Source organism: Marinobacter sp. (genome assembly GCF_048266785.1).
In the GTDB taxonomy this organism is placed as follows: Bacteria; Pseudomonadota; Gammaproteobacteria; order Pseudomonadales; family Oleiphilaceae; genus Marinobacter.
Genome location: NZ_JBLWYX010000004.1, coordinates 168,199 through 225,702, shown reverse-complemented (window position 1 = coordinate 225,702; position 57,504 = coordinate 168,199). Strand labels below are relative to the sequence as shown.

Genomic DNA, 57,504 nt, shown 5'->3' with positions numbered 1-57,504 from the left:
TCCACCCGTCTAAAGTCGTTAACGTTGGCGATGAAGTGGGCGTGATGATTCTGGACATCGACGAAGAGCGTCGTCGAATCTCTCTGGGTATCAAGCAGTGCGTATCCAACCCATGGGAAGATTTCTCCGGCAACTTCAACAAGGGCGACCGCATCTCCGGTAAGATCAAGTCAATCACTGACTTCGGTATCTTCATCGGTCTGGACGGTGGCATCGATGGTCTGGTTCACCTGTCTGATATCAGCTGGAACGAAACAGGCGAAGAAGCGGTTCGTGAATACAAGAAGGGCGACGATGTTGATACCGTCATCCTGTCTGTAGATCCCGAGCGTGAGCGCATCTCCCTGGGTATCAAACAGCTCGAAAGCGATCCATTCGCTGAGTTCGTTCAGTTGAACGACAAAGGCTCTATCGTGAAGGGTGTTGTTTCTGCCATCGACGCCAAGGCAGCTACTATTGCTCTGAACGACGAAGTTGAAGCGATTCTGAAAGCCTCTGAAATCAGCCGTGACCGCGTTGAAGATGCGCGTAACGCTCTGAAGGAAGGCGAAGAAGTCGAAGCAAAGATTATCAGCATCGATCGCAAAAACCGCATCATCAACCTGTCTGTCAAGTCCAAGGACGTAGAAGACGACAAGCAGGCGATTGATAGCGTGCGTACTAAAACTGCAGAAACTTCTTCCGGTGCGACCACCATTGGTGATCTCATCAAGGAACAAATGCAGCAGCAAAACGCCAACAAGGACTAATTTCCGGTTGGTGTGAAAAAAACGGGCTCTAAGAGCCCGTTTTTTTTGTGTTTTTTTATGATTTGGCTAAACTGGAGGGAAGTGGGAATTCGGTAATCAATGGCCGAATAAAAAAGAAAAGAGGAAAGTGCCTCATGACGAAGTCAGAATTGGTCGAATTGATAGCCTCAAAACAAACACAGCTCTCGGTTAAAGACGTTGAGCTGGCAGTAAAAACCATTATTGAGCACATGTCCCAGTCGCTAGCGAGCGGCCAGCGGATTGAAATACGGGGATTTGGCAGCTTCTCCCTCCATCATCGGGCTGCTCGTACTGGCAGAAATCCGAAAACAGGCGAAGCCGTGCAATTACCTGCAAAGTACGTTCCTCATTTCAAGCCCGGCAAGGAACTGCGTGAACAGGTAAATGACAGTTTGAAGCAGGGGTTTTAACGGCTTTTCATCCCTGAAGCAGAACACCTATAATTCGGGCACTTATCAGCATTTGGGAGAGCTATAGCGATGGCAGGATTACAGAAAATCCTACTGATTCTGTTGATATTGGTCCTGGTGTTGCTGGCGCTCGTTTTCTCGCTGAACAATCAGATGGCTGTTGCTCTTAATTTTCTGGTGTTTGAAACCAAGCCTCACGGTGTGGCTATCTGGATTATCATGTCTTTTGTGATTGGCGCACTGGTTGGTGTTCTGATGACCATGTTGGCTACCGTTCGAACGTCGGTTTCCCGTCGCACCCTTCAGAAACGACTTGACCGCGCAGAGCAGGCATTGGAGAAATCCAGGGTCCAGAACGACCGGGCTATTTGATGGACATAGTTTTTCAGTGGCTTCTGTTGACCATTGCAGTTGCCGTTGGCTGGCTTGTTGGCCGACTGGGTGGCGATGGTAACCGAGCCCGAACGAAGATTTCAGACGAAGAGTCCGTTAAGGACCGGCTGCAATTTCTGTTCACCAACTATTCCGATCAGGCGGTCGATAACTTTGTACAGTCACTGGCTGTCAACAAAGAGACCGTTAGCCTTCATCTTTCTGTCGGTCGGCACTTCCGAAATAAGGGTGAAACAGACCGTGCAATCCTGGTTCACCAGAACCTGCTCGCAAGACCCGAATTGCCTCCACGATTTTCCCCTCAGGTAACGCTCGAACTAGCCATGGATTTTCTTAAGGCTGGCCTGCTGGACCGCGCTGAGGCCTTGTTGCAAGAGATCATGGGCGATCGTGAGTACGGACGAACGGCTGCCCAGCAACTGATCGAGCTTTACCAACAGGAAAGAGAGTGGGGCAAGGCTGCTGACGTGGCCCGCACCTTGATCAAAAATGACGCGGACCCCGCGATGTTCAAGGATCTTGCTTACCTTACCTGTGAACTGGCAGATCAAGCCATTGGGCAGGATGATCGCTGGACTGCCCAGAAGTTGGCCAAGGAAGCATTGGACTACGACCGCTCATGTGTTCGCGCAACGCTGATTCTGATGAAGATTCTGGTCAGGCAGGGCAGTTACCGGGAAGCAGGTAACCAGGGGCTCAAGGTGTTTGATCAAAACCCGGATTTCGGGCCCGAATCCATTGATCGCTTAATGAAACTGGAACATGAGCACGGCAATATTGGCCGGCTGGTGAAGAAGTTGCGCAAGCTTTACGAAACTTATCCGAGTACCAGCCTGCTGCTGGCTCTGGCAGAATCGGTTGAGCGTGTTTCAGGTCGCCCTGCAGCCATTGAACTGTTGCGCCAGGAGCTCGAAATCCGGCCTAGTGTGCGAGCGCTTTTGCGGCTGGTGGAAATGGCAGGCTATGAAAAGGGGATGACCACTGACGAAGGCCGCCTGGTAAGTCGTATTGGTCTTCTCATTCTTGCAAACAGGCCGGTTTATCGTTGTGTAAGCTGTGGCTTCTCTGGTCAGCAACTGCACTGGCTGTGCCCGAGTTGCAAACAATGGGAAACCGTTCGCCCGATCCAGGGCGTTGAAGCTGAATAATCATTTATTGAAACTCTTTACCTATACTTTCTACCGACACCCTTTACCGATACCCCGCAGGACATTTCAACGTGCAAATTTCTAACGACCCCAAGATCATCGTAGCCCTCGACTTCCCGGCTACGAATCCGGCTCTGGAGCTGGTGGATAAACTGGACCCTGCCATGTGCCGCCTGAAGGTAGGTAAAGAACTCTTTACCCGTTCCGGCCCCCGATTTGTTGAGGGTTTGCAGAAGCGCGGTTTTGACGTTTTCCTGGATTTGAAATTCCACGACATCCCCAACACGGCGTCAGCAGCTGTGGCTGCGGCTGCAGACTTGGGCGTGTGGATGGTGAACGTGCACGCCTCCGGTGGCGAGAAGATGATGTTGGCGTGCCGTGAGCGCCTGGATAACTTTGGAGCGGATAAGCCCCTGCTGATTGCCGTCACGGTTCTTACCAGCATGAGTGCTGAAGACCTCGCAGGTATCGGTATTACCGATTCCCCCGAAGCTCAGGTTTCCCGCCTGGCCACGCTCACCAGAAACTGCGGCCTGGATGGCGTTGTCTGCTCCGCACAGGAAGCCCCCAAGCTCAAAACAGAGCAGGGCATCGACTTCAAACTGGTTACCCCCGGTATCCGGCCGTTAACCGCCGACAAAGGTGACCAGCAGCGCATCATGACCCCCAGCGATGCACTCAAAGCCGGTTCCGACTACCTTGTTATAGGTCGGCCAATCACCCAAGCGGCTGACCCTTTGGCTGCTTTGGAGGCTATTCATGCTGAGGTGATAGGCCTGTAGTTTTCTATTATCCGCTGATTTTGATCCCAGCCTTCCAGGTTAGGGTTGCGCAGCGCCGGTATTTGGCTGCAATAGTCTGAAAGTCGTCGGTCCGTGTGCTGGATTTCGATCTTCGAGTGTTGCTTTAAGCTTTTGCCTCTGACTGATGTCCCTCAGTGCGCGCTCGTTCTACGTCGATCAGTGCTTGCTTCCGTTCCAGGCCCCAGCGATATCCTCCCAAGCCTCCATCCCCTCGTAAAACTCGATGGCAAGGAACTAGCACGCCAATACGGTTTCTGGCACAGGCTGATGCCACAGCGCGTACAGCTTTGGGTTTATCGATTTGATCGGCCACTTCACTGTAACTGAGAATGTCGCCTTCTCGGGTGCTCGTTAAAAACTGCCAGACTTTCATTTGGAATGCGGTACCTCGCATATCAATTGGCAATTCGGGTCTTGGAGCACCTTGGCTAATATGCTGATCCAGTGCTTTTATCCAGGCATCAAGTTCAGGTGTGTTGAATGAAGTAGATGGTTGCAGCTCTGCGTTAGGGAATTCTGCTTGCAGTTTGGAGACCAGCGAAGATTCATCTTTACCAAACTGGGCAAAACACACGCCTTTGTCCGTTGCGGCCATGGCCAGTAAACCAAGCGCGGTGATGCGACACGCGAATGTAATAACTTCACCTGCACCACCTGCTCCGTACGCCTTTGGAGGCATTCCGAGGTTGCGAGTGGCTTCCCCGTAAACGCGGCTGATTGAGCCGAACCCTGAGGCAAAAATTGCTTCAGTGACGCCCTTGCCATCCTTTAGTGATTGCTTGAAGCGCCGCATTCTGGCGGCATCCTGATAAGTCTTGGGCGAGATGCCGAGTGTTTCTTTGAAAATCCGTTGTAGTCGGGAAGGGGACAGCCCTGCCATATCTGCCAGTGTGGAAAGTGTTAGTCGTTCCTCTGCGTTATTATCAATATAACGAGCTATTTTTGTCAGAACGGCAACACGTGACGTCTCATCAGTGGCCAGACAGCGCTTGCATGGACGAAAACCTGCCATCACAGCTGCTTCAATGTTTGGAAAAAACCTAAGATTTTCAGATTTAGCGGGACGAGAGGGACAAGATGGCTTGCAGCAAACGCCTGTCGTGATAACGCCATAGCAGAAATCTTCGTCGCGAGACTGGTCTCTTGCAGCAACCGCTGCTTTCATTTCATGTTCAGTTGGCATCTTCATGGCTGTGCACTCAATCGAAAGTCTATAACGCCATAAGACCTGACTAGGGCGGATACATCCATCCGTTTATTGCTGGGTAATTTTTGATCCAGCTTTTGGAACCTTATCGACTGATCAGTTGCTTACGGCCTGATCGAGGCTGGCATCCGGGTCAAGTTCGTGGCCGCCACAGCCTGATCATCACGTCTAATCAGGACTTCGAGCACTGGGACAAATTGTTCGAAGATACCATCATGACCATCGGCATGGGGTCAATCCGCAGCATTGATTATTGACAAAGTTTGATTGGCAATCAGCAGAGATACGGACCCAGTCGATAGTTCGTATCTTAGAGTCCGTTATATTATATGTGTGGATCGAAACCTTTTCTGTCCCTACTTATCTTGAGGATGCTCGAAATGCCGTTGAAACATTTTTTTGGAAACCTTGCTGTCGGTAAAAAACTCGCCGCCAGCTTCTCCCTCCTCCTCATACTTCTCATCATCGTATCCGCGGTCGGTTACTTTTCGCTTACTGACTATAACCGCGGCACTTCGATTGTAAAGTACACCAACGCTGCTGAAATTGGCTTGCTGAAGGCAGAAAGAGACGAAAGAAACTTTGCGATTACACAGGACGCCAAATACATCAAGCGCGCCATCGGGTTCGCTGTTCATGCTGAAAGTGCACTGACGCCTCTGATTGAAATGAATGAGGCAGGCAGTAAGGACCGGCAACTGGCAGAACGGATTCTTGACGGCAATAGGTCCTACGAGGCTCTTCTGAAAAGGTACGAAACTGCCATCTCCGGACCGCCAGACATCGTCAGAACCCTTGAAGAGGAAATGTACGCTGTTGCAACCGGTACCATCGATATGATGGAGGAGCTGAAATACGGTGCGCAGACACAGTTGCAGGAAATATATGACCGCGCGGTTGCAGAAATCATTATCGTGACCGTTATCGCCCTCCTTGTTGCCATCGTCCTTGCATGGATACTGACCCGATCAATTACCCGGCCAATCAACGAAGCGGTTGAGATTGCCAACAAGGTTGCCTCGGGCGACCTGACTGTGAATGTCCAAAGCCAGCGAGGGGATGAATTCGGCCAGTTGCTTGCCGCTTTTGCTACCATGATTACCAACCTCAGAGAGCTGATTCGCGAGATCGATACCGGGGCGTCCAGTATTGCCTCGTCTTCGGAAGAGCTTTCCACGGTGACCAACCAGACCAGTCAGGGCGTGGCAGAACAACAATCCCAGACCGACCAGGTTGCCACCGCTATGAATGAGATGGTTGCGACGGTCAATGAAGTGGCCAAAAGTGCTGAAGCGGCTTTTGAGGCCGCCAATCAAGCCAGCGAAAAATCCAGTAATGGTGAAAAGGCTGTCCGGGAAACTCTGGATCTCGTTGCAGACCTGAACAAACAAAGCGCCAATGTGATGGAACAGCTAAACGGCCTGCAAGCAGAAACCAACAATATTGCTACTGTGCTGGACGTAATCAAGTCGGTTGCCGATCAGACCAACCTGCTGGCACTGAACGCCGCTATAGAGGCTGCCCGTGCGGGCGAGCACGGGCGCGGTTTCTCGGTGGTGGCCGACGAAGTGCGGTCACTGGCTCAGCGTACCCAAAGCTCCGCCGCCGAGATTGAAACCCTGATCAGCAACCTGGTCGCCAGCGCGGAAACATCGGTTTCCACTATGGAGACTGGCAACAAACTTGCGGAACAGACACTTGAGCGGGCACAACTGGCCGGCACTGTTATTCAGGAAATGGCGCAAGGGGTTGAGGAAATCCGCCAGTACAACAGCCAGATTGCGACTGCCGCCGAAGAACAGAGTTCCGTGGCGGAAGAGATCAACCAGAATGTCACCCTGATCCGCGATGTGGGTGATCAGTCTGCGTCCTCCACCGAACAGGTCTCTTCTGCCAGTCAGGAACTGGCGCGGCTTGCAGAAGGGCTCAATACGCAAGTTGCCCGCTTCAAGCTGTAATCAGGAATAGAATAAAGAAGGTCCGAGCATGATTTTCGCCGTGCCCTGTCCGAGAGGAGTTGACCACTGCAAAGCAACTGGTCGTCACCGGTGGACGTTTTATAGGCTATCGTCTTTGCCATGGGGTTCCACCCCCTCAATATTGGGGAGCCACTCAACCACGCCGGCTAGGGTCAAAAGTAAAAGTTCATGGAAATAAAACGAAAAAACCCGCTAACTAAAAGAATTAGCGGGTTTTAAAAAATGGCTCCCCGAGCTGGGCTCGAACCAGCGACAAACGGATTAACAGTCCGTTGCTCTACCAACTGAGCTATCGGGGAACGTCGTCATATGACGAGGCGCGTATATTAAGATTACCCCACCGCCTCGTCAACCCCTTGCCGAAGTTTTTAGCTCAGAGCCTTCTGCAAACGCTCAATCGCCTTCTCCAGATTATCCATGCTCGTCGCAAAGCTCAGGCGCATATGGCCAGGGCAACCGAACGCAGAACCCGGAACCAGCGCAACGCCGGCTTCGCTCAGCAGTTTCTCTGCGAAGTCCACATCGTTGCTGACACTGGAATCAGCATTAATTGCGCCCTGGAAGCTCGGGAACACGTAGAAGGTGCCGTCACCTTTAAGACATTCTACACCCGGCAACTTGTTCAAAGCGTCTACCAGCCAATCGTGACGCTCTTTGAAGGCCTTGACCATTTCACCCACACACGCCTGGTCACCATCCAGTGCAGCCTGAGCGGCTGCCTGAGAGATGGAGCAAGGGTTAGAGGTGCTTTGAGACTGAATCTTCTTCATGGATCCAATGATCTTCGCTGGGCCAGCGGCATAACCGATACGCCATCCGGTCATCGAGTACGCTTTGGAGACGCCATTGAGAACAAAGGTACGGTCATAAAGCTCAGGCGTAGCGTTCAGAATGTTGCAGAATGGCTTGCCGGTCCAGAGGATGGGCTCGTACATGTCATCAGTGGCTATCATGATATTCGGGTGCTTTTTCAGCACTTCGCCAATCGCCTGCAGCTCTTCCAGGGTGTAAGCCATGCCGCTGGGGTTGGAAGGGCTGTTGATCACAAACAGGCGGGTACGCTCGGTAATGGCGTTTTCCAACTGCTCCGGAGTGATCTTGAAGCGTGTCTCCGCGCCAGTTTCGATGATAACCGGTTTGCCTTCAGCAACCAGAACCATATCCGGGTAGGATACCCAGTAAGGCGCCGAGATAATGGCTTCGTCGCTGGCGTTAAGGGTAGCCAATGCGAGGTTGAAAAAGCTCTGTTTGCCACCACTTGATACCAGTATCTGGTTGGCTTCGTATTCCAGGCCGTTGTCCCGTTTGAACTTCGCAATAATCGCTTTCTTCAGGGCCGGCGTACCATCAACAGCGGTGTACTTTGTCTGGCCGTTTTTAATGGCTTCGATGGCTGCCTGTTTGATGTGGTCCGGCGTATCAAAGTCCGGCTCGCCCGCACCAAGGCCGATTATATCCTGGCCTGCTGCGCGCAATTCGGCAGCTTTGTTGGTTACCGCGAGGGTGGGGGATGGCTTGATTGCCTGTACTCGGCTGGAAAGTTGAAGGTCCAAACTTGCGCTCCTTAAAGCTGCGTCTGATAGGTCTGTGACCGGCGGGGCGGCTGACTTTCGCCCAGCCGTCGATCCCGTTGATGGTACCATGAAGCTGGAGCAACAATAAATTTCTCTATGAGGTCAGGTCGTGCAGTCGCAGGATCTGGCAGGGGTATCCATGTCGAGTGAACGGAGGTTGTCTGCCAATTATGGCCAGTAACGATTCCAGCAGTTCCGGTAAGGAAGGCGTCTTCACGGTTGATTCACCGTTCGAGCCTGCGGGCGACCAGCCAAAAGCCATTGCAGGGCTTGTGGATGGTATTCACTCTGGCCTGGCACACCAGACGCTGCTCGGTGTTACCGGCTCCGGCAAGACGTTTACCGTTGCCAAAGTGATTGAAGCCGTGCAGCGGCCCACCATTGTGATGGCCCATAACAAAACCCTGGCTGCCCAGTTATATGGCGAGTTCCGCGAATTTTTCCCGGATAACGCCGTTGAGTACTTCGTGTCTTATTACGATTACTACCAGCCCGAGGCCTATGTCCCTTCGTCTGACACCTTTATAGAGAAAGACGCCTCGATTAACGAACACATCGAACAGATGCGGTTGTCCGCCACCAAAGCCCTGCTTGAGCGCCCGGACGCCATCATTGTGGCAACTGTATCAGCCATTTACGGTCTGGGTGATCCGAAGTCCTACCTGAAGATGATGTTGCACCTCGACCGGGGTGACAAGATTGACCAACGGCATGTTCTGCGCAGGCTGGCTGAGTTGCAGTACACCCGTAACGACATTGAGTTTCACCGGGCCAACTACCGTGTGCGCGGCGATGTGATTGATGTGTTCCCTGCGGAATCGGAAAAGGAAGCCGTCCGCATTGAGCTGTTTGATGATGAAGTTGAAAACCTCAGCTACTTTGACCCGCTCACCGGCGAAGTGCTCCGGCGCGTGCCCAGAATTACGATTTATCCCAAGTCCCACTATGTAACGCCGCGCCAGACGGTGCTGGATGCGGTTGGAGAAATAAAGAAAGAGCTTGATGAACGCTTGCCACAGTTACGTGATAACAATCGTCTGGTGGAAGCCCAGAGGCTGGAAGAGCGCACCCGCTACGACATGGAAATGATGAACGAGCTGGGCTACTGCAACGGCATCGAGAACTACTCCCGCTACCTTTCGGGCCGGCAGCCGGGTGAGGCACCGCCAACACTGTTTGATTACCTGCCACCGAATGCGCTGCTGATTGTGGATGAGTCCCACGTGACCATCCCGCAGATTGGTGCCATGTATAAAGGCGACCGCTCCAGAAAAGAAACCCTTGTTCAGTATGGTTTTCGACTGCCGTCTGCGCTGGATAATCGCCCCATGCGGTTTGATGAGTGGGAACGAATTGCGCCCCAGATGATCTTTGTCTCGGCCACGCCCGGCAATTACGAAGCCGAACACGCGGGTCAGTTGGTGGAGCAGGTCGTCCGGCCAACCGGCCTGTTGGATCCGGTGATTGAAGTGCGTCCTGCGTCCACGCAGATAGACGATCTGCTTTCTGAAATCCACTCCCGTGTGAAGGTCAATGAAAGAGTTCTGGTGACCACGCTCACCAAACGCATGGCCGAAGATCTCACGGACTTTCTGATGGAGCACGATATCCGTGTGCGCTACCTGCATTCGGATATCGATACGGTTGAGCGGGTAGAGATCATCCGCGATCTGCGTCGGGGCGAGTTCGATGTCCTCGTCGGCATTAACCTGCTGCGGGAAGGCCTGGATATGCCTGAGGTATCGCTGGTCACCATTCTGGATGCTGACAAAGAAGGCTTCCTGCGTTCCGAGCGCTCACTGATTCAGACCATCGGTCGTGCGGCACGCAACCTGAACGGCAAAGCCATTCTGTACGGCGACAGGATAACCGGCTCCATGCAGCGAGCCATTGACGTAACCGAAAGCCGGCGGACAAAACAGGCCGAGCACAATGAAGCTCACGGTATTACACCGCAAGGGCTCAACAAGAAAATTGCGGATATTATGGAAGGAGCAGGCGGCGGTGGCCGGGGCAGGAATAAAGCCGCGCGACCTGGCGACAAGGCCGCTGAAGAAGCTGAACAGTATCGCGCCCGGGTTGGCCGCCGAACGCCTGGCGAGTTGCTTAAAGAAGTGTCGCGCCTTGAGGACGAGATGTACAAAGCCGCATCGGATCTGGATTTCGAGGCCGCAGCCCGCCTGCGGGACGAAATTTCAGGCCTCAAAGAAGCAGTGCTCCGAACAGGCTAGGCACATATCAACGCTTCGGGCCGACAATCACTGCGGCCTGAAGCGGTTGGTTGCGGCCGTATCGCGAAATCTGGCTGAACACCCGTTTATCCACCGGGAGATATTGTTTGTCCGCCACGGTCTCTCCTTCGTCCACGTCGATTTCCGGATCGTGGAGGTATACAAACTCATCATCGATGGCGCATACGGTCACCCAGTGAGGCACCCGGCTCCGGTTCAACTGCCAGGTGCTGATCAGAATGACTGGAATCCGACCTTCAAGCAGTGCCTGCTCCATGGCATCGAGTGTGAGCGGGTCGTGGTGTAACTCTATGCCAGTCTTGCCTATGTCGTGCAAGAACCCTTCATGCACCAGTTCCAGAACCCGTTTTTTGTCGTCGTTTCGGACCGTGTCCCGGAACAATGGACCCTCGGTACTGATCCAGGCGTTGGATTCAAACCCCCGGTTCCAGGCGGACAATGCAAGACCGTGGGGGCCACAGCCACCGTGACCCGCCAGCATGAAAATCGTCGTTGCTTCCCGCCAGATTTTGAGCTCTTCCAGAGTGGTCAGCGATTGCTGCTCATCAAGCGCCGCCATGGCCATAATCAGAGCTGCAGGGCCGCAAGAGAAGTCGGTGGTTTGGGGGTAATAGGGCACAGGGATGAAATCCCTTGTCGGCTCGTAAAACAGGATGCGCCGCTCAAAGCGAAGAGCCGTCCCGTGATCTTCGTAATAGTCCCGGTAAGTGCCGAATTGGCGATAGCCCAAGCGTTTATAGAGTGCTATTGCGCCGCTGTTATCTTCCCGAACTTCCAGGCGCATCAGGATACGGCCCGCGTCTGCCGCCTCACGTTCGGCTGTTTTAACCAGCTTTTCACCAATGCCGCGTCCACGTGCGGTTGGAAGTACGGCAATGGAATAGATGCGCGCCATTCGGGTTGCAGCGCTCATCAGCACCAGACAGTAGCCCAGTAGCTCGCTCTTCCCCTCACTTGTGGTCTCGGCCACGATCAGTCTGTCCCGGGGCATATCCAGAAAGCGTCGGAAGCTGCGGCGGGATAGTCGGTCTTCGCTAAAGCAGCGGTGCTCAAGCTGCAGAAGAGCATTCAGATCATCGCTGGTGGCTTGCCGGAGTTGCAGATCAGACATGTGTAAAGCGGCCTTGAGAATATCGGCTGGGGCATGCTGGCAGGCTACCCGTGTGCGGCTATTATGGTGGAGAGTTGAGATTACGAATATAAGCCGATCATGCGTAAAAGCACGCATTATCCACTGATTGTTCCAACATCCGCAGCGGCGTATTGTTGCGGCCAGTTATATTGGCAATTATCTCCCGGGAGGAGCGCCTTTAATGTCCCGTTTGCTTATCGTTGTGGACCGAACCAAAGACTGGGCTCCGTATTACCCCAGCGAAGATGTACTGAGCTTTGATCAGTACCTCCAGTTTTCAGCCCCGGCGAACAGCCGTGTTCGTGTTATCAACCTCTGCCAAAGCGCCAAATACCTGAGCCGGGGCTATTACTGTTCGTTGCTGGCCGAGGCCCGCGAGCACCACGTTGTGCCGTCGGTCATGACGCTCAACGACCTTAGTCGCAAAGGCCTGTTTTCTCTCGAACTGGAAGAACTGGACGCCAGCGTGATCAATTGGCTGGAGGCGGAGGGTTCCGCCATCGATCCCGCCAGTGACAAGCGCAATGCCACCCATGAGGTCCGGGTTCGCACCTATTTTGGACAAACTGAACATCCGGACCTCAAGCCGGTGGCTCGGGCTCTGTTTGATCGATTCCCCTGCCCGATTCTTGAGGTCGTCTTCCGGCGTCGCAAGGCCTGGCAGATTGAATCCATGAAGCCGGCGGCACCTGCGGACCTGAAAGAGCAGGAGCAGGATGCTTTCGCCTCAGCACTGGATCGCTTCAGCAGCATGGTTTGGCGTAAACCGAAAATCCGTCGGCGCTACCGCTATGACCTGGCGATTCTGGTGAACCCGGATGAGGAAATACCGCCCAGTGATGCGGTGGCGTTGAAACGCTTTGAAAAAGCCGGCCGCAAATTGGGTATCAATGTGGAGCAGATCACGCGCCGGGATTATATGCGCCTGCCCGAGTACGACGGCCTGTTCATCCGTGAAACGACAGCCATCGACCACCACACCTACCGTTTTGCCCGCAAGGCGGCGGCAGAAGGCATGGTTGTGATCGACGACCCAGTGTCGATCCTCAAGTGTACCAACAAGGTTTTTTTAGCGGACTTATTGAAAAACAACAAGATACCGACACCCAGAACCCTGATTCTGTCCAAAGACCAGAAAGACGCCGCGGAACAGGTGATTCAGGAGCTGGGCTTTCCCGTTGTTATCAAGATACCGGATGGCGCCTTTTCCCGGGGTGTGAACAAGGCGGAGGACGAAAAATCTTTGAGGGCAGGGTTAAAAGACCTGTTCCGTCAGTCGGCGCTGGTACTTGCGCAGGAGTATCTCTACACCGATTACGACTGGCGCATTGGTGTGTTGGGTGGCCGGGCGATTTATGCCTGTAAATACATGATGGTGAAGGGCCACTGGCAGATTTATCAGCATGGTGAATCAGAAAGTGAGAGCGGTGGGTTTGAAACCATGCCTACCTATGAGGTGCCCAGAAACGTGATACAGGCGGCACTGAACTCCACACGACTGATTGGCAACGGACTTTACGGCGTTGATATCAAACAGTCCGGAAACCGGGTCGCGGTTATCGAAGTCAATGATAACCCGAGTATTGATGCGGGTGTTGAAGACCGTTTTCTCGGCGGCGAGCTTTACACGCTGATCATGCAGGAGTTTCTTTCCCGGATGGAAGAGAACCGGCGGCGTTGATGCCAGTCGGGTTACGGTAGCCGGCTCAAGGGCCGGCTACCCAGACTCTCACACTGCCAAACCAGGAATAGCCTTCCAGATGACGTCGGACGTTTTCCGGCGTAAAGACCGTCTCCGGGTCGGATTCGTCCAGGAATATCTCCAGATGTAGCTTGTTTTTGAGGTAGTGAAGTCTTAACCGGCTACGCTGGGGAATTTCCCCCACGTGTTTCGCAATGATTCCGCCAACTTCCGCTCGGGAGGGCAGCTTTTCGGTTGTCGGGAACAGGTCCTCGTCGTTTTCGGCATCAATGTGAAAGTTGATGTCGAGAATGTTCTCCAGCGCATTGCGCATCCCGGCGACCACTTGCATACCAATCTGATGCCCTTCAGACACGCTGATTTCCGGTCGCACGACCAAGTGAATATCCAGCAGGATATCTTGCCCCATGCGGCGACTGCGAAGCTCATGTACGTTGAGAACGCCATCGGTAGAACGGGCGATGGTTTTAAGCATGTCGGTATCGTCAGGGGATAGGCCGGTGTCCACCAGTTCCTGAACGCTGTCCCAGGTAAACTTCCAGCCAATGTGAATGATGATGGCTGCAACGGCGATGGCCGCAAGCACATCCAGCCATAACAGCCCAAGCATGGCACCTGCTGTTGATACCAGAACCACCACGGAGGAGAACGCATCAGTGCGGCTGTGCCAGGCATTGGCAATAATAAGGTCGGAACGGATGGTCTGGCCGATGTGTCGCGTGTAACGAAAAATCCACTCCTTGCTTACAACAGACACGCCGGCGGCGATCAATACTGGCCATTCCGGAATATTATCAATGTTGCCTTCAATCAGTCTGAGGGTGTTTTCCCAGGCAAGAGCGGCACCGACAGCAATCAGAATACTGCCAAGCACAAGGGTTCCGAAGGTTTCAATGCGTTGATGGCCGTAGGGGTGGTTCTCGTCTGGCTCCTGACGTGAAAGTTTCATCACTCCGAGGACAACAAGATCGGATGCGACATCCGTGAAAGAGTGAATTCCGTCGACCAGAAGAGCCTGAGAATGAAAAAGCGTCCCTCCGATGACTTTAATGACTCCCAGGAAGGCATCAAGAATCATTCCGATAACAGTAACCCGTGAGGCCGCTTTCATCTCCACCGCGAGATTTTCACGATGGTGTCGGGCCGGGGAGTCGGGCTGTTGCATTAAAAAACTCCGGATCAAATGACGAGAGTCAGTATAACCTTATTATCAGCCAGGGTAGGGAGCTTTGGGTGCCTCTCCGCCCAAGCGAATTTTTGACGTTTATCTGCTTGATTTATGCACATCATAGCAATGTTGCTCATGAATGACAGTTTGTTCAGATTTCCTTTCATTTAAAGCAAAAATATTTTAAAACATTGAAAAATAACAAAAAATAAACTGATCAAAAAATGATCAATCTGTAGATTGGCGCAGATCGCAAGGGATTGACACCGTTGCCCTGCAATTTTCAACAGGGTTATCCACAGATTCCGTGGAAAAGCTCCCGAGAGCTTATCGATACAATTGTTTAGCTCCGTTTTTACGTGGGGCCGGGTCGCTGTGGAAAACTTCCGGTATACTCGCGGCCATATTTTATTGAGGAGTTTTCAGATGTACGGCGTTATTCGTAATCTGCTTTTCCGGTTACCACCTGAGCAGGCCCATTCTGTTGCGTTAAACGGTTTGGATCTGGCGCACCGGTTGCGCGTACTGGGTGCTTTTTCACCGAAAACAGATGCGTTGCCAGTCAAGGTTATGGGGCTGGATTTCCCCAACCCGGTCGGGCTTGCAGCAGGATTGGATAAAAACGCCGATCATCTGGACGCTCTGGGTGCACTCGGGTTCGGGTTCATAGAGGTTGGAACGGTTACGCCGTTGGCGCAGCCTGGTAACCCCAAGCCGCGCATGTTCCGGTTGCAGGAGCATGAGGCCATCATTAATCGTATGGGTTTCAATAATGAAGGCCTGGCCCACATGCTGGATCGCGTGGACAAGCGCAGCTACCGGGGAATTCTGGGCATCAATGTGGGCAAGAACAAAGACACGCCAAATGAAGACGCTGAGTCCGATTACCGGAAGGGTATTTCAGCGGTATACAGCCGAGCTGATTACATTACGGTGAACGTATCCTCGCCCAACACTCCGGGCCTGCGAGATCTTCAGTTTGGTGATTCCCTGAAAGGCCTTCTTTATGCCATCAAGGATGAGCAGATCAAATGTCAGAAGCAGTTTGGCCGTTATGTACCGGTTGCCGTTAAAATCGCTCCGGATATGGACGATGCGGGCATCCGGTTCGTCGCGTCGGCCTTGAAAGAGGCCGGCGTGGACGGTGTTATTGCCACCAACACCACCATAAGCCGCGAGGCCGTTGCCGGTCATGTTCATGCTGAAGAAGCGGGAGGGCTTAGTGGCGCTCCGGTTCGTGAGGCATCTCTGAGGGTTGTTCAGGGGCTCTATGCCGAGCTTGGTGACGATCTGCCGATTATTGGTGTGGGCGGCATTACCGATGGTGAGAGCGCGGCTGAAAAGATCCGTGCGGGCGCGAAGCTGGTTCAGCTTTATACCGGCTTTATTTATCGTGGGCCGGAACTGATCAGTGAAGCCGTTGAGGCGATTCGGAAACTTAAATAGTGTTGCGCGAGCTTTCTGATTCCGGGGAAGAATCGTAAAGAGGAAGGGGGTAAAACGAAGAAGGGCCCGCCAAGCGGGCCCTCGCGGGGCTTAACCCCGTTGCGCATCAGCGCGTTAGACGGGACGGGTGGTCCCGTTTTGGTTGCTCTCGAATACTGCATCAAACTGTGTAACAAAAGATCAGATTAAGATATCGGGGTTTGAACAAGTATCACGCGGTGGTGACGTTTGCCAGTTTATGAATACCGGAGACGCCGGTCATGCCATCCCATTGATCTGTGCGGCCTTCACGCCACCCGTTCAACCATTCCTGGCGAACCTCTGCCTGATCGAGCGGGCAGCTGTCTTTGGATTTTCCGGACACGCCAGCGAGATAACCCCGCTTGAATGCTCGAGCGAACATGTCTCTTTTCTGTCTTTTCATGCCGTTCCTCACTAATGGATTAACAGAACAAGCGTGTACACTTCTGCAGTGGCTTTGGCATGTGGAACCCTCTCAGGGATAACCCACTATTGCCAGCTCTAGCCAGAGCAGTCAGGATCCTGTTAACGAAAGGGAGTTACCCTTCACGAACGACGCGTCACCTACAAGGTAATATTAACCTTGAGCAGAAGTACACTATCGTTTTGATCTATAAATCATGCTTTATAGATCTATGAGTGATAAAAAGAGTTGCCCAAAACCTATGACCGCTGCGATTCCCGGGACTTACCGAGAATTGCCAAAGAACCTGGAGTTGAACTTGTCCAAATCTGTCTTTTTTGTAACCTGCCCAAAGGGTGTTGAATACCTTCTGGCGGACGAGCTCAGCACGCTTGGTCTTGGGCTGGTGAGGAACGCACCGGCGGGCGCATGGGTACAGGGGCCGCTGGAAGCCGGTTACCGGGCCTGTCTCTGGTCGCGTCTGGCTAACCGGGTGATTCTCCATATTGATGAGGTGGCGGCTACGAGTGCTGACGAGCTCTACGATGGTGTCGTTCACCTCGATTGGCAGAAGCATATACCCGTTGATGGCAGTTTTCGCGTTAATTTTATTGGCGAGAATGAGGCCATTCGCAATACCCAGTTTGGCGCCCAGAGAGTAAAAGACGGCATAGTGGATCGTTTCACCATGAGCGGCGGAAAGCGCCCGGCGGTAGAAGCGAAGATGCCGGATGTAACCGTGTCGGCCCGCCTGCATCGCGGCCGGCTTGCCCTGGGTATCGATATCAGCGGCCATAGCCTGCATCAGCGTGGCTATCGCACAGAACAGGGCTTGGCGCCTTTGAAGGAAAACCTCGCGGCCGCTTTGCTGATGCGTGCGGGCTGGCCTGAAATTGCGGCTGCAGGGGGCGACTTTGCAGACCCTATGTGTGGCTCAGGTACTCTGGTGATCGAAGCTGCCATGATGGCGCTGGATATCGCGCCGGGCCGTCGTCAGGAGCGCTTTGGCTTTGAAAAATGGCTGGGTCACCAGCCTGAATCCTGGTTGTCCTTGCGCCAGGAAGCGGAAAAGCGCGCCTATGAAGGTAAACAGGGCAAAGCACCCAGGTTCATGGGCTTTGATCATGACAGCCGGGTTATTTCCACCGCCCGTAATAACGCTCAGCGAGCGGGTCTGGAGAGCCTGATTGAATTCCAGGTTCAACCGATTGAAGAGCTCTCATTGGGAGACGACCGGGCTGAAACCGGTCTTGTTCTGGTAAACCCGCCTTACGGCGAACGCCTGAGTGACAGAAAGGCCCTTTCAGGTTTGTATGAATCCCTTGGCGATGCTGTGAAAAAGGCTGCGGCAGGTTGGCGCCTTGGCGTGTTTACCGGTGCCCCGGAGTTCGGCAAATCCATTGGCTTGCGCAGCTTTAAGCAGTACAAGCTGTTCAATGGCAAACTGCCTGCGCAACTTCTGCTGTTTACCATAGACGAAGCCAGTGTGCGCACGCCTCGGGAACCGGCAGCGCCGGGTGAAGTTCTGCCCCGGATTGCGAACGAAGAACGTGCCAACATGCTGCGCAACCGGCTGAAGAAAAACATGAAGACGATTGGCCAGTGGGCGCGTAAGCAGCAAATAAGCTGCTACCGCTTGTACGATGCGGACATGCCAGAGTACGCGTTGGCGATTGATATCTATGAGGGCAGAGTGCACGTGCAGGAATACGTCGCACCCAAATCGATTGATGAGCGTTCCGCACGGGATCGCCTGGCTGAAGCACTGGCGGTCATTCCGGAAGCCTTGGGCATTGAGCGGGATCAGATGGTCTGCAAGCAGCGGCAGCGCCAGGCTGGCATCAGTCAGTATGAAAAGCAGGACGTCAGCGGAGAGTTCTTTCAGGTGCAGGAACACGGTGTCACGCTCAAGGTGAATCTCAAGGATTATCTTGATACCGGGTTGTTTCTGGATCATCGCCCTGTGCGTCACTGGATCCAGCAAAACGCTCGGGGCAAGCGCTTCCTGAACCTGTTCTGCTACACCGGCGCGGCTACCGTTCATGCGGTCGCCGGCGGCGCCAGCCGCTCGTTGAGCCTGGATCTGTCAAAAACCTACGTGGGCTGGGCGCAGGATAACCTGGCAATTAACCGGGCAGAGCCCCAAAAGCATAAAGTGGAGCAGGTGGATTGTCTGGCCTGGCTGGCAGCGAGGCCAACGCCCGATCAGCTTTACGATCTGATCTTCATGGACCCGCCAACCTTCTCCAACTCGGCCCGTATGGCTGGCGTTCTGGATGTACAGAAGGACCACGCAAAGTTGATCCGGCAGGCGATGTCGAGGTTAAGTTCAGACGGTTTGCTGATTTTTTCCAATAACTTCCGACGCTTCAAACTGGATGAAGATCTGGCCTCTGAGTTTGAGATTGAGGAAGTGAGTGCCAGCACTCTTGATAAGGATTTTCAGCGCAACGCGCGGATTCACCGATGCTGGCACATTCGGCAAAGCGCTTAGTCGCGAGCGCTTCCGGGTCAGATGTCAGTCCTCGTCAAACAAGCCCTCTTCCTGCGCCATCAGAAGCAGGGCGTATACACCATTTTCCGGCAGCTGTGGCTCGAGGCCTGCCTCGAACAGAAGCTGACGGCGACGGTCTTCCAGGGCATCGCTGCTCATGTTGGTGATCAGGTCGGTAATTGGGGCGACTTCAAACGGCGCGTCTTGCTCCATAACGCTGAAAATCATATCCACCAGAATCTCGTCCGGGTCCAGCCCGTCAACGTAGACCGTCTGGTCGGGCAGATCCTGATGCAGTTCATGGACAAGCTCGATCAATGGCACGCCTTGTTCTTCCAGGTAGTGCAGATCCAGGTCGCCAAGATCGCCGTCTTCAGGCAGCCATTCATCAGCCGGAGCAATCACTACGTTTTTCATCTGGCCATCTTCCAGTGACCAGGCCATGGCAACCGGGAACAGGGCGTCGTCGGTCTGGCAGTATTCAATGTCGAGAAATCTTGGTGCAGCCATGTCGGGCTCCGTTCGATGAGTGGTGGCTAGTAAGCTCAGGATTCGTGGCGCGCGCGAGTAATGTCTGTCGACCCGGTATGAGGTATCAAGGCTTCGTGCCATACTATTGCGATAATTATCATTCTATCAGGGACACCATGGAACACGCTGAATTCAATACAGGTTTACTGAAGTTTCTGAACGCATCACCGACCCCTTGGCACGCTGTGGCGACCATGAAAAGTCAGCTCGATGCGGCCGGCTTCGAAGAGCTGGATGAAAAGGACGACTGGTCTGTTGACCAGAATCGCAGTTATTACGTTATCCGCAACGGTTCCTCGATCGTGGCGTTTCGTACCGGCGCCCGGGATGCTTCCGCATCCGGTATCCGCATGGTAGGTGCTCACACCGACAGCCCGTGCCTGAAAGTAAAACCTAACCCCGAGCTGCGCCGTAAAGGTTTTTTCCAGCTCGGCGTTGAAGTTTACGGCGGTGTTCTGATGAACCCCTGGTTCGACCGGGATCTTTCGCTGGCGGGAAGGGTGACCTTTCTCGATGGCCATAACAAGGTCAGTGACACACTGGTTGATTTCCGCAAACCTGTAGCCTTCATTCCCAGCCTTGCTATCCATCTGGACAGGGAAGCCAACAGCAGCCGCACGGTGAATGCCCAGACAGATCTTCCGCCGGTGCTGATGCAGGTTCCGGATGACGACGCGACCAGTTTTAATGAGCTTCTGGGGCAACAGATTGCCAGTGAATCCGGTACCAAAGTCCACAAGATCCTCGGCTATGAGTTGAGCTTCTACGATGCCCAGGAAGCAGCGGTTGTCGGGTTGCGTGATAACTTCATCGCCTCGGCCCGGTTGGACAACCTGCTGAGTTGTTACATCGGCCTGCAGGCGTTACTGAATACCTCCGGTGATGAAGCTGCGTTGTTGGTCTGTAACGACCATGAAGAAGTGGGCAGTATGTCCTCCGAAGGCGCACAGGGGCCATTTCTGACAGCGGTTCTTGATCGCTGGTGTGGCGCTGGCAAGGCCAGAGCCATTGCGCGCTCCATGATGATCTCCGCAGATAATGCCCACGGCGTGCACCCGAACTATATGGACAAGCACGATGAAAACCATGGCCCTGTCCTGAACAAAGGCCCGGTTATCAAGGTGAACCACAACCAGCGCTATGCAACCAACAGCCGTTCAGCCGCTGTTTACCGCCATATCAGTGACGAGTTGGGGTTGCCGCACCAAACCTTTGTGGTGCGCAGCGATATGGGTTGTGGCAGCACGATTGGACCGGTGACGGCAGCAAATCTGGGTGTGACAACACTGGATATTGGTGTACCGCAGTTCGGCATGCACTCTATTCGCGAACTGATTGGCACTGAGGATGGCTTTACGATGTTCCGCGTGTTGGCAGAATTCATGCAGCGTGAGCAGGTTCTTTAATTAAGTGGCTCCCCGAGCTGGGCTCGAACCAGCGACAAACGGATTAACAGTCCGTTGCTCTACCAACTGAGCTATCGGGGAACAGCGTCAAGTCGGGCGGCATAGTAAGCGCTTTGAATTAGCCGGTCAACCCCCTGATATAAAAGGTCAAAATTTGTACTCCAGTATGGCTCACCAATATCGCCCCCCTCCGTGGCTGCGCAGTGGTCATGTTCAGTCTGTGTGGCCGGTACTGTTTCGCAAGGTACGAGTGGAGGATCCGGTCACAGAAGTGCTTTCAACAGCCGATAACGATGAGCTTCATCTGGACTGGCATCGCCAGGGCAGTAATCGCCTGGCCATTGTCTCACACGGGTTGGAAGGGCATAGTCGGCGACCCTACATACTGGGGCTGACAAAAGCGTTATTGGCTCAGGGCTGGGATGTTCTGGCGTGGAATTTTCGCTCTTGTGGCGGTGTGATGAACCTGCAACCGAGGTTTTATCACAGCGGCGCCACCGAAGATCTACGCCAGGTTGTTGATCATGGCCTGGCACAAGGTTATCAAACCGTGTTCCTGTCTGGTTTCAGCATGGGGGGTAACCTTACGCTTCTGTATCTTGGCGAGCAGGGTGAGCGCGTTGACAGCAGAATCTGCGGTGCGGTGGCTTACTCGGTGCCCTGCGACCTTGCGGGCAGTGCTGATATACTGGCATTGCCCAGCCGAAAGATATATATGCAGCGGTTTTTGAAGGATCTTCGCGTAAAAATAGATGAAAAAGCGCGAAAGTTTCCCGATCTTATTGATGTTTCCGGTTTCGATTCCATTCAGAGTTTTCACGAATTTGATGATCGCTACACAGCACCGCTGCACGGATTCAAAGATGCCGTAGATTACTGGGCCCAGTGCTCCGCGTTGGGCAGACTGAAAGATATAAGGGTACCTGCGCTGATGGTTAATGCAGCCGATGATCCGTTTCTGTCAGCAAAGTGCTTCCCCGAGTCACCCTCTGTGCTCGGGGCACACGTGCGCCTCGACGCACCGAAATGGGGTGGTCATGTCGGGTTTGTGGAGCATGGCGGTGACGGGTATTACTGGTCTGAGCGCAGGGCCCTCGCGTTTCTGCAGGGCGTGGTGTGATGTTTATTCAAGGAGTGGCTTGAGTACCGGCCATACATTCTCAAGCAGCCTGGGTTGAGCTTCGGCCGTTGGATGAATGCCGTCACCTTGCATCAGATTCGCTTTGTCGTAGATCCCGTCCAGAAAGAAGGGAACCAGAGCAGTGTTGTAGCTGTCTGAAAGCGCCGGAAAGATATCGGCAAACAGTTGCGTATAACGCTGGCCGTAGTTCGGCGGTATCTGCATGCCAACCAGAATGGCGCGGGCTCCAGAGTCCTGAACACCCTCAACCATTGTTGCAAGGTTGGATTTGATCACGCCCGGGGGAAAGCCGCGAAGGCCGTCGTTACCACCCAGCTCGATAATAACCACGGAGGGATTATTCTTTTCAAGCAACTCAGGCAAGCGGCGGACACCGCCATCTGTGGTTTCGCCGCTGATGCTGGCATTCACCACGCGCCAGTTGCTTAGGCCATTGCCTTGCAAGCGCTCACGCAAGAGTTGTACCCAAGCTGTTTCCGACGAAACGCCGTAGGCAGCACTGAGGCTGTCACCCACAACCAGAAGGGTTTGCTGGCCAGCCATTAAAGGCATGGCAAAAAAAGCCACCAGAAGGAGTGCGATTGATCTGACGTACAGCAACACCGTATGCATAGACTATCCGTATACCTTGATTAATGAACGTGTTTTTCCGGGAGCCCCGTGAGCAAGATGCAGACTATAAATCCAGATAGCCAGCGCCCGATGCTGCGCGTTGAAAACCTGACCCACCGTGTAAGCCTGGAAACAGATACGCTAACGATCTTGAAGGGGGTCAGCCTTGAAATCAATCGGGGAGAATCCGTAGCCATTGTTGGCCGCTCCGGTTCTGGAAAAACCACCTTGCTGGGATTGCTCGCCGGTCTCGACACACCGACCGAAGGCACCGTTGAACTCGATGGCTCGGTCATCAGCAGGTTAAGCGAAGATGAGCGCGCCAGATTGCGCGCCCAACGTGTGGGGTTTGTATTCCAGTCATTCCAGCTCTTGCCGGCGCTGACCGCTCTGGAGAACGTCATGTTGCCGCTGGAGCTTGCCGGTATGGACGCGCCGGAAAAACGCGCCCGGGAGCTTCTTGAACGAGTAGGGCTGGGTGAGCGGCTTACCCACACTCCAAGGCAGCTCTCCGGCGGCGAGCAGCAGCGGGTAGCCATAGCACGGGCGTTTGCCTCCGATCCGGCCATTCTGTTTGCCGACGAGCCTACCGGCAACCTGGATAACCGCACCGGCCAGGAAATCTCGGATTTGCTGATGACGCTGAACCAGGAGCAGGGCACCACACTGGTGATGGTCACCCACGATGAACAACTGGCCGCACGTTGCTTACGGCAGTTTCATATTGAAGCGGGCGAGTTGACCGAACCGGTTCTCGAAACGGAGCTCGCTGATTGATGGCTGCTGCAAAAAAGCTGATGTCTGTACGCCGCGACTGGCGTGAGCGCGATGTGCGTGTGGTGCTCGCGGCGCTGATTATTGCCGTAGCCACGGTCGCAACCATTGCTCTGTTCGCCAGCCAGCTACAACGCACCCTGGTATCGTCTGCCAGTTCTTTCCTGGCCGCAGATCGGCAGCTGGAAGCAGAAAACGGTCGCCCCGTGCCCGAGCCGTGGATTACCGAAGCTGTGGAGCGCGGGCTTGAAACCGGTCGCATGGTGGAGTTTTCCACTATGGTGTTTGGCAACGATGCTTTCCAGCTTGTATCCATAAAAGCGGTCAGCAATGAGTACCCGCTGCGCGGCAAGCTCGAAATCCAGGGGGGTTCCGAAGGCTCCCGGGTACAGGTGCAGAACGGGCCGGCACCGGGCGAAGTCTGGATCAACCCCAGATTGCTTCGGCTGCTGGATATTCAGATCGGAGACACTCTTGAAGTAGGCAGCCGTAACCTGACTGTGTCGGGCATATTGCTGCGTGAGCCAGATGGCGGGTTCAGCCTTTCCGCTCTCGCGCCCCGGGTGATGATGCACGTGGATGATGTAGCGTCCACTGGTGTTATCCAGGAAGGCAGCCGGGTTGAATACGTTTACCTGTTTGCCGGCGACGATGCGGCGCTTGAAGGTTACTACCAATGGCTTCAGCCGCAGATGGAGCCCAGCCATGAGTGGGAAGGCGTTCGCGATGGCGAAACGTTTTCAAGGTCACTCGATCGGGCTGAAAGTTTTCTGCTTCTGGGTGGCAGCCTGGCGGTATTGCTGGCCGCCGTGGCGGTGGCTGTTGCCAGCCGTCAGTACGCCTTATCCCAGCGCGACACTGTCGCTCTGCTTAAAACCCTCGGCCTTGGCAGTTCCGGAATTGGACAGCTTTACCTGAAGCGGCTGGCGCTTTGGGGCGTGACCGGCATGGTCGGAGGCCTTCTGGTAGCCGTTCCTCTGTTCTGGTTGCTCACTCGGCTGTTGAGTGAGGCGCTGGACCGGCCGGTAGAGTTCCAGCTGGATTCATCCGCACTCACGCCAGCGTTGCTAACAGCTGTGGTTTCATTGTTTGCGTTTGCTTATCCGCCCATTCGGCGTCTCAGAAATGTGCCGGCAATGCGCGTATTACGCAGTCAGCCGGGTGAGACAGGGCGAGAAGCCCTGCCTGATATGCTGATTGCCATTGTGGCTGTGTTCGGCCTTGTGTGGCTGTACGCGGGCGAGCTGTCACTCGTGATCTCCCTTCTGGGCGGTTTGGCATTCTTGCTTGGTGCCCTCGGCCTGCTGGGTTGGCTCCTTGTAGCCACGCTGCGGAAGGTTCGCGGTGGCGGGCACGCCTGGCGCCTTGCGTTGGTTGGCCTCTACCGCCATCGCCGCGCCAGCCTCTCGCAAATTGCGGTGTTTGCCATGACGCTCATGCTGGCGACGACGCTGATACTGGTGCGCACCTCCTTGTTGGACGACTGGCAAGCGCAGCTTCCCGACGATGCGCCCAATCACTTCCTGATCAACATTGCCCCGGATGCGGTGGACGAGGTTGCCGGCTACTGGGAAGAGCGCGGCCAGCCACTGGATCAGCTTTACCCCATGGTGCGTGGCCGGCTGACGGAACTGAATGGCCAACCGGTAAAAGAAGTGGTGAGCAAAGACCAGCGAGTAGGGGCTCTTAACCGGGAACTGAACCTGACCTGGATGCCCTCGCTTCCAACTGATAACACTATTGTGGAAGGCAGCTGGTTTGAGGAGGGTCAAACGGACGGTGTATCCGTAGAGGCAGAACTGGCAGGCAAGCTTGGTTTGGTACTGGGCGATGAACTGACGTTTACCATTGGTTCTGACAAGGTCACCGAAACCGTTACCAGTATTCGCACAGTGCAGTGGGATAGCATGAAACCCAATTTCTACATGGCTTTTCCACCGGAAGGCGGCCTTACCAATATGCCTGCTACCTGGATAACCAGCTTTCACCTTCCCAGAGATCGTAAAAGTGAGTTGAATGAGTTCTCCCGGCGTTTCCCGACCGTTTCCCTGCTCGAAATCGATAACGTTATTGAGCGCATACAAGAGATTGTCCGGCAGGTTACCCAAGCCATAGAGGCAATCCTTGTGCTGATACTGGCAGCGGCGCTGGTGGTGATGGCGGCGGTTGTCAGCGCCACGCTTCAGGATCGCCAGAGGGAGGGGGCTCTGCTACGCACACTTGGCGGTCGCCAGAGCCTGCTGGTACGCAGCACCATGCTGGAGTTTGCTTTGCTCGGCGGCTTTGCCGGGATTCTCGGGGTGGCTGCGGCCGAAGCTGCGGTATGGGCTTTGCAGTTCCGGATGTTTGAGGGTAATTTTAACTGGCATTGGCAAGTTATTCTGCCTATACCCGTTATCAGCGCGGCGGTACTGTCGTTGTTCGGGCGCTGGCAGTTGAGGCCGGTGTTGAGTGTTTCACCGATGCTTCTGCTGCGGCGGCTCGAGTAAAACGTAGATTTCGGTAAGCGGCTATGGCTGCTTACCGGTAGTTTGCGAGAATGGCGTTCAGTTCGCCGTTCTCGCGAATACGCGCAAGCTCAGCGTTGAACTTGTCTGCAAAAGCCTGGCTTTCCTTGCGCAGCATCACGCGGAAACCGTAGGAACTTATTCCCCCGGACGAGATCGTAAACCGACCCTGCAATCCTTCGTTTTTCAGTATCCACTTGCCCACCAGTAGATTGACGACTGCCGCGTCAAAGCGATCACCGTGAAGTAAAAAGATAAACATGTCTCTTTCCCGGGAAACGTCGAAACGCTTGATCGCACCAGACTCAAAGTGCGGTTCCAGCGCCGGATACATGTAACCCAGGTGGGTTACTAACGTTTTGGTAAATAGATCTTCGGGTGAATGGTATGTCTTACCGGCGTCTTTGGGCGTAAAGAATACTTCCTGAACCTCCACAACCGGTTCTGTAAACAGGAATTTTTCCGGTTGGTGTGTCCATTCCTCAGCCCGGGAGGTGCCATCGATATAGCCATCCAGCAACATTTGGTCGACGCGCTTGCGGGGGACTTTTTTTGCGACAATCTGGTACCCAAGGCGTTCTGAAATCAGCGCAACCACGTCCCACATAATACCGGAGGGTTCATCCTGATCCACGATCAGGTAGGGCGGATAACCGTTCGGGGAAATATTGAAGCGGAACACTTTCTCGTTGCTTGCGGGTGAAGCGCATGTACCCAAGGCAAATGTGAGCAAAAAGAGCAGGCAAGCCACACGTTTTGCGAAGGTTGTGAGCCAGCGATGTTTTTGATGCTTCATTAAGGCGGACTCTCTACGGGCCTACAGGCTGCCAGCAATGATTTGATTGTTACTCGTCTGCCCCGCTATTTCAATATTTGAGAGTAATGTTATGTTCGCCAAAAACAGGACCAAGCACCGGGGCCCTGTCTCTGGCCTGCCTGTTTCAGGCCCAGGCGCGCTGAAGAACGGCTCGTGCCTCCTTCAGAGTTACCTCTTTCGGATTGAACATGATGGAGCCGTCGTCCAGCGCCATTTCTGCAATGGCGTCCAGCTGATCTTCAGTAACCTTGCCTGTTTCTTTCAGTGTGCGTGGCAGCTGGCAACGCTTGTAAAGCGCGTCCCGCAACTTGCGCAGGGTTGAAATACTGGCTTCCGCACGACGGCTGGCGGGCGTGGCGGCGTATATCTCCGGTCCTTCCAGATACAGCAACAGTTCGCCCAAAGGCTCGCGAATGGTTTCAAGGTTGTACTCAAGTACATAGGGCAGGTACAGACTCATGCACAGGCCGTGGGGCAGGTGGCAAATGGCGCCAGTAGCGTGACCGAGGGAGTGCACCAGCCCGACCATGGAGTTGGAAAACGCAATGCCCGCCATGGTGGACGCCTGCGCCAGCTCCAGCCTGCCGTCGCTGTCTTTCGGGTTGTCCATGACCTGTAACAGCGATTGACTGACTTTCTTGATGGCCGCCGTGGCGTAGGCATCGCTCAGGGGATTTTTTGCCATGCAGGTGAAGGATTCAATGGCATGGGTCATGGCATCCATGGCCGTTGCTGCCGTAATGTGAGGCGGCAACGTCAGCGTCATACGCGGGTCGATAATTGCCGCGTTGGGCAGCAGGAAAGACGACGTGAAGGGCAGTTTTACGCCTTTTTTCTCGTCGGTAATCACCGCAACAGACGTAACCTCTGAACCGGTTCCTGCGGTTGTGGGCACTACAAAGAGCGGCTTGAGCGGATGCTTGATCACGCCGGCGCCCGTGTATTTGGCAATGTCCGTGCCGCCTTCAGAAACCAGAATATTGACCGCTTTGCCGGTGTCGATGGCTGAGCCACCCCCAATCGCGATAATGGAGTCGCACTTTTCCTTGCGGTAAATCGCGGCGATATCACGAACCACGGTGGTTGAGGAATCCGGCGGCACATCGTCGTATATGCTCACAATATCCAGGCCGCTCTCTTCACAGGCGGCAATCACGGGGTCCAGCAGACCCGCGGCACGAACGCCTTTGTCAGTCACAATCATCGGGCGCTTGGCGGCCAGGCCGTTCAGCTCGTAAGGGATGTGCTCAAGGGCGGCTTTGCCGGCAATAACCTTTACCGGGCAGAAGAACTCATAGTAAGTGTTGGTCATTATGCTCTCGCTGACTGGACAAAGTGAGTGGCAACCTTCAGGTAAATCTGGGCGGCACTGATCAGTTTTTCCGGGAGGTGGAGGTTCTCCGGATACTCTTTCACCGCACGCTTGGCAACGATCTTCGGCAAAATGAACGATTCAAGCCGGTTGAGCACGCGGGTCATACGCACCGCATAACTCACATTGCCGTCTACCAGCATGCGGTCATTGGCAAATGCGACGGAAGTCTTCTCCTGGAACGACAGAACCAGAAAGGCGTGGACGAGATGTTTGAACTTGATGGAAACATCCACCGGGCGCGGAGCAGAATCGCCATGGTAGTGGAGGCGGCCCTGGCCAATGTGCTCCACGACCAGCTTTGAGCCATCGGGCATCACCATCATTTCAAACAGGAACCCTATCGGCAGTGCGTTCGCTTCTGCCTGCACCTCGCTATCAACCTCGCTGACCGCCTGAAGAGCCCGCCCCATAACCTGGAACATCAACTCGACATACAGGCGTCGCGCCTGGGAGGCCATAGGCTGGATACGTTTTGCTAACATGTCCGTCACCTGATTCTGCTTATTGATATCTGATTTTTAGAGTTATTGCTCTAGAAGTCAATATTCATAATGACGCTAAGTCTTTGCTTCACCTGCAAGCCATTGCCTGCAAATGAAAAAAGGCCGAAATCCAGCTGGTTTCGGCCTTTTCGTATTCACCCTCCCGGATCCTACTGGGTGAGGGCCGCCAGCTTTTGGCGAGCTTCCTCGGCGATCGCTCCAGTGGATTCCGCCGCTGTGCTGTAATAAGCGACGGCTTCCTTGAGGTTGTTTTCTTTCACCGCAATGTCTCCCAAACGCAGGAACGCAATTGAAGTAGGCACAACCTGGTTAGCCTGGGACAGGTTTTCCCGCGCCTTGTCCAGATTGTTGAGCTTCAGCGCGGACAAGCCGTTGTGCAGGCGATACACAAACATCTCGGGGTACAGGGATACCGCCTTGTTGAAATCAGCCGAGGCTTTGTCGTGTTTGTCCTGTTCCTGGTAGATACGGCCACGCAGGGAATAGAACATGGCTTCGCGAGGCAAAAGTTTGATGGCCTCGTTGACCTTTTCAAGCGCCGCATTCATATCGCCGTCGGATGCAAGCTTCATGGCTTGGTCGTGGGCGTCGTAGGCGGGCTGGACCTTGCGCAGGGTAGCGGTTTTCTTTTTATAGACGTCTGCACCGCGGTAGCCACCGGCACCTATCTCGGCGACCAGTTTGCTGTTTTCGCGAACGCGTTTTGCTGAAGGTGGGTGCGTGGCAAAAAGGCCATCCACGAATCCCGCCTGTTGACCCTTGGACAGCTCAAGAAAGATTTCCTGCAGTTCCACGGCAGCCTGCGGGTCGTAGCCGGCTTTTTTCATGTAGATAATGCCGTAATGATCCGATTCCAATTCATCCCCTTGGCCGTATTGCGCCAAAGCAAGCTGGGCTCCTAGCGCAGCACCCCCCATAAGCAGGCCAGCCCATTCATTATCAGACAACGCAAATCCCAAACCAGCCACACCAGCGCTTATCAGCATCCCTTGTTGCATGCGCTGAACACTGTGGCGCGCGGCCGCATGAACAATCTCGTGGCCGAGCACAGAAGCAAGCTGGGCTTCATCGTCAAATTTGGTCAGCAGCCCCCGATTCACGGCAATCTTGCCACCCGGCAGGGCCCAGGCATTGGGAACGCTACTGTTCAGAACCACGAACTCGTACGGCAGGTCGGGGCGGTCACTCACTCGGGCCAGCTTCTGGCCAACCTCACTAACATAAAGCGTCAGCTCAGGATCGATGTAGAATTGTCCGCCCTGAGTCTGCTGGGTGGGCGTATACTGTTCGGCGCCCATGGCGAGTTCCTGGCTTTCACCTATCAGGGAAAGCTGCCTCTCGCCGGTCACCGGGTTTACAGAACACCCGATAAGCAGCAGCATAAGCGCCATAACCGGGAAATAGCGTTGCAAGACGGCGTTGGTCACTCTCGACTCCTGTAATTGAATGGCAGAAACGTATAATTGCACGGCTGCAGCCGGCTTTAAATACCGGCGGCCCAAAACCAACAATCGAACCACAGGTTTGTTTTGAATGGACGATCAAATCCGAGCCGACCGGGTTACCCGGTTTATCAAAACACTCAACCAGGCCAGAGAGCTTGGGCTGTCTGTTATAGAGACCACCGAGTTTAGCCTGACCCTTTGCCTGCCATACAGCGATCGCATCATCGGCAACCCGGATACCGGCGTGATTCACGGGGGCGCCATCACAACATTGATGGACACCACATCCGGCTCGGTCATGCTTGGCGCCATGGATGTATTCGAACTCTGCCCAACCCTGGACTTGCGAGTTGACTACATGCGCCCAGCAGAGCCGCGCAAGCCCGTATATGCCCGGGCGGAAGTCTACAAAATGACCCGCAACATCATATTCACACGATGCGAAGCCTACCAGGAAGGTGGCGAAACCGTGGCCAACTGCGTAGGGACCTTCATGCGCATCGGCCCGGACGCATTGCCAAAAGCCTATCGCGAACTGATCACTGGAGGCCCGGTATGACCGATCCGGAAATTCTTCGCTACACCCGCGACACCGGTGATTTCACCCGGCTGATCACCAGCATTCCCTACGCATCCTTTATCGGTTTGCAATGCGACCAGTTCGGCGATGACCTCATCTTCCGCCTGCCAGCAAAAGACCAGAATCTCGGCAACCCGATCCTGCCCTCCATCCACGGAGGCGTAATCGGTGGCTTTATGGAACTCTCGGCGGCTATCTACCTGATGCTGGCACAGGAAACCATCCGCATGCCACGCATCGTCAACTTTTCCCTGGATTACCTGCGCGCTGGCCTCGACCGCGAAACCTACGCCGAATGCCAGCTCACCCGGCAGGGTAACCGCGTGGCTAACGTAATGATCACCGCCTGGCAAAAATCCCGTTCCAAACCGATTTCGACCGCAAGGGCGCACTTCCTGTTAGAAGACTGATCGGGACTGCACTTTAGGACTTGAAAACCCCCGGAGTGCCCCCATTTTTGCTGCAAGATGAACTCACAAGCTGGATAACACGGGAGAAGGTCCTTGCTCCCGTGTTCCCCCTCAAATGTCGATTGCAGGAGAGACAAACAAATGACGGTTGAAACGCAAAAAGAAACTCTGGGTTTTCAGACCGAAGTAAAGCAACTACTTCACCTGATGATCCATTCCCTGTACTCAAACAAAGAAATCTTCCTCCGCGAACTGATTTCCAACGCCTCCGACGCCGCGGATAAAATGCGCTTCGCAGCAGTGAAAGATGACAGCCTCTACGAAGGCGACTCAGAGCTGCAAATCCGCCTGGATTTTGACAAAGAAGCCAACACTATCACCCTGGCTGACAACGGCATCGGCATGACCCGTGATGACGTTGTTCAGAACCTCGGCACCATCGCTCGTTCAGGCACCGCAGAATTCCTGCAGCAGCTCTCCGGAGACGAAAAGAAAGACAGCAAACTGATCGGCCAGTTTGGTGTGGGCTTTTATTCCGCCTTCATCGTCGCCGACAAGGTTGACGTATTCACCCGCCGTGCAGGCGCGCCTGTAGAAGAAGGCGTGCACTGGCAGTCAACTGGTGATGGCGAATTCACCATCGAACAGGTTACTCGCGACAAGCGCGGCACCGAAATCGTTATTCACCTGAAACCAGACGCCACCGAATTTGCTGACGGCTTCCGCCTCCGCAACCTGGTGAAAAAGTACTCTGACCATATCTCCTTCCCGGTGGTCATGAAATCCGAACCCACCGAAGAAGGCGAAGAGCCCAAAGACGAAACCGTAAACGACGCAACCGCGCTCTGGACTCTGCCCCGTACCGAAATCAAAGACGAAGAATACAAAGAGTTCTACAAGCACATTGCTCACGATTTTGAAGACCCACTGACATGGTCCCACAACAAGGTTGAAGGCAAACTGGATTACACCAGCCTTCTGTATATCCCGGCTCGTGCACCGTTTGATATGTACAACCGCGATGCGCCCCGTGGTCTGAAGCTCTATGTACAGCGCGTATTCATCATGGACGACGCGGAACAGTTCCTGCCGTTGTACCTGCGCTTTGCCAAAGGTGTGGTGGATTCCAACGATCTGTCCCTGAACGTTTCCCGTGAGATCCTCCAGAACGATACCACCGTGGACAGCATCCGCACTGCGCTCACCAAGCGTGTGCTGGATATGCTGTCGAAACTGGCGAAAAAAGATGGCGACGAGTACCAGAAGTTCTGGGGCGAGTTTGGCACTGTTCTGAAAGAAGGCCCGGCGGAAGATTTCAGCAACCGCGAAAAGATTGCCGGCCTCTTGCGCTTTGCGACCACGCTCACCGGCGAGAGTGCTCAGAACGTGTCTCTTGACCAGTACATTGAGCGTATGAAAGAGGGTCAGAGCAAGATCTACTACATTACCGCTGATAACTTCATGGCCGCCAAGAGCAGCCCGCACCTGGAAGTTTTCCGCAAGAAAGGTATCGAAGTGCTGATCCTCTCTGATCGTATTGACGAGTGGATGATGGGCTACCTGAACGAGTATGACGGCAAATCATTCCAGGACGTTGCCCGTGGCGATCTTGATCTTGGTGAAGTGGAAACCGAGGAAGACAAGAAGCACAAGGAAGAAGCTGCTGAAGAGCATAAGGATCTGCTGGAGCGCATCAAAACAGCACTCACCGACCGGGTTCAGGAAGTGCGGGTAACCAACCGCCTTACGGATTCACCTGCGTGTCTGGTAACGGGCGACTTTGATATGGGTGCCCAGATGAAGAAGATCATGGAAGCGGCGGGCCAGAAGGTTCCGGACAGCAAGCCTATCTTCGAAATCAACGTGGATCACCCGCTGGTTCAGCGTCTCGAGCGCGAGGAGGGTGATGAGCGCTTCAACGAGCTCTCAGCAGTTCTTCTGGATCAGGCCACATTGGCCAGCGGCGAACAGCTGCAGGATCCGGGTGCCTATGTAACCCGCCTGAACCGTCTGTTGCTGGAACTCGCTAACTAAACCCTATGCGTCAGATTATTGTGGACATCAGCATCAGCCCTGACGAGTGGATAAAACTCTACCAGGGCGTTGCCACCGATGTTCATACTAAGGCCCGGGACGGACGCTCAGTCCGTTTCCCGGCCCGTATCCTTTCCAGGTTTTACCTCCAGAATGGCGTGCGGGGCAGCTTCCGTATTCTGTTCGACGATTCCGGCAAGTTCTCCTCCATCGAAAGACTTTGAATCTCTCGGCTATCGAGCCTTTCCTGCTATCGATTACCAAAAACTTTCACATCTTTATCTTTAATTAATTGTTTTTGGTGTGCCCCGAGGGACTAACCTTATCTTGTAGAAGGCGACTTTCGCCAATGATGCAGGAAAAGGAGAATGCTATGTCTCAAAACAATACTGGCGGCAAATGCCCCGTGATGCACGGTGCAACCTCTACAGAAAGCCGTAGCGTCATGAATTGGTGGCCAGAAGGCCTCAATCTCGACATCCTCCACCAACACGATCGCAAGACCAACCCACTCGGTGAAGACTTCGATTACCGGGAAGAAGTCAAAACGCTCGATTTTGACGGGATCAAACAAGATCTCCACGCCCTGATGACAGACAGCCAGGATTGGTGGCCGGCAGACTGGGGCCACTATGGTGGCCTGATGATCCGTATGGCCTGGCACTCAGCGGGCACCTACCGTATTGCCGACGGGCGTGGTGGCGGTGGCACCGGAAATCAGCGGTTTGCACCGATCAGTTCCTGGCCGGACAACGTCAGCCTCGACAAGGCCCGCCGTTTGCTGTGGCCGATCAAGAAGAAGTACGGCAACAAGATCAGTTGGGCTGACCTGATTATTCTGGCCGGCACGGTCGCCTATGAATCCATGGGCCTGCCATCCTACGGCTTTTCATTTGGCAGGAAAGACATCTGGCACCCGGAAAAAGACATTTACTGGGGCGCCGAGAAAGAGTGGCTGGCGCCATCGGATGAGCGTTACGAAGACGTAGACAAGCCCGACACCATGGAAAACCCGCTGGCCGCCGTGCAGATGGGCCTGATCTATGTAAACCCTGAAGGCGTGAACGGTAAGCCTGACCCGATCAAGACAGGGGAGCAAGTACGGGTGACGTTTGCCCGTATGGCGATGGACGATGAAGAAACGGCTGCTCTGACGGCTGGCGGACACACCGTTGGCAAGTGTCACGGCAATGGCGATGCGGGTGCGCTTGGCGCCGAGCCTGAAGCTGGCGATGTGGAAGAGCAGGGCATGGGCTGGAGCAACCCTAATATGAAGGGCAAAGCCAGCAACGCCGTGACTTCGGGTATCGAAGGTGCCTGGACCACGCACCCGACCAAGTTTGATATGGGCTATTTTGACCTGTTGTTCGGCTATGAGTGGGAGTTGAAGAAAAGCCCGGCTGGTGCGTGGCAGTGGGAACCCATTGATATGCCGAATGAGGTTAAGCCGGTTGATGCCAGCGATCCTTCCATTCGCCACAACCCGATCATGACCGATGCCGATATGGCCATGAAGAAGGATCCGAAGTACCGGGCCATTTGTGAAAAGTTCATGGCTGATCCCGAATACTTCAAGGACTGCTTCGCCCGAGCCTGGTTCAAACTGACTCACCGTGATCTGGGGCCGAAAGCCCGTTACATAGGCCCGGAAGTACCAGCCGAAGACCTGATCTGGCAGGATCCGGTACCGGCAGGCAGCACGGATTACTGCGAAGAAGTGGTCAAGGAAAAGATTGCCGAAAGTGGCTTGAGCATCGGTGAGATGGTCAGCACGGCTTGGGACAGCGCGCGAACCTACCGTGGTTCAGACATGCGCGGTGGTGCCAACGGCGCCCGTATTCGTCTGGCTCCTCAGAAAGACTGGGAAGGCAACGAACCAGTGCGCCTGGCGAAGGTGCTCAAGGTGTATGAGCAGATTTCAGCTGACACCGGCGCCAGCGTGGCAGACGTGATTGTTCTCGCCGGTAGCGTGGGTATCGAGCAGGCTGCAAAAGCCGCGGGCTACAACGTTCGCGTTCCTTTCCTGAAGGGCCGTGGCGATGCCACTGCCGAGATGACCGATGCGGATTCTTTCGAGCCGCTGGAACCGGTTGCAGATGCTTTCCGCAACTGGCTGAAAAAGGATTATGTAGTCAAAGCGGAAGAGCTGATGCTGGACCGTGCTCAATTGATGGGCCTGACAGCACCGGAAATGACCGTTCTCATTGGCGGCATGCGCATGCTTGGAACTAATTACGATGGAACCAAGCACGGGATCTGGACCGGCCATGAAGGTCAACTGACGAATGATTTCTTCGTTAACCTGACTGACATGGGCAATAGCTGGAAGCCCGTGGGCAACAACCTCTATGAGATTCGTGATCGCAAAACCGATCAGTTGAAGTGGAGCGCGAGCCGCGTGGACCTGGTGTTCGGTTCGAACTCCATCCTGCGCTCTTACGCTGAAGTCTATGCCCAGGACGACAATCAGGAGAAGTTCGTCAAAGACTTCGTTGCTGCCTGGACCAAGGTCATGAACGCGGATCGTTTCGACGTACAGAAATAAGTCGATAGCAACAGGCCGTGCACGCCCATAAGGGAGTGCACGGCTACCAACTTCCCGCCAAATTCCTTACAATCCGCTCCGCCTGATTTTTGATCAGCTGTATCCTGATTTTCTCTTTCAGCCTCTGGAGCCCTCATGCGAATCATCCTTGCCCCGATGGAAGGGCTGGTCGACGCACCCATCCGTGAAACCCTGACCAAAGTCGGCGGTATAGACCGGTGCGTAACCGAGTTCATTCGCGTGACCCACGGCATGCTGCCACCCCGGATTTTTTACAAATACGCGCCCGAACTCTATAACCAGTCCCTCACCCAGGTGGGTACACCGGTGGCTGTTCAGCTGCTGGGTTCAGACCCGGAACAAATGGGCCGGCATGGGCTTAAAGCAGCGGAATTGGGCGCTACTCAAGTGGATATCAATTTCGGTTGTCCTGCCAAAACAGTGAACAAGCACAAAGGTGGTTGTGTGCTGATGCGTGAGCCGGAGTTGATGCATGAGATTGCAGCGGCGGTTCGCAAGGCTGTCCCCGTGGGGATTCCGGTTACCGCCAAAATGCGCCTGGGGTACGACGATCGCTCCATGGGTGTGGCCTGTGCTCAGGCGCTGGAAGCCGCCGGGGCACAGGAGATCGTTATTCATGCGCGCAGTAAGGTGGATGGCTATAAACCGCCGGCGTACTGGGAAGAGATTGCCAAGGCGCGGGAAGCGGTGAAGGCCAAAGTGATTGCCAACGGCGAAATCTGGACCCTTGCGGATTATTGGCGTTGCCGTGAAGTTTCCGGTTGTGAGGATGTGATGATCGGCCGGGGCCTGATCGCGAGGCCGGATCTGGCTCGCAAAATCAAAGCCAGCCAGCAAGGTGTTGAAGTCGCAGACATGACTTGGCCAGAGGCGGTTGCGTTGGTTCGGGAATATGCGGAAGTGCTGCAAGGGTGGCTTGAAGACAAGTACGTAACCGGTCGCATCAAGCAGTGGATGAATTTCCTGCGGCAAGGTTTTCCGGAGGCTGAGACCATCTGGCAGGATGCTCGAAAAATCCGGGAAGTGGCACCGATGCTCGCCTGCCTCGAACAAGCTATTCCCCTATCACGGAGCGCCGTGCGGGCGGCCTGAATCTCCCTGTTTTGATGACCTCTCTCTTGATCTTCCTGATTGCGAACTACACTGGTACAGAGCTGTCATGTGTTCGTAATTATTGTGGTTCGTAAAAACAAAACCACAAAGGAGAGATCTCTAATGTCCAAAAAAACGGAAATCGGGGCCATGAAAGGACTCGTTGGCGGAGTTTGCCTGTCGCTGGGGTTGGTGTCCGGAGCGGGCGCTGCAGAGGGTGATGTAAAGGTCACGCCTTTGGGAAGCCATGATGGCGAGTTCTGCGCTCTGGATCGGGCCATGGTGTTTGAAGATCCCAACGGCACCCGCATTCTTTACGATGCTGGCCGCACCGTAGCTGGCCCGGATGATCCTCGCCTCGGTAATATTGACGTGATACTGGTATCGCATATGCACGGCGACCACTTGGGTGATCGCCGTATCAAGGAAACCAACGCCGGTAACTGCGGCGGGCCGGAATTCCCGGTGGTCACTCTGCCGCAATCCAACACCGTGGACATAGCGGTAAAAAAACAGGCAAAGGTCGTTACCGGCAGCGAGATGCCGGCATTTTTTGCCGCCAAACTTGAAGCTGCCGGCGGCGACTCAGCCAACTCCATGTTAATACGCTTCGGTGCAGAGCTGGACGTCGGTGGTGTGGCTATCACCACCGTGCCGGCGGTACACAGTAACGGGGTTTCACCTGCGTTCCTCACCGGCCCGCTGGCGGAATACCTGAAAACCGCAGGCGTTGGCGCGAGTGTCGGGCCGCCGACCGGCTACGTACTGACTTTTTCAAATGGCCTGGTGGTTTATCTCTCCGGGGATACCGGGATTACGGCCGAGCAGAAGCTGGTGGTGAACGATCACTACGGGGCTGAGCTGGTGGTGATGAATATTGGTGACAATTACACCACCGGGCCCAAAGAGGCGGCTTACGTAATCAATGATCTGATCGATCCGAAAGCCGTCATTGCCTCCCATGCCAATGAGCCGGCCACATCCGCCGGAAAGCTGAAGCAGGGCACGAAAACGGCCTTGTTCAGGGATCTGGTAAAAGTTCCAATGCACGTGCCTTTGAGTGGGCGCACCATCGCCTTCAACGGCGACGGTGGCTGCACGGCTGGCTGTGACTGATATCAGCCTTCCATATCCTCTTTGTAGGCTCCAGAGGTGGCCGCGCCGTTTAGGCGAGCCCGTTTGAGTAAGGCTGTCTGGACAGCGCTTCCGTTGTCCAGTTCGCCCGCCCAGGCCTTCTGGGCCGGTTCCTGCAGGGCACGGCCGTAAGAAAAGCTCAGATACCAAGGTTGCTGGCCGAGGCTGTTCATGGCGCTCAGGTTCAGGGTGGCTTCTTCAGGAGTCTGCCCACCGGATAAAAAGTTGATACCCGGAACAGCCGCAGGCACAACTCTGCGGAATACCCGCAACGTGGCTTCGGCCACTTGTTCCGGAGAAGCCTTCACACACTCTTTGCCGGGCGTTACCATGCTGGGCTTAAGAATTATGGCTTCCAGTTGCACACGGTGGCGGCGAAGGGCGCTGAACACCTCCGCAATCACCGCTTCGTTCACTTCTGCAGCGCGCTCGATGCTGTGATCACCATCAATCAGTACCTCTGGCTCCACAATAGGTACAATGCCTGCGGCCTGGCAGAGTGCGGCGTAGCGGGCCAGCACTTCAGCGTTGGCTTCCACCGCCTGGCGTGAGGGCAGGGTGTTGGAGATGTTGTACACAGCACGCCACTTGGCGAAACGGGCGCCCTGGCTCTTGTAGATTTCCAGCCGGTCGTCCAGGCCGTCCAGGCCATAGGTTATTTCATCCCCCGGCGCATGGACCAGGGGCTTCTTCCCTTTGTCGACTTTAATGCCCGGCACAATGCCCTGGCTTTCCAGCAGCTTGGGAATTGACACGTTATCCAGGCTGTTCTGGCCAAGGGTTTCCTCAAAAAGAATCACCCCGCTTACGAATTCTCCAAGGCCGGGTGTGGAGAAGATCAGGCTGCGATATTCCCGGCGCTTATCCTCCGTGGACTCCACACCAACCGCCTTGAAGCGCTTTGCGATGGTGGGGTGGCTTTCGTCAGCAGCGAGAATGCCCTTGCCGGGTTGAACAAGATCCTGAATCGTTGCAAGCAATTCGTTTTGAATGCTCATGGCGGCTCCTTTCAAAGGGTGTGTGTCATGGCTATTGCGGTTGTGTTATCCCACCAGTGTAGTCTGTTCAGTCGATGCTGCTGGCGTGATGTGGTCATAATTTGATCTGAGCTAAGGCAATCATGAGAGCATTGGCTTACGCTTGTTAAAACGACGGCACCTCAAGGACAAAAACCGGGTATGAAAACGGTAATCAGCGTAAGCCAAGGCTCATCCGAATACGATTACGATCTGGAAACGGAGTTTCTGGGACATGCCTTCCGGGTTATTCGCGCCGGTACCGACGGGGATCTCGCGCGCGCTGTTGCGCTGCTGAAAACGTATCATGAGCGAGCAGATGCCTTCGGCCTCAGCATGGTCTCCGATCATTACCAGGTTGGCTCTGTGAAGCTGGAACACCCGGATACTGCCAAGCTTGAAGCCTGTATTCCAGACAAGCCGATAACCAGCGGATCAGGCTTGCGGGGCATTCTTCAGGAGTGGGCGGTACGCCAGACCCAGTCAGAGTTGGGGCATTTCTTTGATAACGCCCGGGTACTCTTCCTGAACGGGCAGGCAGGGTATCGGGTGGCCAAAGCGCTTTCCGAGCATACGGACAACCTGTTTTTCGCCGACCCTTATATGGATTTTGGCGTGCCAAGGCTGCTTACCTCGCTCAAACAGCTTGAAACCTACAGTTCGCTAACCGCGCCGATCATGTTTCGCCCGTCAGCCGTGAAGACAGTTGAAACTGTGCTCCGCACGCCGCTGTATCGCCTTGGAGAAGGGTTAATCAAGGGCTCCCTGCATCAGGCTGTGAAAGATGCCCATGTAATCGTTGCCCACATGGGCGATCTGGCAAACTTCACGAACAAGGAGCTGGATGGCAAAACCGTTATCACCTCCCGCGTATCGGAAGAGGCTATGGACTGGATGCGCTCCCGCAAGGTGGCCATGGTGGTGGATTACAGCCCGTGGCTGGAAGGCCGTCCCGTGGGTGTGAATGTGATGGAAGCCATGATCAGCGCGGCGCTCTCACGTGCCCCGGAGCAACTGGGTGCAGATGATTATCTTGGTGTGATCCAGACCCTGGGTATCGAGCCCCGGATTCTTTACCCGAACGGCTATCGCCGGATAAACCGCTTTGCCTTCGTGATTCACCCGCTGTCTCAGCAATATCTCACCAAGACGCGACCGCTGGACTGGGTTGCCAGTGTGTCACCGCCCATGGTGATGAACCTGGTGGAAAAGGCCGTGGCTTACGCGCCGCCGTTTATCTATTCCAAAGTCACCGGCATCAAATCGCCCACAGGGGACGAAGTGGAAGGCTGGTTGATTACCGTAGGCGGCACGCCCAAGGAAATCATGGCTCACGATCCCGAATTTACCTACACCCGGTTACTGGCCGCCGCCAACCTTGCGAAAAAGCTGGGGGCACAGATCATGGGCCTGGGTGCCTTCACCAAAGTGGTGGGAGATGCCGGCATTACCGTTGCCAAACGGGCGCCGCTCCCCATTACCACAGGCAACAGCTACAGTGCCTCCGGTGCGCTGTGGGCCGCCAAGGATGCGGTGAAGAGGATAGGCCGCGCTAAAATTGGTGAAAGCGGAAAAATGGCCGGTAAAGCTATGGTTGTGGGTGCAACGGGTGCCATTGGATCAGTGTGCGCACGCCTGCTCGCCAAAGCGGTGGATGAGATTTACCTGGCTGCGCCAGAGCCCGCCAAACTGCTGGCGCTGAAAGAAAGCATTGAACAGGAAACCCCGGGCGCCATCGTGCATGTGGCAGGCTCGGCCGATCGCGATATCGAAGACATGGACATGATCGTCACGGCCACCTCCGGAGCGGGCAAACGAATTCTGGATATCACCAGGGTAAAGCCTGGCTGTGTGATCACGGATGTGGCGCGCCCACTGGATATATCAGCAGAAGATGTGGCCAAACGCCCCGATGTGCTGGTAATTGAATCCGGAGAGGTTCAGTTGCCGGGCAATCATGTACACATGAAAAACATCGGCCTGCCTGACGGTGTTGTCTATGCCTGTCTGGCAGAAACCATCGTGTTGGCGCTGGAAGGGCGGTTCGAGAATTTCACACTTGGCCGAAACATCGAGTGGGAAAAAGTGCGAGATATTTATAAGCTGGGCCTGAAACACGGCATGACACTGGCCGCCATCTCCGGCGTGAACGGCGTATTCAGTGAAGAAGACTTCGAACGGGTGAGGGTGCTGGCGGCCAAAAGCGATGTCGGGGAAACCGTAGACCTTTAACCGGGCGCTTAGCGACCGGTTACCTGAGCTGACTGTCCTTACTGCCCCGGCGGTTAATACCGCCGGAAGCCGTTTCCTGCTTTTCCAGAGTCGCCTGACAATTCACGCACAGACGCACACCCGGAATGGCTTTGCGCCGGGCCTCTGGAATAGGGCAGTCGCATTCTTCGCAGAATTCCGCGCTCTCGCCCCGGCCCAGCCTGCTACGAGCTTCGGCTACAGCATCCTCCACACTTGCATCAATCTGATCCTGAACGGCCCCATCGCGGGCCCAGCCACCAGCCATAACCTTGCTCCTGTGAGAGGTGTATACGCCCAGCATACCAAAACCAAAGTGATCGGGCTAAGGTAAGGCCACGTAACTGTTGCACTGCAGATTTGCTATCCTTATCCAAACCACACCAGCTAAAAAAAGGAATTGGAATGCTGTCAAAAACACACTCGCCTCGCCGTGGCGGAAATTGGCCGCTGATTACCGCCTGGCTCGGCGTAATTTTACTGGTTGTCGCAGGCGTGATGATGGCTGCGGCCGGGCCAGCCTACAAGGCTGAGTTGATTGGACTGGGAACATCTTTCACATGGCTGCGCCAGGGTGCGCAACTGGCAATGGGTGCCGCAGCGCTTGGGCTGATAACTCTTGTACTTGCCGGTGTACTTCGCAGATGGCGCCCGGCACTTGTAGGGGCGCTGGTAATCTTGGCTGTAGTAGCGGTGGTCGCCCTGCCCATGCAAATGAAACAGCGCGCCCAGAGCGTACCGCCTATTCATGACATTACCACTGATATGGAAAACCCTCCCGTTTTCACATTGCTGGCTTCCGCCCGTGATGAGGCACCCAACGCCGTGGATTATCCGGGAGCGGAAACCGCACGCCAGCAACAGATGGCTTATCCGCACCTAAAGCCCATTACCCTGAACATGCCGATGCCTCGCGCAATGGACGCCGCGAAAGCGACCGTACAAGCCCGCGGTTGGGAGATTGCCGGATCCACCGGAAACACCCTCGAAGCCACAGCGACCACCCGCTGGTTCGGCTTTAAAGATGACGTGGCGATTCGCATGACAGAAACCCCGAACGGTGTGCAGGTCGACATGCGATCCGCATCGAGAGTAGGGAAGAGCGACCTTGGTATAAACGCCGAGCGGATTCAGGATTTTCTTGAGGATTTGGCGAAGCAATGAAATCAACCCTGCGCCTTCGCTATCAAACCATTGAGTTCGGCAACGTGGACATTCACGTTTGCACTCTGCGTGACAATCAGCAATTCGATGATCCAGACGACATCGCCCTCAAGCTAGGCATTTCATCCGCGACCTGGCCGCTGTTCGGCGTTATCTGGCCTTCCAGCCTGGTACTTGCCCATTACATTGGGAATCATCAGACGGCGGGAAAGAGAATCCTGGAAATTGGCTGCGGGATGGCGCTGTCCAGCCTGCTGTTGAACCAGCGAAACGACGATATTACGGCGACCGATTATCATCCGGAAGTGGCCGTTTTTCTGGAGCGAAATACCCAGCTCAACCATGGCAAGGCCATCGGTTACCAGCGGATTGATTGGGCGGATGACGCCAGTGATCTCGGTTTGTTCGACATTATCATTGGCAGCGACCTGTTATATGAAGACGAGCACATAAACCTGTTGGCAGACTTCATCCACAAACACTCCAACTCGACCTGTGAAGTTATTCTGGTCGACCCGGGGCGGGGCAGAAAAAACAAATTCAGCCGGCGGATGGAAACCCACGGGTTCAGCTTTTCACAAGAGAAGCCGGAGCATACCGACTATCTGGAAAAGCCTTTTAAGGGCCACATACTCAGGTTTTGGCGGGGTGATATGCAAAGCCCACCAGGTTTTCTTGCCAACACAAGCTCATAAGAGGATCGTCAGAAGAACTTGATCCGGCCATGGGTCAATTTTTTTTCTCAAGCGCTTCCTTAAGGCCTGCAAACGGGTTGTGCGTAGCGGCTTCCCGCCGTTTTTCGGAGCTGCCTCCGTAGCGCACGAAATCCTCAAACTTGCTGTGCTCCTCATCGTGACAGTACACACACAATAGCTCCCAGTTACTGCCATCTGCAGGGTTGTTATCGTGGTCGTGGTCAACATGATGCACGGTAAGCTCTCGCAAATTAACGCGGGTAAACTCACGGGCACAACGCCCGCACACCCAGGGGTAGAGTTTCAGCGCACGCTCACGATAACCGCTTTCGCGCTTCGCGATATAATCACGCTGCTCAGCCAGCAGTTTGTCCACCTTGCTTGTGTTGCCGGTGTTCTGGCTCATGAATGTTTCCCTCAGTGCGGTGCAGTTCGCTAGGATGGTTATCGTCATCTCGACAGAACCATAAACCACAGCGCAGGGAAGGTACACACTATGCAGTCGCCGCTGAGCAATATTGTGTTGATCGGTATGCCTGGCTCAGGCAAGAGCACCGTGGGCGTTGTGCTGGCCAAGGCTGCCGCGCTGGCTTTTGTGGATACAGATCTGTTGATTCAATCACACTCGGGCGAAAGCTTGCAGAACATTGTTGATGGTTACGGCTACGAGGCTTTGCGGCGTGTTGAGGAGCAGGTTTTGTGCGATCTGGATGTGACAGGCCACGTTATTGCGACCGGCGGGAGCGCCGTTTACAGTGAGCGGGCGATGCAGCAACTCAAGAGCAACAGTGTGATCGTGTTTCTGGATATTTCCCTGGCAACCGTGCGCCAGCGCATTGGTGATTTCAGCCTGAGAGGCATTTCCAAACATCCCGACCAAACACTGGACGACCTGTTTGCTGAGCGGCGAGTGCTATATACCCGCTACGCCGATCTGATTGTTCAGGGTGAGAACAAAACCCAGGATCAGGTGTGCGAAGAGATTCTCAGGGGGTTGGCCAGTTGATTCCACATATTGTGACCAGAAAAAACCAGACCCAAGGCAGGAATCAATGGCAGGGATATGTTGTAAAGCTGAATTATTTGCTATGTTGCGAAGCAGGATAGGATTAATTGCAAATCCAACGTGTTAGCGGGAGAGACTGAATCGCATAGCTGTGTGATCGGCGCCGAAGGAGCAACTGCCCCGGAAACTCTCAGGCAAACGGACCGCTAACATGACGACTTTCCGAAGAGCTGTCGACCACTGCGTTAGTCGGCACACCGAAGGAGCAAGCGGCCGTTTTCTTTGAACCGGTGCGTGAATCTCTCAGGTCCCGTGACGGAAGGGGTGCTTTCTACCACTGTGCGTAGAGAGGAAACCCTGGACGCTCCTTGGAGATTGCTATGAAGCGAATTGCAGTTATTGGCGGCGGCATTACCGGTATCACAACCGCATACACCCTGGCCAAGCGTGGCATGGATGTGACCGTTTACGAGAAGCACCGCTACGCGGCGATGGAAACCTCCTTCGCCAACGGTGGCCAGTTGTCGGCCTCCAATGCCGAAGTCTGGAATAACTGGCAGACCATAGCCAAGGGCATCAAGTGGATGTTCCACAGTGACGCCCCGTTGCTGGTGAACCCCAAGCCCTCCTGGCACAAGCTGAGCTGGTTCGCCGAGTTTTGTGCCGCAATGCCCCAGTACGAAAAAAACACCACCGAAACCGCTCGCCTGGCGATTGCTGCCCGTGACTATCTCTTTGAATGGGCACAAGAAGAAGGTATTGATTTCGACCTCAAGAAGCGGGGTATTTTGCACATTTATCGCGACAAAGCCGGTTTCGATCACGCTGCAAAGGTATCGAGACTGCTGTCCGCCGGAGGTCTGGAGCGCCGGGCCGTCACTCCCGAAGAAATGCGTGCGATCGAACCCACCTTGGCCGGCACTTACTACGGTGGCTTTTTCACCGAGAGCGATTCAACCGGTGATATCCACAAGTTCACCAACGGTTTGGCAGAGGCGATTGTGCGTCTTGGAGTGAAAACGTGCTACGGACACACGGTGACCGAATTGAGTGCGGACCAATCCAATGCGTGGGTAACGTCGTTTGACGACGAGCAGCAAACCCGCGAAACCTTCGATGGCGTAGTGATTTGTGCAGGCGTTGGCAGCCGTGCGCTGGCGGCGAAGCTGGGAGACCGGGTCAATATCTATCCGGTGAAGGGCTATTCCATTACCGTTGAGCTGGACGACGAGGCCTCTCAAAAAGCTGCGCCGACCGTCAGCCTGCTGGACGATGCCACCAAGCTGGTAACCAGCCGGCTGGGTGATACCCGTTTCCGGGTTGCCGGCACTGCGGAATTCAACGGGTACAACCGCAATATCCGGGATGACCGGATTCGCCCGCTTACCCGTTGGGTAGAGCAATGCTTCCCGGGGGTCTGCACCCGGCGCGTTGTGCCATGGGCGGGGTTGCGCCCCATGCTGCCCAATATGATGCCGCGAGTAGGGGCGGGCAGTCTGCCCACCGTGTTCTATAACACCGGCCATGGCCACTTGGGCTGGACCCTGTCGGCCATTACCGCCGAGATGCTGGCAAATGCCGTTGAGACAGGGTCATCAGGCACCCGATGATCATCGCCCACTAGTTTCCGCTGACAGCCGCCACGTCTCGCATAGCGAGGCGGGCGGCCCGGCCTCCACAAACGCGCCCAAGCCATACACTCCATTTTTTGTCGTTTCTCAGGCATTCATGGTCTTGCCTGTTGATCGGTAGCTGCTACTATTAATGTTCAATTGAACATCAGGCAAGAACAAACCCATGGACCGCTCCCGACGGAGAATCACAATGAATTTCTATAAAAAAATGCTTCCCGGTGTATTGCCGTCTGCTGCCTTGGCGGCATCGTTTTTAATGTCAGGTTTCAGTGGCCAGGCACTGGCTGACTGCGAACGCGGCGCGCTTGCCGATCTGTATTGCGACGAAAACGGCGACATGGTTGCTGACTTGCCGACCGACAAATCAAAGTGGAATGATCCCGACACGTTAATTTTTGCGTACACGCCGGTTGAAGACCCGGCCATTTACTCTGATATCTGGCAGCCGTTCATTGATCACCTGTCTGAAGTTACCGGCCGGGACGTGCGCTTCTTTGCCGTGCAATCCAACTCTGCCCAAGTGGAAGCCATGCGCAGTGGTCGTTTGCATATCGCCGGCTTTTCCACAGGCCCCACCCCTTTCGCGGTCAATCTTGCAGGCGCGGTTCCCTTTGCATTGATGGGCTCGGATTCAGGTCAGTTTGGTTATACCTTGCAGGTTTTCACCCACCGCGATTCGGATATTTATGAAATAACAGACCTGAAAGGCAAGCGGGTCGCACACACCTCGCCCACGTCTAACTCGGGTAACCAGGCACCGAGGGCGTTGTTCCCGGAAATGGGCATCGTACCGGGTGAAGACTATGAAATTTCCTTCTCCGGCAGCCACGACCAGTCCATGCTCGGTGTAGTTGCTCGCGACTACGATGCCGCACCGGTGGCTTCAGAAGTGGTAGAGCGTATGGCCGCTCGTGGGCTGTACGACACAGACGATGTGCGTCTGGTCTGGGAATCGGATCGTTTCCCGACAACGTCTTACAACTACGCACACAACCTGCACCCTGATCTGGTTGAGAAAATCCGCGAGGCTTTTTACACCTTCAAGTTCGCCGGCACCGAGTTGGGTGATGAGTTCGAAGGCGTGGAATCATTCGTTCCCATCAATTACAAAGATAACTGGAAGGTCATTCGTACCATTCAAGCCTCTAATGGCGTCCAGTACACCCCCGATAATCTTAAGTAAGCAGCACAAGAGCCTCTGACTAACCGTCAGAGGCTCTGTCCGGAGTGAACCACATGTTAGAGATTACCAACCTCGTAAAGCGGTACGGGCAAAACGAACCTGTGCTCAAAGGCCTTAATCTGAAGGTCGAGGGCAGCAGTGTTGTTTCCATTGTCGGTGCTTCCGGTGCAGGCAAAAGCACTCTGCTGCGCTGCATCAACCGGTTGGTCGAGCCGACCTCGGGTTCGATCAAGCTGAACGGCCATGAGTTGGTCAATCTTCGCGGAAGCGAATTACGCCATTCCCGCCGGCGCATCGGTATGGTTTTTCAGGGCTTTAACCTGATCGATCGTTTGACGGTTATGGAGAACGTGCTCTCCGGGCGTCTGGGTTATGTGTCATTTTTCCAGGCCTTGACGCGCCGCTTTCCCCAATCCGATATCGACCGCGCCTTCAGCCTCATGGAGCGTGTGGGCATCGCACACTACGCCGATAAACGTGCAGACCAGTTGTCTGGCGGCGAGCGCCAGCGTGTTGCGGTGGTGCGTGCACTGATGCAAGAACCTCAGATCTTACTGGCGGATGAGCCAACGGCCTCGCTGGACCCCAAGACCTCGCAGCAGATCATGAGCCTGCTCCAAAGCCTTGCGAGCGAAATGTCACTGCCGGTATTGATCAACATTCACAACGTGACTCAGGCGCGAATGTACACCGATCGCATTGTCGGCATGCGCCATGGGCAAATGATTTTTGACGGTGAACCCAAGGATTTCAATCAGGATGCACTGGACGCCATCTACGGTGGTATCGAATCACCGGAAGAAGATGGTGGTGACCCAGGGCAGCAGGCATCTCCAGCCCCGGAGGCTACGGCATGACATCCGACCGAACTGCAAACGATGCACAGTCGGGCAGGGTCTGGAAAAAGCCGCCATTCATAGCAACCCCCTGGGTTCGCTATGGGCTGGTCGCAATCACCCTGGTTTACCTGTACTGGGCATTCTCAACACTGCCTTTCGATTGGCAGCGTATTTCCGAGGGCTTGCCTCGGGCAGGCAAAATTTTTGGTGGCGCTTTCCCTCCAAGCTTTGAGCGTGCTGGCCTGTTATGGACGGGGTTCAAGGAAAGTTTCCAGATCGCCTTTTTGGCAACCATGCTGGGCGTGCTTCTCTCGGTGCCCATCGCGGTGATGGCCGCCAGGAACGTAGCGCCGTTGCCAGTGTATCTGCTGGGCCGCATCCTGATTATCGTATCCCGCAGTTTCCATCCGGTGATCGTGGCCATTCTGTTTGTTGCTGCGGTCGGGTTTGGCCCAATGGCGGGCATTCTCACTCTGACTCTCTACTCCATCGGATTTGTGGCCAAGTTGCTCGCTGAAGAAATCGAGGAGATCGATTGGGGCCAGGTTGAAGCCATGCGCTCGGTAGGCGCCGGTTACATGAAAATACTGGTCTATGGGGTGTTCCCACAGATCATGCCGCGTCAAATAGGGCTGTCCATGTACCAACTCGACAGCAACCTTCGCGCTTCGGCGGTTGTGGGTATTGTTGGTGCTGGTGGTATCGGCGGCACGCTTATGAACGCCTTCGGACGTTACGATTACGATTTCGCCTTTGCCATTCTGCTGATGATTATCGCGATCATTCTGGTCAGTGAAGGTTTGAGCGGATGGGTGAGGAAAAAAGTATGGTAGATCACGCTGCAAAATTGGCTGATCGAGTCTGGTCACGCTATGACCGCAAAGAACAGCTGACGCGCTATGGGGTCTATCTGGTCACGCTTATCGCTGTTGTATGGGCGGTGCGTGACATCGACATCTTCTGGCCCTGGGTGTGGGATGCACCCAATCAGATTCAAAGCCTGGGCGCACGCATGTGGCCACCGGAGTTCAGTCAGTGGAATGCGATATTCTCCGCCATGCTGGAGACCGTCCATATCGCCACGCTCTCCACCATGTTGACCATATTTATCGCCTTACCGGTGTCTTACATCGCGGCGCAGAACACAACGCCAAACAAAGTCACGCTGTGGATTGGTCGGTTCATTCTGGTCTCCAGCCGCTCCGTGAACACCATCATATGGGCGCTGTTGTTCGTGGCTATTTTTGGCCCTGGTGTGCTGGCCGGTATTTTGGCGGTTATGTTCCGTTCTGTCGGGTTCATCGGCAAGCTGATGGGTGAGGCCATTGAGGAAATCGATCGCCGTCCGGTCGAGGCTATGGAAGCAACCGGAGCCAGCAAATTGAAGGTGGTGTTATACGCCATTGTGCCTCAGGTAATGCCGGCATTCTTTGCCATCATTATTCTGCGCTGGGACATCAATATCCGTGAATCTACCGTACTGGGCCTGGTAGGCGCCGGGGGTATCGGGGTGCTACTGCAGGGCTCTATCGACATGTTCGCCTGGCAAACCGTTGCTACCATCCTGCTCGCCATTATTGTTCTGGTCATTCTGGGCGAGGCGCTGACCAGCGTTCTGCGTAAAAAGGTGATTTGACCTTGAACAGCCCGCTGCCCAATGTGAACTGGAATGCCGATAATATGAAAGACAGTATTGAGTTTGGTAACGCAGACATTCTGTTCACCGATGTGGACGATACGCTGACTACCGACGGCCGGCTGCTGCCAGAGACGTATCTCGCGCTTTGTCGCCTGGCAGAGGCCGGCATCAGCGTGATTCCGGTAACCGGAGGCTGCGCCGGCTGGTGTGACCAGATCATACGCACCTGGCCGGTGAGAGCCGTTATTGGGGAAGGGGGTGCTTTCTATGCGGAACGCACAGCGGCACAGACCGTAAGCTGGCGCTACTGGGAAGACGAATTGAAGCACCGCCGTGACCAGCAGACCATATTGGAGGCTGTTGCGGCGCTGAAACTGGATTTTGAACCCAAGCTCGCCACCGACCAACCCTTCCGCTATGTGGATGTGGCCGTGGACTACAACCAGCAGCAATCGCTGACGCCGGAACAAGTGGCGGCCATTCACGACGCCTTGCTTGCCCAGGGCTTCAACGTTCGGCAAAGCTCGATTCACATCAACATCTGGCTGGGGGATTTCGATAAATCCACCATGTCTCTGCGGGTGGGGCGTGAATTACTGGGCCTGGATACACAGGCGCTGCAGCAGCGTTCCATCTTCATTGGCGATGCACCCAATGATGAAAGCATGTTTCGCAGCTTTCCAATGAGTGTTGGTGTGGCCAACATTCGCAAGCACCTGCCTATCATGACCCACCGGCCGGCGGCGATTGTCAGCCAGCGCTCGGGTCTGGGCTTCGCTGAAATGGCGGAGGCCTGGCTGCGGCAGCGTGCAGAATCAGGGCTGAAATAGCCCGTCACACGCCTCGCCTGATATCAACAAGGGTTTTAACCGATTGAGCATTGAGTCTGATGAACGCCAAAGAACGACAGCGTAGCATCCTGGAATGGGTGCATGAGCAGGAGCATGTCGAAGTTGAAGACATAGCTCAGCGCTTTGGCGTTACCACGCAAACCATTCGCCGTGACATCAACAAAATGTGCGAGATAGGGTTGTTGCGCCGTCGTTACGGTGGTGTCAGCTTGCCCGCTAGCGCTGCCACCGCGCCCAGAAAAGACCATCAGGTACGCCATCTGCTGGTCAAACAGCAGATGGCCATGCGTATAGCCGCTGATATTCCGGAAGGGGTCACCGTAAGCCTTGGTGTAGGCAGCACCATTGAACTGGTTGCACAAGCGCTGACCCATCATAAATCGCTCCGGGTTTTGACCAACAACTTTAGCGTGGCCTCAGCGCTTTCAGGGAACTCCGGCATCGAAGTGATCGTTTCTGGCGGACAGTACCGACACAACCACCACGACGTGGTGGGGCCGGAAGTTACCAGTTTCTTCAGTTCCTTCACCACCGATTTCGGCATCATCAGTACCGGCAGAATGGATCAGAAGATCGGCCTGATGGATTACGACATTCGCGAGGCCGAAGTGAGCCGGGCGATCATAACCAACACCCGGGCCCGCCTGTTGGTGGCGGATCACAGCAAGTGGACTCCGAACTCATACTGCAGAGTAGCCTCGTTCAGGTATGTTGACCGCTTCTACACCGACTTCATGCCCGATCAGCACCGAGTGGGGCTACCCGACTCCGTAGAAATCATCGAATGTGGCTCACCACCCTCAGTTCAATCCTTGAACGTAAGCGTTCTGTAAGGGAAGGGGATTTCGATGCCCGCTTTATCCAGCGCTGACTTGATTGCGGTAACCACCTCATCCCGTGATTCCCGGATGTCCAAGGGCCTGGAACCTGTCCACCAGGTCACTTCAAAATTGATGGATGAATCCGCAAACTCATTGGCAAAGATTTCTACCGGCCGGGAGTCGCTGATGACCGTTTTACAATCCGTGACCGCTTGCTTTATGACCGATCTTGCCTCGTCCACATCTTCACTATACGCAACGCCACAAATAATGGTTGTTCTGCGCTGATCAAGGGCGGTCCTGATGGTGAGCGGGTTCTTGAACAGCATGCTGTTGGGGAGAATCACCAGCTCACCGTCTGTTTTACGAATGTGCGTCTCGCGCACGAGAATCGTTTCAACCGTACCCTCGTAACCCTCACACGCCACAAAGTCGCCGATGCGCATCTCCCGGCGAACCAATATGATGATTCCCGCCAGGAAATTCTCAAATATATCTTTAAAGGCAAAGCCGATGGCAACAGAGCCTATACCCAACCCGGCAAGCATTTTTGTAGGCGTAAGCTCTGGAAACGCTATGATCGCTGCGATCATGATTCCAATTAACCAGATGGTTAATGAAGAAAATAAAACCAGAAGCTCAACCAGGCTAGGGCGCAGGTTTGTTTTCTTGAGAATGCTTTTGACTATATGCCTTACCAATTTGGCACAGAGGTAAGTTATGAAAAGAATTACCAGAGATATAAACAGCTGCGGCAAGATCTCAATAGCACCCCGGGCAATATCCCTGATCTGTGCAATCAGAATATTCATAGGTTCCATCTATCACACGTCCTCTTTCATGAAATGCAACCTCAGGAGTGATCAGAAATCTCAACAAATATAGCCTAAAAACTGTGCAGGGCCGCGAAATTCCGGGCTATAAACCTCGACGATCATATCCAAAATAGTTACTAAGCGGGCGATACGGTAATGCCCCCATTATTAGAGGGCTTCAAAACCAGAGTTCAGGCCGCCATGGGAATTGATAGACGAAACACAAACCTAACTTCACTGTAGCGGTTGAAAGGAATAAAGACCTTAATACGGAAGTTGTCTGCAACAATATATTCCAGTACTGAATATTAAAAAGGTCTGCGAGGGATAAGTATGCTAGCGGTTATAAATTGTCGCAGATGCTATTGTTTTTCCTAGTCGTAATTATGAACCGTCACGCGCCTTCCATCTTCAATTTCATCACTCGGATGATTGATGACAACGTCACTTTCCTCGACACCTTCGAGAATCTGCGCAATCAAACCGTTACGCTGCCCTACTTTAATCTCACGCCGTTGGGCGCGATTATTCTCTATGACAAATGCTGCCCATCCATTTTTATACCGAAACAGGCTGCTGGCGGGGATCTGTAACACATCCTCCCGATGCCAAATGATAAAATACGCCTCTACACGGTAACCATCGCCTAGTCGTTGCCATTGCGTAGCAGGTGAGGTGAAGTCTGAAATAATCAGTACACGCTGTTCTTCCACACCCAAGGCGGAAACTTTGGTAAAGCCGACGGGTTCAACAATGCGTACAGTTCCCTTTAATGGTTGGTCACCGCCCCAACGATCAAACAGCACGTCCATTCCAGGTTTGATTTTGACGGCATCAGCGGAGAGCACATCCACTTCGATTTCCAACGCAGCGGGATCACCAACCTCCAGCAGTGGCTCGCCGGTGCTCACAGGGCCAGCGCATTCTTGCTCGATTTTCAGAACCTTGCCGGTGATAGGCGAACGCACCGGGATTCGGATAGCCGAGTCACGGCTGGCAGCGCTATATTCAAGTACACTTTTGGCCGCTTCCAGCTCATAACGTGCCACATCGACATTGAAGTCAGCAGAGCGTTTGTCCGCCGCCGTGGTACTGGCGTCAGCGACGGCCTTGTCGATGGTGTCACGTGAAATCAGCGCCTTCTCCAGGAGCGGTTGCAAGCGTTTCAGTTCAGTTGCGGCCAATTGTTCTGCCGCAGCTGCAGCCCGAACTCGTTCTTTAGCGGCTCGCAAAGCGGATTCGGCGGCAGCAATTTTCGCACTGGCTTGGGCGCGGCTGCGTTGATCCAGCATTTCTGATTCCAGTGGGGCAATGTCCAGCAGTATCTGACCCTGTTCAACCGGGTCGCCAACATTGAGTTGCACTCGACAGGTGACGCCATTCACCGGCGCCGAAATAATATAGCGATCAATTACCCGGGTACGGCCTTCTTCTTCGACAGTAATGGTTAAGGGCGCGCGCTTGGCTGTGGTCGCTTCGACCATGACAGGTTGCGGCCAGAAGCCCCACACCAGCAGGCCGGCAATCAGCACTGCAATGAGGAGGATAAGTGGATGTTTTCGCAAAAGGTCAGGCACCGGCTTACTCCTTGCTCTTAAGTACGGCCACCATGTCGAGATGGGCCAGGTTACGCCAAATCATAAGAGCGGAAATTATGGATGACAGGATGACCACCAGGGCGGCAAAAGCATACACATTCAGGCCTAATACCAGCGGGATTCGATACAGATCCGTGTCGAATTCGTAGGCCAGATAAGCACACAGACCATAGCCGAAGAGCATGCCCAGCGGAATGGCGACCAGTGTGAGCAGAGCCATTTCACCCAACAGAATATAGGCAACCTCGACGCGCTGGAAACCCAGTACGCGAAGGCTGGTCAGCTCGCGGCTGCGCTCCGACAGAGCTATGCGCATGTTGTTGTAAACCACACCAAAGGCGATACTGCCACCGAGCAGGGTGGTGATAAAGGTAAAGAACAAAAGGGTTTCTGCCATCGTTTCGTAGAGTGCTTTGATGGCCGACTTCTGCTCTACGACCCCGGCAATGCGCGGCATGTCCCTGAGCTCAGCATATACCTCACGTTGGTATCGCTCATCCACTTTTAACCAAGCGCCAGAGATGGCATTGCCTTCTTTTAGCAGCCGGTTCAGGGCCTCGCGTTGCATGTAGCCGTTCACCCCCAAATACTCTTTGGCGGTGCCCACCATCGGCACCTGTACTGTGGGTCGATTGCCTTCCAGCACTTCGATGGTAAGCATGTCACCGGGGCGAATATGCAGCAGTTCGGCCAGGTAGTCGGTCAGGATGATGCCCTGTTGCGGCAGGTCGATGGCCTTCAGCTGGGTATCGAGTAGGCGCATCAGGCTACCGTTGGGTTGAATACCCTGCACCGAGGTGCGATAAGAATGCTGTTCAAACTGTAACTTGGCTGGCACCGTGCGAAAACCCTCAGCAAGCTCTACTCCCTGCAAACTGCTCAAGGTGTAGAGTGAGCGTTGCGACGTTGGTTCCGTATAAATGGCGGTGAGATCGCCGCGCTGGCTGAGGCCAAATTGCACGTCAACCATACGATCAATGGCGCCTTCCTGGAAACCACCAATCATCATGGTACCGCAGGCCATACTGATGCCGAGGGTCGTCAGCAACGACTTCAACGGACGGCGCTCAATATTGCGCAAAATCATGCGTGTTGGTTGCGAAAACCAGCGTTGCAAACCCAGGCGCTCCACCAATGTGGTGTGAAACATGGCCGGAGGTTCAGGGCGCATGGCCTGGGCCGGCGGTAATCGGGCGGCACTGCGCACCGCATGGAGCGTGCCGAGGATGGCAACCACCATGCAGATCACCGCGGCGGCAATAATCACCTGTGGTTTTAGTACATAGATCATGAAGGGCAGGCTATAAAATCCCATATAGATGTTACTCATGGCCTTGCCCATCCAGATACCCACGGCAATGCCAGCTAGAATACCTATGGCTACGATCATCAGCACCAGCTTGGTGTAATGCAGCCCCACGGCGAAGTTGCTATAGCCAAACGCCTTGAGGGCGGCGATCTGTTCACGCTGCAGACTGATCAGGCGGCTGGTCACGACGTTGAGTAGAAACGCCGCCACGCCAAAAAAGATAACCGGAAACACGGTGGCAATGGTTTTCTGCTGTTTCAGCTCTTCAGATAGAAAGCGGTGGGAGAGTTGATTCTTGCGGGCAATAGCGCCGGTGCCACCGTAGGGTTTTAATAAATCATCCAGGCGATCAATAACATCCTCTTCGTGACTGCCCTTGCTCAAGGTGAGCGTGACATTATTGAAGGCACCATCCATGTCGTAAGCAATAGCCAGGGGGTTGCGTGTCATCCACAACACGCCATAACGTTGATAATCAGGAAACATGGCGCCGGGGGCGATCTGATAAATATATTCCGGTGACAGGACGAGGCCCACCACGGTGAGTGTTTTGCGCCGCCCGTTAATGGTAGCGCGCAGCTTATCGCCGGGTTGAAGGTGATGGGCAGCGGCGAACTCTTCACTGAGTAGCACCTCATTATCACTGTCCGGTTCAAGCAGCCGGCCCTTGCGTAAATAGATCTGATTTAACAGCCCGGAGCTGTTAGGGGCTAATGACAACAGATGAGCACTGACCGGATCATCAAAGCCGCTCACTTCGAGATTGACATAGGCCACCACGCGCGTCTCGACTTTATCCACTCCTGGAATGGCTTCTATGCGCTGCACCAGCGACAGCGGTGCGCGTTTGAGCGAGGCAAATACATGGGCGAAATGATGATTGCGGTAATAGGTTTCACGGGTTTCATCTAAAGAGTCAAGCGTGCTCAGCGACATGATAAAAATACTCACACCACCCACAATGACCAGGATAATGGCCAGTGCCTGCATGCGCATGCCCCAGAGTTCGCGCCAAAGCTTTTTTTCGATGGCTTTCATCGTGGCATTACCACTTGAGTTCACGGGGGGCGAGGCGGGTCTCATTGACCTGTACTTTACTGATAAGCCCGTCGGCTAAATAGATAACCCGATCCGCCATTTGTGCTATGTCAGTGTTATGGGTAATCACTGCCGTAGTGGTGCCTAACTCTTGATTAACGCGTTGCAACGCTTCCAACACCACAATCCCGGTTTTGGAATCAAGCGCGCCGGTCGGCTCATCGCACAACAACACATCCGGTTGCTTGGCAATAGCGCGGGCAATGGCCACCCGTTGCTGTTCACCACCGGAAAGCTGGGCCGGAAAGTGATCGAGACGTTCACCCAGCCCGACCAGTTGCAGGGCTTCTTCTGGCCGCATGGGGGCCTTTGCAATCTCGGTCACCACGGCAACGTTTTCGAGTGCCGTGAGACTGGGGATCAGGTTGTAAAACTGGAAAACGAAGCCGACATGGTACCGTCGGTATTCGGTTAGCTCTCTCTCGCTGGCACGGGTCAGATCGCGATCACCATAATACACATGCCCGTCAGTGGGTGTGTCCAGTCCACCGAGAATATTTAGCAGTGTGGATTTGCCGCTTCCTGAGGCGCCCAACAAAACCGTGAATTCACCACGGTACAGATCCAGGTCCACTCCGCGTAAGGCGTGCACCTGAACCTCCCCCATCTGATACACCTTGGTGACGCCATGAGCATGAAATACCACGCCCTCAGCCAGTGGCTCGTGAGCGGGCTTTTTGTCCTGAGACATGGGTTTGCTCCGTCAATCCTGGCTACAGTATAACAATGGCTGCGGGATGAGCGCACTGATTCGAGTCACAACGGGCAAGGGCAAGAGGGTCAGGAAAATGTCTAGAGAACAGTTGATTGATTAAAAACAAAAGCCTAGCTTGTGTTTATAGTCCCATGGTTATTCAGGGGGTTTGGTAATGTTCAAAAATATTGCTGTTGCAGCACTGACCTTGCTAGCTATCAATAACCTGCACGCTTCAACTTTACCCAAACAGAGTTATCTGCCTTTGGAGCTGGCTCAGAAAGCCGTCAATGCTGCGTTAAAAAAATGTTCAGATGATGGCTTTAACGTGTCGGTCGCAATTGTAGACCGAAGTGGCGTTCTGCTCTCTCAATCGCGTCATCCAATGGCGGGCCCACATACCATTAGCAGCAGTTTTGGAAAAGCATTTACATCTGCAAGCGTGGGAGAGCCCAGCGGAAAACTGGCAGACATGATCGGTGGGAAGCCCTTTCTTGAAGGGTTGCGAGATATGGATGAAAGACTCGTTATTCTTGGGGGCGGGTTGCCGATTGTTGTAAATGATGTCCGTGTTGGTGGTATTGGCGTTGGCGGCGCGCCAGGGGCGCACCTGGATGAAGCGTGTGCAAAGGAGGGGTTGAATCTTCTCCAAGGGCCTGCGGATTGATGATGACCATCGTATTCTGGTCGTAGACGCCTTCGTGACCCTGCTGAGCGCTGTGCAGTGATATGTTGCAACTCTCTACAACAGCGCCAGGCATCTTTACTGCACGTTTTCCGCATCGCCAAACTGGTCTGCAAACAGGGCAGTGGAGAGGTAGCGCTCGGCAGAATCCGGCAGGATTACCACAATGTTTTTGCCTTTGTGTTCAGATTGCTGGCCAACCCGGATCGCAGCAACGACGGCTGCGCCACAGGAAATGCCGCACAGAATGCCTTCTTCCTGCATTAGCCGATGTGTCATGGCGATGGCATCCTCGTTGGTTACGGTCTCCACCTGATCAACCAGACTCATGTCGAGGTTTTTGGGCACAAAGCCCGCGCCGATACCCTGTATTTTGTG

Annotated in this window: 52 protein-coding genes, 2 tRNA genes and 1 riboswitch (2 of these 55 cut by a window edge); of the genes, 33 read left to right on the top strand and 21 right to left on the bottom strand. The window is 54.5% G+C overall.

From position 1 onward, the window contains the following. The 5 genes from rpsA to pyrF all read left to right on the top strand — a co-directional run. Positions 1-749 carry the end of a 30S ribosomal protein S1 gene (rpsA, locus tag ACN0V1_RS08540; RefSeq protein ID WP_339780888.1) on the top strand. It extends 946 nt beyond the left edge of the window, so only the last 749 of its 1,695 coding nucleotides appear in the window; the start codon falls outside the window, past its left edge; it ends in the stop codon at positions 747-749. Positions 750-883: 134 nt separating this feature from the next. After that, positions 884-1,180: an integration host factor subunit beta gene (locus tag ACN0V1_RS08535; protein WP_200366093.1), complete on the top strand. Its 297-nt coding sequence runs from the start codon at positions 884-886 to the stop codon at positions 1,178-1,180. A gap of 69 nt (positions 1,181-1,249) precedes the next feature. Further along, entirely contained in the window at positions 1,250-1,552 is a 303-nt protein-coding gene (locus tag ACN0V1_RS08530) for a LapA family protein (RefSeq protein ID WP_291945909.1), read from the top strand. Continuing rightward, positions 1,552-2,721, top strand: coding sequence for a lipopolysaccharide assembly protein LapB (gene lapB, locus ACN0V1_RS08525; RefSeq protein ID WP_417544584.1), 1,170 nt, complete (start codon positions 1,552-1,554; stop codon positions 2,719-2,721). The genes ACN0V1_RS08530 and lapB overlap by 1 nt, the downstream gene beginning before the upstream one ends. 71 nt (positions 2,722-2,792) lie before the next feature. After that, entirely contained in the window at positions 2,793-3,503 is a 711-nt protein-coding gene (pyrF, locus tag ACN0V1_RS08520) for an orotidine-5'-phosphate decarboxylase (RefSeq protein WP_417544583.1), read from the top strand. Positions 3,504-3,627: 124 nt separating this feature from the next. Here pyrF and ACN0V1_RS08515 read toward each other — a convergent pair whose 3' ends face one another. Then, on the bottom strand, positions 3,628-4,713 hold the full coding sequence (locus ACN0V1_RS08515) for a bifunctional transcriptional activator/DNA repair enzyme AdaA (RefSeq protein ID WP_417544582.1): 1,086 nt from the start codon (positions 4,711-4,713) through the stop codon (positions 3,628-3,630). A 398-nt stretch (positions 4,714-5,111) separates the two neighbouring features. Between ACN0V1_RS08515 and ACN0V1_RS08510 the strand changes: the two genes are divergently transcribed. Beyond that, positions 5,112-6,689: a methyl-accepting chemotaxis protein gene (locus tag ACN0V1_RS08510; RefSeq protein WP_417544581.1), complete on the top strand. Its 1,578-nt coding sequence runs from the start codon at positions 5,112-5,114 to the stop codon at positions 6,687-6,689. 244 nt (positions 6,690-6,933) lie between these two features. On the opposite strand, the gene ACN0V1_RS08505 is transcribed toward ACN0V1_RS08510, so the two are convergent. Next, positions 6,934-7,009, bottom strand: a tRNA-Asn gene (locus tag ACN0V1_RS08505). A gap of 69 nt (positions 7,010-7,078) precedes the next feature. After that, positions 7,079-8,263, bottom strand: coding sequence for a pyridoxal phosphate-dependent aminotransferase (locus tag ACN0V1_RS08500; RefSeq protein ID WP_417544580.1), 1,185 nt, complete (start codon positions 8,261-8,263; stop codon positions 7,079-7,081). Positions 8,264-8,454: 191 nt separating this feature from the next. Between ACN0V1_RS08500 and uvrB the strand changes: the two genes are divergently transcribed. Next, on the top strand, positions 8,455-10,515 hold the full coding sequence (gene uvrB, locus ACN0V1_RS08495) for an excinuclease ABC subunit UvrB (RefSeq protein ID WP_417544579.1): 2,061 nt from the start codon (positions 8,455-8,457) through the stop codon (positions 10,513-10,515). Between the two features lie 7 nt (positions 10,516-10,522). Here the strand turns inward: uvrB and ACN0V1_RS08490 are convergent, their stop codons facing one another. Continuing rightward, positions 10,523-11,647, bottom strand: coding sequence for a GNAT family N-acetyltransferase/peptidase C39 family protein (locus ACN0V1_RS08490; RefSeq protein ID WP_417544578.1), 1,125 nt, complete (start codon positions 11,645-11,647; stop codon positions 10,523-10,525). Between the two features lie 202 nt (positions 11,648-11,849). Here ACN0V1_RS08490 and ACN0V1_RS08485 point away from each other — a divergent pair, with 202 nt between their 5' ends. Beyond that, positions 11,850-13,349: a RimK family protein gene (locus ACN0V1_RS08485; protein ID WP_417544577.1), complete on the top strand. Its 1,500-nt coding sequence runs from the start codon at positions 11,850-11,852 to the stop codon at positions 13,347-13,349. A gap of 25 nt (positions 13,350-13,374) precedes the next feature. On the opposite strand, the gene ACN0V1_RS08480 is transcribed toward ACN0V1_RS08485, so the two are convergent. Then, positions 13,375-14,535, bottom strand: a complete 1,161-nt coding sequence (locus ACN0V1_RS08480; RefSeq protein ID WP_417544576.1) for a cation diffusion facilitator family transporter — start codon at positions 14,533-14,535, stop codon at positions 13,375-13,377. Between the two features lie 429 nt (positions 14,536-14,964). Here ACN0V1_RS08480 and ACN0V1_RS08475 point away from each other — a divergent pair, with 429 nt between their 5' ends. After that, positions 14,965-15,984, top strand: a complete 1,020-nt coding sequence (locus tag ACN0V1_RS08475) for a quinone-dependent dihydroorotate dehydrogenase (RefSeq protein ID WP_417544575.1) — start codon at positions 14,965-14,967, stop codon at positions 15,982-15,984. A gap of 211 nt (positions 15,985-16,195) precedes the next feature. Here ACN0V1_RS08475 and rmf read toward each other — a convergent pair whose 3' ends face one another. After that, a complete protein-coding gene (rmf, locus tag ACN0V1_RS08470; protein WP_417544574.1) occupies positions 16,196-16,408 on the bottom strand; it encodes a ribosome modulation factor in 213 nt (70 codons plus the stop codon). A gap of 319 nt (positions 16,409-16,727) precedes the next feature. Between rmf and rlmKL the strand changes: the two genes are divergently transcribed. Beyond that, complete coding sequence (rlmKL, locus tag ACN0V1_RS08465; protein ID WP_417544573.1) at positions 16,728-18,902, top strand: bifunctional 23S rRNA (guanine(2069)-N(7))-methyltransferase RlmK/23S rRNA (guanine(2445)-N(2))-methyltransferase RlmL; 2,175 nt, start codon at positions 16,728-16,730, stop codon at positions 18,900-18,902. 24 nt (positions 18,903-18,926) lie between these two features. Here the strand turns inward: rlmKL and ACN0V1_RS08460 are convergent, their stop codons facing one another. Further along, positions 18,927-19,412 (bottom strand): hypothetical protein, encoded by a 486-nt coding sequence (locus ACN0V1_RS08460; RefSeq protein WP_417544572.1) that lies wholly within the window; start codon positions 19,410-19,412, stop codon positions 18,927-18,929. A gap of 137 nt (positions 19,413-19,549) precedes the next feature. Here ACN0V1_RS08460 and ACN0V1_RS08455 point away from each other — a divergent pair, with 137 nt between their 5' ends. Further along, complete coding sequence (locus ACN0V1_RS08455) at positions 19,550-20,839, top strand: M18 family aminopeptidase (RefSeq protein ID WP_417544571.1); 1,290 nt, start codon at positions 19,550-19,552, stop codon at positions 20,837-20,839. Between the two features lie 5 nt (positions 20,840-20,844). Here the strand turns inward: ACN0V1_RS08455 and ACN0V1_RS08450 are convergent. Then, positions 20,845-20,920, bottom strand: a tRNA-Asn gene (locus tag ACN0V1_RS08450). 73 nt (positions 20,921-20,993) lie between these two features. Here ACN0V1_RS08450 and ACN0V1_RS08445 point away from each other — a divergent pair. Then, positions 20,994-21,959, top strand: a complete 966-nt coding sequence (locus ACN0V1_RS08445) for a YheT family hydrolase (protein ID WP_417544570.1) — start codon at positions 20,994-20,996, stop codon at positions 21,957-21,959. Positions 21,960-21,962: 3 nt separating this feature from the next. Here ACN0V1_RS08445 and ACN0V1_RS08440 read toward each other — a convergent pair whose 3' ends face one another. Beyond that, positions 21,963-22,592: an arylesterase gene (locus ACN0V1_RS08440; RefSeq protein ID WP_417544569.1), complete on the bottom strand. Its 630-nt coding sequence runs from the start codon at positions 22,590-22,592 to the stop codon at positions 21,963-21,965. Positions 22,593-22,649: 57 nt separating this feature from the next. Between ACN0V1_RS08440 and ACN0V1_RS08435 the strand changes: the two genes are divergently transcribed. Then, positions 22,650-23,369 (top strand): ABC transporter ATP-binding protein, encoded by a 720-nt coding sequence (locus tag ACN0V1_RS08435; protein ID WP_291944361.1) that lies wholly within the window; start codon positions 22,650-22,652, stop codon positions 23,367-23,369. Beyond that, the gene (locus ACN0V1_RS08430; protein ID WP_417544568.1) at positions 23,369-25,855 is read left to right on the top strand and encodes an ABC transporter permease; all 2,487 of its coding nucleotides are present in this window, start codon (positions 23,369-23,371) and stop codon (positions 25,853-25,855) included. Before ACN0V1_RS08435 ends, ACN0V1_RS08430 begins: the two co-directional genes overlap by 1 nt. 31 nt (positions 25,856-25,886) lie before the next feature. On the opposite strand, the gene ACN0V1_RS08425 is transcribed toward ACN0V1_RS08430, so the two are convergent. From ACN0V1_RS08425 to ACN0V1_RS08410, 4 genes are all read right to left on the bottom strand, one after another. Then, positions 25,887-26,669 (bottom strand): substrate-binding periplasmic protein, encoded by a 783-nt coding sequence (locus tag ACN0V1_RS08425; RefSeq protein WP_417544567.1) that lies wholly within the window; start codon positions 26,667-26,669, stop codon positions 25,887-25,889. Between the two features lie 145 nt (positions 26,670-26,814). Then, positions 26,815-28,002, bottom strand: a complete 1,188-nt coding sequence (locus ACN0V1_RS08420) for an iron-containing alcohol dehydrogenase (protein ID WP_417544566.1) — start codon at positions 28,000-28,002, stop codon at positions 26,815-26,817. Beyond that, positions 28,002-28,547, bottom strand: a complete 546-nt coding sequence (locus ACN0V1_RS08415; protein ID WP_417544565.1) for a hypothetical protein — start codon at positions 28,545-28,547, stop codon at positions 28,002-28,004. The genes ACN0V1_RS08420 and ACN0V1_RS08415 overlap by 1 nt, the downstream gene beginning before the upstream one ends. A gap of 170 nt (positions 28,548-28,717) precedes the next feature. Continuing rightward, positions 28,718-29,959, bottom strand: a complete 1,242-nt coding sequence (locus tag ACN0V1_RS08410; protein ID WP_417544682.1) for a M48 family metalloprotease — start codon at positions 29,957-29,959, stop codon at positions 28,718-28,720. A 142-nt stretch (positions 29,960-30,101) separates the two neighbouring features. On the opposite strand from ACN0V1_RS08410, the gene ACN0V1_RS08405 reads away from it, so the two are divergent. From ACN0V1_RS08405 to ACN0V1_RS08375, 7 genes are all read left to right on the top strand, one after another. Then, complete coding sequence (locus ACN0V1_RS08405; protein WP_291947441.1) at positions 30,102-30,572, top strand: PaaI family thioesterase; 471 nt, start codon at positions 30,102-30,104, stop codon at positions 30,570-30,572. Continuing rightward, the gene (locus ACN0V1_RS08400) at positions 30,569-31,003 is read left to right on the top strand and encodes a PaaI family thioesterase (protein WP_291947440.1); all 435 of its coding nucleotides are present in this window, start codon (positions 30,569-30,571) and stop codon (positions 31,001-31,003) included. The genes ACN0V1_RS08405 and ACN0V1_RS08400 overlap by 4 nt, the downstream gene beginning before the upstream one ends. A 141-nt stretch (positions 31,004-31,144) precedes the next feature. After that, positions 31,145-33,037, top strand: a complete 1,893-nt coding sequence (htpG, locus tag ACN0V1_RS08395; protein WP_417544564.1) for a molecular chaperone HtpG — start codon at positions 31,145-31,147, stop codon at positions 33,035-33,037. Between the two features lie 5 nt (positions 33,038-33,042). Beyond that, positions 33,043-33,261: a DUF2835 domain-containing protein gene (locus ACN0V1_RS08390; RefSeq protein WP_417544563.1), complete on the top strand. Its 219-nt coding sequence runs from the start codon at positions 33,043-33,045 to the stop codon at positions 33,259-33,261. A gap of 149 nt (positions 33,262-33,410) precedes the next feature. Continuing rightward, positions 33,411-35,582: a catalase/peroxidase HPI gene (katG, locus tag ACN0V1_RS08385; RefSeq protein WP_417544562.1), complete on the top strand. Its 2,172-nt coding sequence runs from the start codon at positions 33,411-33,413 to the stop codon at positions 35,580-35,582. A gap of 135 nt (positions 35,583-35,717) precedes the next feature. Next, positions 35,718-36,695, top strand: coding sequence for a tRNA dihydrouridine synthase (locus ACN0V1_RS08380; RefSeq protein WP_417544561.1), 978 nt, complete (start codon positions 35,718-35,720; stop codon positions 36,693-36,695). A gap of 123 nt (positions 36,696-36,818) precedes the next feature. Continuing rightward, the gene (locus tag ACN0V1_RS08375; RefSeq protein WP_417544560.1) at positions 36,819-37,811 is read left to right on the top strand and encodes an MBL fold metallo-hydrolase; all 993 of its coding nucleotides are present in this window, start codon (positions 36,819-36,821) and stop codon (positions 37,809-37,811) included. Positions 37,812-37,813: 2 nt separating this feature from the next. Here the strand turns inward: ACN0V1_RS08375 and ACN0V1_RS08370 are convergent, their stop codons facing one another. After that, positions 37,814-38,827: a class I fructose-bisphosphate aldolase gene (locus tag ACN0V1_RS08370; RefSeq protein WP_417544559.1), complete on the bottom strand. Its 1,014-nt coding sequence runs from the start codon at positions 38,825-38,827 to the stop codon at positions 37,814-37,816. A gap of 180 nt (positions 38,828-39,007) precedes the next feature. Here ACN0V1_RS08370 and ACN0V1_RS08365 point away from each other — a divergent pair, with 180 nt between their 5' ends. After that, complete coding sequence (locus tag ACN0V1_RS08365; RefSeq protein WP_417544558.1) at positions 39,008-41,077, top strand: dehydrogenase; 2,070 nt, start codon at positions 39,008-39,010, stop codon at positions 41,075-41,077. Between the two features lie 19 nt (positions 41,078-41,096). Here the strand turns inward: ACN0V1_RS08365 and ACN0V1_RS08360 are convergent, their stop codons facing one another. Continuing rightward, a complete protein-coding gene (locus tag ACN0V1_RS08360; protein WP_417544557.1) occupies positions 41,097-41,363 on the bottom strand; it encodes a DksA/TraR family C4-type zinc finger protein in 267 nt (88 codons plus the stop codon). 137 nt (positions 41,364-41,500) lie between these two features. Here ACN0V1_RS08360 and ACN0V1_RS08355 point away from each other — a divergent pair, with 137 nt between their 5' ends. Together ACN0V1_RS08355 and ACN0V1_RS08350 are read left to right on the top strand one after the other, a co-directional pair. Beyond that, complete coding sequence (locus ACN0V1_RS08355) at positions 41,501-42,259, top strand: DUF1499 domain-containing protein (protein WP_417544556.1); 759 nt, start codon at positions 41,501-41,503, stop codon at positions 42,257-42,259. Further along, positions 42,256-42,954, top strand: coding sequence for a class I SAM-dependent methyltransferase (locus tag ACN0V1_RS08350; protein ID WP_417544555.1), 699 nt, complete (start codon positions 42,256-42,258; stop codon positions 42,952-42,954). Before ACN0V1_RS08355 ends, ACN0V1_RS08350 begins: the two co-directional genes overlap by 4 nt. Positions 42,955-42,988: 34 nt before the next feature. On the opposite strand, the gene ACN0V1_RS08345 is transcribed toward ACN0V1_RS08350, so the two are convergent. Beyond that, a complete protein-coding gene (locus tag ACN0V1_RS08345; protein WP_417544554.1) occupies positions 42,989-43,360 on the bottom strand; it encodes a YajD family HNH nuclease in 372 nt (123 codons plus the stop codon). Positions 43,361-43,450: 90 nt separating this feature from the next. Between ACN0V1_RS08345 and ACN0V1_RS08340 the strand changes: the two genes are divergently transcribed. From ACN0V1_RS08340 to ACN0V1_RS08305, 8 genes are all read left to right on the top strand, one after another. Next, positions 43,451-43,960 (top strand): shikimate kinase, encoded by a 510-nt coding sequence (locus ACN0V1_RS08340; RefSeq protein ID WP_417544553.1) that lies wholly within the window; start codon positions 43,451-43,453, stop codon positions 43,958-43,960. A 117-nt stretch (positions 43,961-44,077) separates the two neighbouring features. Further along, a riboswitch (glycine riboswitch) is annotated at positions 44,078-44,176 on the top strand. Between the two features lie 164 nt (positions 44,177-44,340). Continuing rightward, positions 44,341-45,570: a D-amino acid dehydrogenase gene (locus tag ACN0V1_RS08335; protein WP_417544552.1), complete on the top strand. Its 1,230-nt coding sequence runs from the start codon at positions 44,341-44,343 to the stop codon at positions 45,568-45,570. Between the two features lie 214 nt (positions 45,571-45,784). Next, the gene (phnD, locus tag ACN0V1_RS08330; protein WP_417544551.1) at positions 45,785-46,777 is read left to right on the top strand and encodes a phosphate/phosphite/phosphonate ABC transporter substrate-binding protein; all 993 of its coding nucleotides are present in this window, start codon (positions 45,785-45,787) and stop codon (positions 46,775-46,777) included. A 53-nt stretch (positions 46,778-46,830) separates the two neighbouring features. Then, a complete protein-coding gene (gene phnC / locus ACN0V1_RS08325; RefSeq protein ID WP_417544550.1) occupies positions 46,831-47,634 on the top strand; it encodes a phosphonate ABC transporter ATP-binding protein in 804 nt (267 codons plus the stop codon). After that, the gene (phnE, locus tag ACN0V1_RS08320; RefSeq protein ID WP_417544549.1) at positions 47,631-48,449 is read left to right on the top strand and encodes a phosphonate ABC transporter, permease protein PhnE; all 819 of its coding nucleotides are present in this window, start codon (positions 47,631-47,633) and stop codon (positions 48,447-48,449) included. Before phnC ends, phnE (ACN0V1_RS08320) begins: the two co-directional genes overlap by 4 nt. Further along, complete coding sequence (phnE, locus tag ACN0V1_RS08315; protein ID WP_417544548.1) at positions 48,425-49,252, top strand: phosphonate ABC transporter, permease protein PhnE; 828 nt, start codon at positions 48,425-48,427, stop codon at positions 49,250-49,252. The genes phnE (ACN0V1_RS08320) and phnE (ACN0V1_RS08315) overlap by 25 nt, the downstream gene beginning before the upstream one ends. 2 nt (positions 49,253-49,254) lie before the next feature. After that, entirely contained in the window at positions 49,255-50,085 is an 831-nt protein-coding gene (locus ACN0V1_RS08310; RefSeq protein WP_417544547.1) for an HAD-IIB family hydrolase, read from the top strand. A gap of 59 nt (positions 50,086-50,144) precedes the next feature. Continuing rightward, positions 50,145-50,939, top strand: a complete 795-nt coding sequence (locus ACN0V1_RS08305) for a DeoR/GlpR family DNA-binding transcription regulator (RefSeq protein ID WP_417544546.1) — start codon at positions 50,145-50,147, stop codon at positions 50,937-50,939. Here the strand turns inward: ACN0V1_RS08305 and ACN0V1_RS08300 are convergent. The 4 genes from ACN0V1_RS08300 to ACN0V1_RS08285 form a co-directional block, all read right to left on the bottom strand. After that, a complete protein-coding gene (locus tag ACN0V1_RS08300; RefSeq protein ID WP_417544545.1) occupies positions 50,912-51,748 on the bottom strand; it encodes a mechanosensitive ion channel family protein in 837 nt (278 codons plus the stop codon). The genes ACN0V1_RS08305 and ACN0V1_RS08300 overlap by 28 nt on opposite strands. A gap of 368 nt (positions 51,749-52,116) precedes the next feature. Next, a complete protein-coding gene (locus tag ACN0V1_RS08295; protein ID WP_417544544.1) occupies positions 52,117-53,319 on the bottom strand; it encodes an efflux RND transporter periplasmic adaptor subunit in 1,203 nt (400 codons plus the stop codon). 4 nt (positions 53,320-53,323) lie between these two features. Further along, entirely contained in the window at positions 53,324-55,687 is a 2,364-nt protein-coding gene (locus tag ACN0V1_RS08290; protein ID WP_417544543.1) for an ABC transporter permease, read from the bottom strand. 7 nt (positions 55,688-55,694) lie between these two features. Continuing rightward, positions 55,695-56,438: an ABC transporter ATP-binding protein gene (locus tag ACN0V1_RS08285; protein WP_417544542.1), complete on the bottom strand. Its 744-nt coding sequence runs from the start codon at positions 56,436-56,438 to the stop codon at positions 55,695-55,697. 178 nt (positions 56,439-56,616) lie between these two features. Here ACN0V1_RS08285 and ACN0V1_RS08280 point away from each other — a divergent pair, with 178 nt between their 5' ends. Further along, complete coding sequence (locus tag ACN0V1_RS08280; protein ID WP_417544541.1) at positions 56,617-57,108, top strand: GlcG/HbpS family heme-binding protein; 492 nt, start codon at positions 56,617-56,619, stop codon at positions 57,106-57,108. Between the two features lie 96 nt (positions 57,109-57,204). Here ACN0V1_RS08280 and cysK read toward each other — a convergent pair whose 3' ends face one another. Continuing rightward, positions 57,205-57,504: the final stretch of a cysteine synthase A gene (gene cysK, locus ACN0V1_RS08275; protein WP_417544540.1), read on the bottom strand. It continues 672 nt past the right edge of the window; the window shows 300 of its 972 coding nt (coding positions 673-972); the start codon falls outside the window, past its right edge; the stop codon is at positions 57,205-57,207.

Coding starts and splice junctions, on each gene's coding strand:
- ACN0V1_RS08380 (WP_417544561.1), top strand. CDS start 35,718: ATGCGAATCATCCTTGCCCCGATGGAAGGGCTGGTCGACGCACCCATC.
- phnE (WP_417544548.1), top strand. CDS start 48,425: ATGGGTGAGGAAAAAAGTATGGTAGATCACGCTGCAAAATTGGCTGAT.
- uvrB (WP_417544579.1), top strand. CDS start 8,455: ATGGCCAGTAACGATTCCAGCAGTTCCGGTAAGGAAGGCGTCTTCACG.
- ACN0V1_RS08365 (WP_417544558.1), top strand. CDS start 39,008: ATGAAAACGGTAATCAGCGTAAGCCAAGGCTCATCCGAATACGATTAC.
- phnD (WP_417544551.1), top strand. CDS start 45,785: ATGAATTTCTATAAAAAAATGCTTCCCGGTGTATTGCCGTCTGCTGCC.
- htpG (WP_417544564.1), top strand. CDS start 31,145: ATGACGGTTGAAACGCAAAAAGAAACTCTGGGTTTTCAGACCGAAGTA.
- ACN0V1_RS08490 (WP_417544578.1), bottom strand. CDS start 11,647: ATGTCTGATCTGCAACTCCGGCAAGCCACCAGCGATGATCTGAATGCT.
- ACN0V1_RS08455 (WP_417544571.1), top strand. CDS start 19,550: ATGGAACACGCTGAATTCAATACAGGTTTACTGAAGTTTCTGAACGCA.
- ACN0V1_RS08535 (WP_200366093.1), top strand. CDS start 884: ATGACGAAGTCAGAATTGGTCGAATTGATAGCCTCAAAACAAACACAG.
- ACN0V1_RS08300 (WP_417544545.1), bottom strand. CDS start 51,748: ATGGAACCTATGAATATTCTGATTGCACAGATCAGGGATATTGCCCGG.
- ACN0V1_RS08340 (WP_417544553.1), top strand. CDS start 43,451: ATGCAGTCGCCGCTGAGCAATATTGTGTTGATCGGTATGCCTGGCTCA.
- phnC (WP_417544550.1), top strand. CDS start 46,831: ATGTTAGAGATTACCAACCTCGTAAAGCGGTACGGGCAAAACGAACCT.
- ACN0V1_RS08405 (WP_291947441.1), top strand. CDS start 30,102: ATGGACGATCAAATCCGAGCCGACCGGGTTACCCGGTTTATCAAAACA.
- ACN0V1_RS08280 (WP_417544541.1), top strand. CDS start 56,617: ATGTTCAAAAATATTGCTGTTGCAGCACTGACCTTGCTAGCTATCAAT.
- ACN0V1_RS08350 (WP_417544555.1), top strand. CDS start 42,256: ATGAAATCAACCCTGCGCCTTCGCTATCAAACCATTGAGTTCGGCAAC.
- ACN0V1_RS08390 (WP_417544563.1), top strand. CDS start 33,043: ATGCGTCAGATTATTGTGGACATCAGCATCAGCCCTGACGAGTGGATA.
- phnE (WP_417544549.1), top strand. CDS start 47,631: ATGACATCCGACCGAACTGCAAACGATGCACAGTCGGGCAGGGTCTGG.
- ACN0V1_RS08530 (WP_291945909.1), top strand. CDS start 1,250: ATGGCAGGATTACAGAAAATCCTACTGATTCTGTTGATATTGGTCCTG.
- katG (WP_417544562.1), top strand. CDS start 33,411: ATGTCTCAAAACAATACTGGCGGCAAATGCCCCGTGATGCACGGTGCA.
- ACN0V1_RS08400 (WP_291947440.1), top strand. CDS start 30,569: ATGACCGATCCGGAAATTCTTCGCTACACCCGCGACACCGGTGATTTC.
- ACN0V1_RS08475 (WP_417544575.1), top strand. CDS start 14,965: ATGTACGGCGTTATTCGTAATCTGCTTTTCCGGTTACCACCTGAGCAG.
- ACN0V1_RS08410 (WP_417544682.1), bottom strand. CDS start 29,959: ATGGCGCTTATGCTGCTGCTTATCGGGTGTTCTGTAAACCCGGTGACC.
- ACN0V1_RS08415 (WP_417544565.1), bottom strand. CDS start 28,547: ATGTTAGCAAAACGTATCCAGCCTATGGCCTCCCAGGCGCGACGCCTG.
- ACN0V1_RS08480 (WP_417544576.1), bottom strand. CDS start 14,535: ATGCAACAGCCCGACTCCCCGGCCCGACACCATCGTGAAAATCTCGCG.
- ACN0V1_RS08460 (WP_417544572.1), bottom strand. CDS start 19,412: ATGGCTGCACCAAGATTTCTCGACATTGAATACTGCCAGACCGACGAC.
- ACN0V1_RS08425 (WP_417544567.1), bottom strand. CDS start 26,669: ATGAAGCATCAAAAACATCGCTGGCTCACAACCTTCGCAAAACGTGTG.
- ACN0V1_RS08435 (WP_291944361.1), top strand. CDS start 22,650: ATGCAGACTATAAATCCAGATAGCCAGCGCCCGATGCTGCGCGTTGAA.
- ACN0V1_RS08510 (WP_417544581.1), top strand. CDS start 5,112: ATGCCGTTGAAACATTTTTTTGGAAACCTTGCTGTCGGTAAAAAACTC.
- ACN0V1_RS08430 (WP_417544568.1), top strand. CDS start 23,369: ATGGCTGCTGCAAAAAAGCTGATGTCTGTACGCCGCGACTGGCGTGAG.
- ACN0V1_RS08440 (WP_417544569.1), bottom strand. CDS start 22,592: ATGCATACGGTGTTGCTGTACGTCAGATCAATCGCACTCCTTCTGGTG.
- ACN0V1_RS08370 (WP_417544559.1), bottom strand. CDS start 38,827: ATGAGCATTCAAAACGAATTGCTTGCAACGATTCAGGATCTTGTTCAA.
- ACN0V1_RS08335 (WP_417544552.1), top strand. CDS start 44,341: ATGAAGCGAATTGCAGTTATTGGCGGCGGCATTACCGGTATCACAACC.
- ACN0V1_RS08345 (WP_417544554.1), bottom strand. CDS start 43,360: ATGAGCCAGAACACCGGCAACACAAGCAAGGTGGACAAACTGCTGGCT.
- ACN0V1_RS08420 (WP_417544566.1), bottom strand. CDS start 28,002: ATGACCAACACTTACTATGAGTTCTTCTGCCCGGTAAAGGTTATTGCC.
- rmf (WP_417544574.1), bottom strand. CDS start 16,408: ATGAAAAGACAGAAAAGAGACATGTTCGCTCGAGCATTCAAGCGGGGT.
- ACN0V1_RS08290 (WP_417544543.1), bottom strand. CDS start 55,687: ATGAAAGCCATCGAAAAAAAGCTTTGGCGCGAACTCTGGGGCATGCGC.
- ACN0V1_RS08375 (WP_417544560.1), top strand. CDS start 36,819: ATGTCCAAAAAAACGGAAATCGGGGCCATGAAAGGACTCGTTGGCGGA.
- ACN0V1_RS08360 (WP_417544557.1), bottom strand. CDS start 41,363: ATGGCTGGTGGCTGGGCCCGCGATGGGGCCGTTCAGGATCAGATTGAT.
- ACN0V1_RS08515 (WP_417544582.1), bottom strand. CDS start 4,713: ATGAAGATGCCAACTGAACATGAAATGAAAGCAGCGGTTGCTGCAAGA.
- lapB (WP_417544584.1), top strand. CDS start 1,552: ATGGACATAGTTTTTCAGTGGCTTCTGTTGACCATTGCAGTTGCCGTT.
- ACN0V1_RS08285 (WP_417544542.1), bottom strand. CDS start 56,438: ATGTCTCAGGACAAAAAGCCCGCTCACGAGCCACTGGCTGAGGGCGTG.
- ACN0V1_RS08355 (WP_417544556.1), top strand. CDS start 41,501: ATGCTGTCAAAAACACACTCGCCTCGCCGTGGCGGAAATTGGCCGCTG.
- ACN0V1_RS08305 (WP_417544546.1), top strand. CDS start 50,145: ATGAACGCCAAAGAACGACAGCGTAGCATCCTGGAATGGGTGCATGAG.
- ACN0V1_RS08485 (WP_417544577.1), top strand. CDS start 11,850: ATGTCCCGTTTGCTTATCGTTGTGGACCGAACCAAAGACTGGGCTCCG.